47 protein-coding genes and 2 pseudogenes (2 of these 49 cut by a window edge) are annotated in these 57,671 nt (G+C 60.8%); 28 read left to right on the top strand and 21 right to left on the bottom strand.

Going from position 1 to position 57,671, the window contains the following annotated elements:
- On the bottom strand, positions 1-308 hold the start of the coding sequence (locus AB4Z35_RS01020) for an FMN-binding glutamate synthase family protein (RefSeq protein ID WP_442095718.1). Its footprint begins 1,312 nt before the window's first position; only the first 308 of its 1,620 coding nucleotides appear in the window; the start codon lies at positions 306-308; its stop codon lies off the left edge, out of view.
- Between the two features lie 165 nt (positions 309-473).
- A complete protein-coding gene (locus AB4Z35_RS01015; protein ID WP_008000231.1) occupies positions 474-1,274 on the bottom strand; it encodes a helix-turn-helix transcriptional regulator in 801 nt (266 codons plus the stop codon).
- Between the two features lie 124 nt (positions 1,275-1,398).
- On the opposite strand from AB4Z35_RS01015, the gene AB4Z35_RS01010 reads away from it, so the two are divergent.
- The 5 genes from AB4Z35_RS01010 (at position 1,399) to AB4Z35_RS00990 (ending at position 5,589) form a co-directional block, all read left to right on the top strand.
- Entirely contained in the window at positions 1,399-2,220 is an 822-nt protein-coding gene (locus AB4Z35_RS01010; protein WP_442095717.1) for a carbon-nitrogen hydrolase family protein, read from the top strand.
- Between the two features lie 215 nt (positions 2,221-2,435).
- On the top strand, positions 2,436-3,761 hold the full coding sequence (locus tag AB4Z35_RS01005) for an APC family permease (RefSeq protein WP_442095716.1): 1,326 nt from the start codon (positions 2,436-2,438) through the stop codon (positions 3,759-3,761).
- 231 nt (positions 3,762-3,992) lie between these two features.
- Positions 3,993-4,427, top strand: a complete 435-nt coding sequence (locus AB4Z35_RS01000) for an NUDIX hydrolase (RefSeq protein ID WP_442095715.1) — start codon at positions 3,993-3,995, stop codon at positions 4,425-4,427.
- 23 nt (positions 4,428-4,450) lie between these two features.
- Entirely contained in the window at positions 4,451-5,089 is a 639-nt protein-coding gene (locus tag AB4Z35_RS00995; protein ID WP_442095714.1) for a LysE family translocator, read from the top strand.
- A gap of 2 nt (positions 5,090-5,091) precedes the next feature.
- Positions 5,092-5,589 carry a GNAT family N-acetyltransferase gene (locus tag AB4Z35_RS00990; RefSeq protein ID WP_442095713.1) on the top strand — a complete coding sequence of 166 codons (498 nt, stop codon included), beginning with the start codon at positions 5,092-5,094 and terminating at the stop codon, positions 5,587-5,589.
- A 132-nt stretch (positions 5,590-5,721) separates the two neighbouring features.
- Here AB4Z35_RS00990 and metR read toward each other — a convergent pair whose 3' ends face one another.
- Together metR and AB4Z35_RS00980 are read right to left on the bottom strand one after the other, a co-directional pair.
- On the bottom strand, positions 5,722-6,639 hold the full coding sequence (gene metR, locus AB4Z35_RS00985; RefSeq protein ID WP_015093694.1) for a transcriptional regulator MetR: 918 nt from the start codon (positions 6,637-6,639) through the stop codon (positions 5,722-5,724).
- 117 nt (positions 6,640-6,756) lie between these two features.
- Positions 6,757-11,991 carry a dermonecrotic toxin domain-containing protein gene (locus tag AB4Z35_RS00980; protein WP_442095712.1) on the bottom strand — a complete coding sequence of 1,745 codons (5,235 nt, stop codon included), beginning with the start codon at positions 11,989-11,991 and terminating at the stop codon, positions 6,757-6,759.
- Positions 11,992-12,208: 217 nt separating this feature from the next.
- Here AB4Z35_RS00980 and AB4Z35_RS00975 point away from each other — a divergent pair, with 217 nt between their 5' ends.
- The gene (locus AB4Z35_RS00975; RefSeq protein WP_442095711.1) at positions 12,209-13,243 is read left to right on the top strand and encodes an alpha/beta fold hydrolase; all 1,035 of its coding nucleotides are present in this window, start codon (positions 12,209-12,211) and stop codon (positions 13,241-13,243) included.
- A gap of 194 nt (positions 13,244-13,437) precedes the next feature.
- On the opposite strand, the gene AB4Z35_RS00970 is transcribed toward AB4Z35_RS00975, so the two are convergent.
- The 7 genes and pseudogenes from AB4Z35_RS00970 to AB4Z35_RS00940 form a co-directional block, all read right to left on the bottom strand.
- The gene (locus tag AB4Z35_RS00970) at positions 13,438-14,766 is read right to left on the bottom strand and encodes a sigma-54-dependent transcriptional regulator (RefSeq protein WP_442095710.1); all 1,329 of its coding nucleotides are present in this window, start codon (positions 14,764-14,766) and stop codon (positions 13,438-13,440) included.
- Positions 14,763-16,553: pseudogene (locus AB4Z35_RS00965) on the bottom strand (sensor histidine kinase); the annotation flags it as partial. The gene AB4Z35_RS00970 and the pseudogene AB4Z35_RS00965, both read right to left, overlap by 4 nt.
- Before the next feature lie 105 nt (positions 16,554-16,658).
- Positions 16,659-17,393: an amino acid ABC transporter ATP-binding protein gene (locus AB4Z35_RS00960; RefSeq protein ID WP_442095709.1), complete on the bottom strand. Its 735-nt coding sequence runs from the start codon at positions 17,391-17,393 to the stop codon at positions 16,659-16,661.
- Positions 17,390-18,061 carry an amino acid ABC transporter permease gene (locus tag AB4Z35_RS00955; RefSeq protein ID WP_442095708.1) on the bottom strand — a complete coding sequence of 224 codons (672 nt, stop codon included), beginning with the start codon at positions 18,059-18,061 and terminating at the stop codon, positions 17,390-17,392. The genes AB4Z35_RS00960 and AB4Z35_RS00955 overlap by 4 nt, the downstream gene beginning before the upstream one ends.
- Entirely contained in the window at positions 18,061-18,807 is a 747-nt protein-coding gene (locus AB4Z35_RS00950) for an amino acid ABC transporter permease (protein ID WP_007985720.1), read from the bottom strand. The genes AB4Z35_RS00955 and AB4Z35_RS00950 overlap by 1 nt, the downstream gene beginning before the upstream one ends.
- Positions 18,808-19,001: 194 nt before the next feature.
- Entirely contained in the window at positions 19,002-19,916 is a 915-nt protein-coding gene (locus AB4Z35_RS00945) for a glutamate/aspartate ABC transporter substrate-binding protein (RefSeq protein ID WP_442095707.1), read from the bottom strand.
- A gap of 277 nt (positions 19,917-20,193) precedes the next feature.
- Positions 20,194-21,822, bottom strand: a complete 1,629-nt coding sequence (locus AB4Z35_RS00940; protein ID WP_442095706.1) for a glucan biosynthesis protein D — start codon at positions 21,820-21,822, stop codon at positions 20,194-20,196.
- Positions 21,823-22,241: 419 nt separating this feature from the next.
- Here AB4Z35_RS00940 and AB4Z35_RS00935 point away from each other — a divergent pair, with 419 nt between their 5' ends.
- Positions 22,242-22,427: a hypothetical protein gene (locus tag AB4Z35_RS00935; protein WP_442095705.1), complete on the top strand. Its 186-nt coding sequence runs from the start codon at positions 22,242-22,244 to the stop codon at positions 22,425-22,427.
- A gap of 64 nt (positions 22,428-22,491) precedes the next feature.
- On the opposite strand, the gene AB4Z35_RS00930 is transcribed toward AB4Z35_RS00935, so the two are convergent.
- From AB4Z35_RS00930 to AB4Z35_RS00890, 9 genes are all read right to left on the bottom strand, one after another.
- The gene (locus AB4Z35_RS00930) at positions 22,492-22,998 is read right to left on the bottom strand and encodes a BRO-N domain-containing protein (protein WP_442095704.1); all 507 of its coding nucleotides are present in this window, start codon (positions 22,996-22,998) and stop codon (positions 22,492-22,494) included.
- Positions 22,999-23,650: 652 nt separating this feature from the next.
- Complete coding sequence (locus AB4Z35_RS00925) at positions 23,651-25,135, bottom strand: APC family permease (protein WP_442095703.1); 1,485 nt, start codon at positions 25,133-25,135, stop codon at positions 23,651-23,653.
- Positions 25,136-25,377: 242 nt separating this feature from the next.
- Positions 25,378-26,802, bottom strand: coding sequence for a gamma-aminobutyraldehyde dehydrogenase (locus AB4Z35_RS00920; protein ID WP_007996981.1), 1,425 nt, complete (start codon positions 26,800-26,802; stop codon positions 25,378-25,380).
- Between the two features lie 167 nt (positions 26,803-26,969).
- A complete protein-coding gene (locus AB4Z35_RS00915; RefSeq protein WP_442095702.1) occupies positions 26,970-27,794 on the bottom strand; it encodes an ABC transporter permease in 825 nt (274 codons plus the stop codon).
- Positions 27,784-28,731, bottom strand: coding sequence for an ABC transporter permease (locus tag AB4Z35_RS00910; protein ID WP_007996978.1), 948 nt, complete (start codon positions 28,729-28,731; stop codon positions 27,784-27,786). Before AB4Z35_RS00910 ends, AB4Z35_RS00915 begins: the two co-directional genes overlap by 11 nt.
- A gap of 1 nt (position 28,732) precedes the next feature.
- On the bottom strand, positions 28,733-29,770 hold the full coding sequence (locus tag AB4Z35_RS00905; protein WP_442095701.1) for an ABC transporter ATP-binding protein: 1,038 nt from the start codon (positions 29,768-29,770) through the stop codon (positions 28,733-28,735).
- 191 nt (positions 29,771-29,961) lie between these two features.
- Positions 29,962-31,113, bottom strand: a complete 1,152-nt coding sequence (ydcS, locus tag AB4Z35_RS00900) for a putative ABC transporter substrate-binding protein YdcS (protein WP_442095700.1) — start codon at positions 31,111-31,113, stop codon at positions 29,962-29,964.
- Positions 31,114-31,196: 83 nt separating this feature from the next.
- Positions 31,197-32,654, bottom strand: coding sequence for a gamma-aminobutyraldehyde dehydrogenase (locus tag AB4Z35_RS00895; RefSeq protein ID WP_442095904.1), 1,458 nt, complete (start codon positions 32,652-32,654; stop codon positions 31,197-31,199).
- A 147-nt stretch (positions 32,655-32,801) separates the two neighbouring features.
- A complete protein-coding gene (locus AB4Z35_RS00890) occupies positions 32,802-33,716 on the bottom strand; it encodes a LysR family transcriptional regulator (protein ID WP_007975056.1) in 915 nt (304 codons plus the stop codon).
- 320 nt (positions 33,717-34,036) lie between these two features.
- Between AB4Z35_RS00890 and AB4Z35_RS00885 the strand changes: the two genes are divergently transcribed.
- From AB4Z35_RS00885 to AB4Z35_RS00815, 15 genes and pseudogenes are all read left to right on the top strand, one after another.
- Positions 34,037-35,113, top strand: coding sequence for an acyltransferase family protein (locus AB4Z35_RS00885; protein WP_442095699.1), 1,077 nt, complete (start codon positions 34,037-34,039; stop codon positions 35,111-35,113).
- Between the two features lie 120 nt (positions 35,114-35,233).
- On the top strand, positions 35,234-36,856 hold the full coding sequence (locus AB4Z35_RS00880) for a methyl-accepting chemotaxis protein (RefSeq protein WP_442095698.1): 1,623 nt from the start codon (positions 35,234-35,236) through the stop codon (positions 36,854-36,856).
- On the top strand, positions 36,856-37,392 hold the full coding sequence (locus AB4Z35_RS00875) for a chemotaxis protein CheW (RefSeq protein ID WP_007996967.1): 537 nt from the start codon (positions 36,856-36,858) through the stop codon (positions 37,390-37,392). The genes AB4Z35_RS00880 and AB4Z35_RS00875 overlap by 1 nt, the downstream gene beginning before the upstream one ends.
- Positions 37,389-38,660 (top strand): CheR family methyltransferase, encoded by a 1,272-nt coding sequence (locus AB4Z35_RS00870; protein ID WP_442095697.1) that lies wholly within the window; start codon positions 37,389-37,391, stop codon positions 38,658-38,660. Before AB4Z35_RS00875 ends, AB4Z35_RS00870 begins: the two co-directional genes overlap by 4 nt.
- On the top strand, positions 38,657-39,337 hold the full coding sequence (locus tag AB4Z35_RS00865) for a chemotaxis protein CheW (RefSeq protein ID WP_442095696.1): 681 nt from the start codon (positions 38,657-38,659) through the stop codon (positions 39,335-39,337). The genes AB4Z35_RS00870 and AB4Z35_RS00865 overlap by 4 nt, the downstream gene beginning before the upstream one ends.
- Positions 39,334-41,619 carry a hybrid sensor histidine kinase/response regulator gene (locus AB4Z35_RS00860; protein ID WP_442095695.1) on the top strand — a complete coding sequence of 762 codons (2,286 nt, stop codon included), beginning with the start codon at positions 39,334-39,336 and terminating at the stop codon, positions 41,617-41,619. Before AB4Z35_RS00865 ends, AB4Z35_RS00860 begins: the two co-directional genes overlap by 4 nt.
- Positions 41,616-42,626: a chemotaxis response regulator protein-glutamate methylesterase gene (locus tag AB4Z35_RS00855; RefSeq protein ID WP_442095694.1), complete on the top strand. Its 1,011-nt coding sequence runs from the start codon at positions 41,616-41,618 to the stop codon at positions 42,624-42,626. Before AB4Z35_RS00860 ends, AB4Z35_RS00855 begins: the two co-directional genes overlap by 4 nt.
- A 48-nt stretch (positions 42,627-42,674) precedes the next feature.
- Entirely contained in the window at positions 42,675-43,676 is a 1,002-nt protein-coding gene (locus AB4Z35_RS00850; RefSeq protein ID WP_442095693.1) for a diguanylate cyclase domain-containing protein, read from the top strand.
- 274 nt (positions 43,677-43,950) lie between these two features.
- A protein-coding gene (gene prfB, locus AB4Z35_RS00845) for a peptide chain release factor 2 (protein ID WP_104450710.1) occupies positions 43,951-45,046 on the top strand; the annotation gives its coding sequence in 2 pieces (ribosomal slippage) (positions 43,951-44,022 and positions 44,024-45,046; 1,095 coding nt in all).
- Positions 45,047-45,161: 115 nt separating this feature from the next.
- Complete coding sequence (lysS, locus tag AB4Z35_RS00840; protein ID WP_008019605.1) at positions 45,162-46,664, top strand: lysine--tRNA ligase; 1,503 nt, start codon at positions 45,162-45,164, stop codon at positions 46,662-46,664.
- Positions 46,665-46,775: 111 nt separating this feature from the next.
- Positions 46,776-47,480 (top strand): TetR/AcrR family transcriptional regulator, encoded by a 705-nt coding sequence (locus AB4Z35_RS00835; RefSeq protein ID WP_442095903.1) that lies wholly within the window; start codon positions 46,776-46,778, stop codon positions 47,478-47,480.
- A gap of 187 nt (positions 47,481-47,667) precedes the next feature.
- Positions 47,668-48,222, top strand: a complete 555-nt coding sequence (locus AB4Z35_RS00830; protein ID WP_442095692.1) for a hypothetical protein — start codon at positions 47,668-47,670, stop codon at positions 48,220-48,222.
- A gap of 32 nt (positions 48,223-48,254) precedes the next feature.
- On the top strand, positions 48,255-49,532 hold the full coding sequence (locus AB4Z35_RS00825; protein WP_116265086.1) for a flavohemoglobin expression-modulating QEGLA motif protein: 1,278 nt from the start codon (positions 48,255-48,257) through the stop codon (positions 49,530-49,532).
- 147 nt (positions 49,533-49,679) lie between these two features.
- Complete coding sequence (locus AB4Z35_RS00820) at positions 49,680-50,594, top strand: alpha/beta hydrolase (RefSeq protein WP_442095691.1); 915 nt, start codon at positions 49,680-49,682, stop codon at positions 50,592-50,594.
- Positions 50,591-50,794, top strand: a pseudogene (locus tag AB4Z35_RS00815) (hypothetical protein); the annotation flags it as partial. The gene AB4Z35_RS00820 and the pseudogene AB4Z35_RS00815, both read left to right, overlap by 4 nt.
- A gap of 89 nt (positions 50,795-50,883) precedes the next feature.
- Here AB4Z35_RS00815 and AB4Z35_RS00810 read toward each other — a convergent pair.
- Positions 50,884-51,228 carry a hypothetical protein gene (locus tag AB4Z35_RS00810; protein ID WP_007990789.1) on the bottom strand — a complete coding sequence of 115 codons (345 nt, stop codon included), beginning with the start codon at positions 51,226-51,228 and terminating at the stop codon, positions 50,884-50,886.
- A 201-nt stretch (positions 51,229-51,429) separates the two neighbouring features.
- Between AB4Z35_RS00810 and ppc the strand changes: the two genes are divergently transcribed.
- From ppc to AB4Z35_RS00780, 6 genes are all read left to right on the top strand, one after another.
- Positions 51,430-54,060, top strand: a complete 2,631-nt coding sequence (ppc, locus tag AB4Z35_RS00805) for a phosphoenolpyruvate carboxylase (RefSeq protein ID WP_442095690.1) — start codon at positions 51,430-51,432, stop codon at positions 54,058-54,060.
- Between the two features lie 288 nt (positions 54,061-54,348).
- Positions 54,349-54,996 (top strand): adenylate kinase, encoded by a 648-nt coding sequence (adk, locus tag AB4Z35_RS00800; RefSeq protein WP_007995783.1) that lies wholly within the window; start codon positions 54,349-54,351, stop codon positions 54,994-54,996.
- Between the two features lie 93 nt (positions 54,997-55,089).
- Positions 55,090-55,764, top strand: a complete 675-nt coding sequence (gene tsaB, locus AB4Z35_RS00795; protein ID WP_442095689.1) for a tRNA (adenosine(37)-N6)-threonylcarbamoyltransferase complex dimerization subunit type 1 TsaB — start codon at positions 55,090-55,092, stop codon at positions 55,762-55,764.
- A 233-nt stretch (positions 55,765-55,997) separates the two neighbouring features.
- On the top strand, positions 55,998-56,303 hold the full coding sequence (locus AB4Z35_RS00790; protein WP_007990798.1) for a hypothetical protein: 306 nt from the start codon (positions 55,998-56,000) through the stop codon (positions 56,301-56,303).
- Positions 56,303-57,163, top strand: a complete 861-nt coding sequence (locus AB4Z35_RS00785; RefSeq protein WP_442095688.1) for a DUF72 domain-containing protein — start codon at positions 56,303-56,305, stop codon at positions 57,161-57,163. Before AB4Z35_RS00790 ends, AB4Z35_RS00785 begins: the two co-directional genes overlap by 1 nt.
- Positions 57,164-57,194: 31 nt before the next feature.
- On the top strand, positions 57,195-57,671 hold the 5' portion of the coding sequence (locus AB4Z35_RS00780; protein WP_442095687.1) for an isocitrate lyase/PEP mutase family protein. The gene runs 345 nt beyond the window's last position; 477 of the gene's 822 nt are visible here — the first part of the coding sequence; it begins with the start codon at positions 57,195-57,197; the stop codon falls past the right edge of the window.

Here is a 57,671-nt window from a genome sequence, read left to right as displayed (position 1 = left end):
GCCCGGGAATAGACCAGCGAACGCTGGGCCCGGGAGAAGGGCAGGGCGTCGCTGTCGGACTCGAGCAGGTACTGGCGGATTTCCGGGCGGATGCCTTCGACCAGATAGCGGATATTGCCGAGGATCGGGTAATTACGGCGCACCGCGTGGGGAACTTGCAGCAGATCAAACAGGCCGACCAGACTGAGGACACCGGTAACGGCGGTGATCGGCCAGAGCCAGTCATAGTCAAGAAATGGCAGGCTGGCGAGGGTGAAAATCACGCAGACGGCAAAGAAGGCGTAGCGGCTCAGGAGTGACAGGCTCATACGGTTTCCTTGGGTTCGGACTCAATAAATTTGGCTAAACACAAAACACTGTGGGAGCGGGCTTGCTCGCGAAGACGGTTTCACATTCAGCATTTATGTTGACTGACACACCGCTATCGCGAGCAAGCTCGCTCCCACATAAGAGCAAAGCGCTCCACAGGACGTTCAGGCATTTTGTGCCTGCAAAAAAATCGAAAACAGCTCGGACTGGGACTTGATCCCCAGCTTGCTGTACATGTGTTTCTTATGGACTTTCACGGTTTCGACCGAGATTTCCAGCTTACGGGCGATTTCTTTACTGGAGCAACCGCTGAGCATCAAACGCCCGACATCCAGTTCCCGTGCGGTCAATTGCGCGCCCTTGAGCTGCTGCACCGAAGCTTCCAGCTGTACCCGCCAATCGGCCTGCGGTGGTGCGGGGGCCAGGGCCACGACTTCGTTGATCTCATAGGGTAGACGCTGGCGCAACAAACCGAGCACCCACGGCTGGATCAACGACAACAAGGCGATCTGCTGGCTGCTGAAGCGCTGCGTGCTGCCCAGTGACAGGCACAGCGTGCGGTCACCTTCGAGCTGACAATTGAACTGGATTTCGTCGGCCACCACATTCAGACGAAAGTAGCGCTGGTAATACTCGGTCAGTTCGAAGTGTTCCGGGGCGACTTCCGACAGGCGATACAGTCCGGTGCGCGACTGCTCGCGGCAGGCGATGTAGAACGGGTCGAGCAGGTACAGGCCGCGCAGGTAATCCTGGAACAACTGGTCGGGGCTGCCGTCCTCGCCGGGGCATTCGGCGAACACCTGCGGGCGCTGGTCGGCGCTGAAAAGCAGGGCCACCCAGCTGTCGAAGGACACGTACTGATCCAGCAAACGCACCAGCTGGGTCCAGAAATTGGGCTTGTCCAGGGCGTCGATCAGTTGCCCCACCGAGCGGTGCCAGGCGATGTCGTCCAACGAGAGTGTCATGCATCTACCCCTATCGTGTTACCCCAGCGGCGTGATTCCCCGCCCGGTTGCTTGCTGCGCATACTGGCGCACAGACACCGACCGGGCAATCTTTCTGCCGCCCGGTCCATAACAAGGAATACCCATGAAGGTCGAACTCGCCCAATTGCCAGGTCGTGACAATGACACGGCTTACAACCTCGAACGCACCCTGGCGGCCATTGCCGGGTGCGCAGCCGACACGCAGCTGATCATGTTCCCTGAAGGCCATTTGATGGGTTTCCCTTCGGCTGAGTCCGTAGCCGAGGTGGCCGAGGCGCTGGACGGACCGTCCGTCAGTGCGGTGCTCGCCGCTGCCCGCCAGCACAATATCGCCGTGGCCATTGGCATGGCCGAGAACGACAACGGCCGTTTCTACAACACCACGCTGCTGATCACCCCCGAAGGCATCGCACTGAAATACCGCAAGACTCACTTGTGGGCCTCGGATCGCGGTGTCTACGAGGCGGGCGATCGCTACGCCACCTGTCTGTGGAACGGCGTGCGCGTGGGGCTGCTGATTTGCTACGACATCGAATTCCCTGAAAGCGCCCGCGCCCTGGCGCAACTGGGTGCCGAGCTATTGATCGTCACCAACGGCAACATGGACCCGTATGGCCCGACCCACCGCACCGCGATCATGGCCCGCGCCCAGGAAAACCAGGCGTTTGCGCTGATGGTCAACCGGGTGGAAGCGGGTGACGGTGGTTTGCTGTTTGCCGGCGGCAGCGCATTGGTCGATCCGTTGGGCACCTTGTTGTTCGAAGCCGGACGCGAGGAAGGGCAGTTTGCGGTCGAGCTGGACCTGAACCAACTGACGGCAGCGCGCCAGGATTATCGCTATCTGGATGATCAGCGGCTGAAGTTGCCGGGAGAGGTGGTTGAGCGGGCCTGCGGGTTGCGCGAGCTGCTGATTCCTGCGCGCTGATTCCCGTTCTGTGCTGGCTGGACTGACGCCATCGCGAGCAAGCTCGCTCCCACATTGGCCTTGTGAACGCCGGAGATCCCTGTGGGAGCGAGCTTGCTCGCGATGAGGCCCTCCCGGACGACACACCTGTCTGACCGAATAACAACAACGCAACACCCGTAATTTGCGCCGAACTCGGCTCTGCCATAAATCTAATAATTCCGGAGTAGTCGCTCATGGCTCGTTTGCAACGCACCCTGTCACTGGGGTCGGTGGTGCTGTTTGGCATTGCCTACATGACGCCGATCATTGTGCTCGGCACCTTTGGCATCCTCGCCCAATCCACCGCCGGCATGGTGCCGGCCGCGTACCTCGCGGCGCTGGTGGCGATGTTCTTCACCGCCATGAGCTACGGGCGCATGGCCTCGGCGTTCCCGGTGGCCGGCTCGGCCTACAGCTATGTGCGCAAGGCCATCAGCCCGAAACTCGGATTCATCGCCGGTTGGGCGGTGCTGCTCGATTACCTGTTCCTGCCGATGGCGATCTGGCTGATCGGCGCGGCCTACCTCAACTCCGCATTCCCTGCGGTACCGCAGTGGATCTGGGTGCTGGCGTTTATCGGCATCACCAGCGCGATCAATATCGTCGGCCTGAAACTGGCCAACGGCATCAACGCCTTGCTGATGCTGGTGCAGTTCCTGGTGTTGATCGCCTTCGTCGCGTTGTGCGTGCATTACGTCGGTGGTGATGCGAGTACGCCGTTGTGGTCGATCAAGCCGTTCTTCAATGGCGACATGCAGATGCCGTTGATCATGAGCGGCGCGGCCATCGCCTGTTACTCGTTCCTGGGCTTCGACGCGGTCAGCACCTTGACCGAAGAAACCCGCGATCCACGCCGCACCATTCCTCGGGCGATCATGCTGATCACCCTGATCGGCGGGCTGATTTTTGTCGGCGTATCGTACTTCGTGCAGATCGCCCATCCGTCGTTCCAGTTCGATAGTGTCGACTCGGCGGCCTATGAAATTGCCCGCAACATCGGTGGTGACCTGTTCGTCTCGATCTTCCTGATCGGCCTGATCGTCGGCCAGTTCGCTTCGGGCCTGTCGGCCCAGGCCAGCGGTTCGCGGCTGCTGTATGCCATGGGCCGTGACGGCGTGCTGCCGAAAGCGTTTTTCGGCACCTTGCACGAACGCTTTGGCACGCCGATCAACAGCATCCTGCTGTGCGCGGTGGTGGCGTTGCTGGCACTGAAACTGGACGTCACCACCTCGACCTCGTTCATCAACTTCGGCGCGTTCCTGGCGTTCAGCCTGGTCAACCTGTCGGTGATCTTCCATTACTGGATCGGTGGCGAGAAGAAAGGCCTGCGTGAACTGGTGCTGTTCCTGATCTTCCCGTTCATCGGCCTGGCAGCGGATTTGTGGCTGATGGTCAGCCTCGATCATCTGGCGGTTTATCTGGGATTGAGCTGGCTGGCGATTGGCGTGGTGTACCTGGCGGTGTTGACCGGCGGTTTCCGTCGGCAGCCGCCGGAGATGGATTTCCAGGAAGCTGCATAAGCGAGCTACAGGCTGCGATCTACTTGTGGGAGCGAGCCTGCTCGCGAAAAACGTCTGGACAACGCCATCATTCAGATAGGGCGCGTTATCGTTGGCGTCCATCGCGAACAGGCTCGCTCCTACAGGGGATCAGCGGCATCTGCAAAAATCGGTTCGGCTGTTTGCTTTGGTTTTTGATCGAGAGCGGCGGACATGTGATCCTTGCTGCTTTTGAGTCAAAGGCCTTTGATCATGACGACGTTTCCCGCCCAGTCCACCGGACTTATCCACATCGCCGCCGCTTTGTTGATCGGCCCCGACGGCCGTACGTTGCTGGTGCGCAAGCGCGGTACCACGGCGTTCATGCAACCGGGTGGCAAGATCGAGCCCCATGAATTGCCGATTCACGCCTTGGCCCGTGAACTGGAAGAAGAGTTGGGTATGGACATCGACCCGGCGCAGGCCGTTTACCTCGGTCACTTCTCGGCACCGGCCGCCAATGAGCCGGGCTTTGTCGTGCACGCCGAGCTGTTTCAGCTGAATATTGATTCAGACGTCACCCCGGCGGCGGAGATCGAAGAGGTGATCTGGATTGATCCACACACCGACGGTGGTGTCTGTCTGGCGCCATTGACACGGGACCTGATCCTGCCGTTCTATCGAGCATCGCTGACCGCGATCGCCTGATCATTACGCAAAGGACTTCGCCCATGATCCCGCTTCAAGACTTGCTGATTTTTGCCGCTGCCGCGTTGCTGATGGTGCTGACGCCGGGGCCGAACATGATCTACCTGATCTCCCGTTCGATCTGCCAGGGCCGCAAGGCCGGGGTGATCTCGTTGCTTGGGGTGGTCGCCGGATTCTTCGTGCACCTGTTTGCCGCCGCCGCCGGTTTGACCGCGGTGTTCCTGGCGGTGCCGATGGCCTATGAGGTGTTGAAGTGGGCCGGTGCGTTGTACTTGTTGTGGCTGGCCTGGCAGGCGGTCAAGCCCGGTGCGCGCTCGCCGTTCGAGGCGCAGCAATTGCCCCCGGACTCGTCGCGCAAACTGATCACCATGGGCTTTCTGACCAGCGCCCTGAACCCGAAAATCGCGGTGTTCTATCTGTCGGTGTTTCCGCAATTCATCACGCCGGAGCATGGCTCGGTGTTCAATCAAAGCATCATTCTCGGCCTGACCCAGATCAGCGTCAGTTTCTGCGTCAATCTGCTGATCGCCATGTTTGCTGCGGGTATCGCCTCGTGGTTCGTCAACAACCCGACCTGGCTGGCGATGCAGCGCTATTTCATGGGCTTCATATTGTCGGGGCTGGCACTGCGGCTGATGCTTGAGCAAAAACGGATGGCTTGAGCATGTGGATCGAGCGACTGGATGCCAGCCATGCCCTGGACTATCGGGCGCTGATGCTCGAAGCCTACGACCTGCATCCGCAGGCCTTTACCTCGAGTGTGCGTGAGCGGGCGGCGATGCCGCTGAGCTGGTGGGAGTCGCGCCTGGCCAGCAAGCTGGATGTGGTGCTTGGGGCGTTCGAAGAAGGGCGCCTGGCCGGCATCGTCGGCCTCGCGTTCGAGCCTCGGGAAAAGGCCCGGCACAAGGTGACGCTGTTTGGCATGTACGTCTCGCCAACGGTTCGCCAGCGCGGGCTCGGCTATCAACTGGTCCGGGCGGCACTGGCCGAGGCGCAGAACCATGCGGGTTTGCGCCTGATCCAGTTGACCGTCACCGCCGGCAACGATGCTGCGTTCAACCTCTACCAGCGCTGCGGTTTCGTCCAGTTCGGCCTGGAACCGATGGCGGTGCGGGTGGGGGAGGATTACTTCGACAAGATCCACATGTGGCGCGAGCTCTGAAGCCACCACAGATCCCCTGTGGGAGCGAGCCTGCTCGCGATGGCGATTGGTCAGTCACACTTTCATCAGCAGACAGACCGCTATCGCGAGCAGGCTCGCTCCCACATTTGTTTGGTGTTGATCAAACAACCGCTATCGAACCGCACTAACCCCATCCAATGTCGAAAACGACGTGTCCTTGGCCGTCAGCAAGAAGTCGCGCATGTACGGCGCGTCGAGCATGTCGGCCCGGATCGCGGCGTACAGCGTGGCGAACAAACCTTTCTCACCCAGCCGCTTGGCTTTCACATAACCCCGCGAGCTGTATTCATGCAGCGCCCAATGGGGCATGCCGCACACGCCGCGACCGCTGGCCACCAGTTGCATCATCATCACCGTCAGTTCCGAGGTGCGGACCTGGGCCGGTTCGATGTCGGCGGGTTCGAGGAAGCGGGTGAAGATGTCCAGCCGGTCCCGTTCCACCGGGTAGGTGATCAGGGTTTCCGGGAGCAAGTCTTCCGGGACGATATAGGCCTTGCCGGCCAGTCGGTGCTGGTTGGCCACCGCCAGCATCGCTTCATAGGTAAACAGCGGGACATAGGTGATCCCGGCCAGATCCAGCGGGTCGGAGGTTACTACCAGGTCCAGGTCGCCACGGGCCAGGGCCGGCAGTGGGGCGAAGGAAAAACCCGAAGCCAGGTCCAGTTCGACTTCCGGCCAGGCGTCGCGGAACTGGTCGATGGTCGGCATCAGCCATTGGAAGCAACTGTGGCATTCGATGGCCATGTGCAGGCGCCCGGCGGTGCCACCGGCCAGGCGACTGATGTCACGCTCGGCAGCGCGCAGCAGCGGCAAGGTGGCGTCGGCCAATTGCAGCAGGCGCAAACCGGCGCTGGTGAAACGTACCGGTTTGGTCTTGCGCACGAACAACGGCATGCCCATTCGCTCTTCCAGCTCCTTGAACTGGTGAGACAGGGCCGACTGGGTCAGGTGCAGGCGATCGGCCGCATCCACCAGGCTGTCGGCTTCGCGCAAGGCGTGCAGGGTCTTGAGGTGACGGATTTCAAGCACCGGGGGCTCCATGAGTAAAACTTGTCGATAAATCGAAAAGGTTGAGTTTGTCTCATGTTGATGCCGCTGTCGACCCTAAGCACGGCGGAGCACATTGCGTGCTCCGCCGTTGTTACTTCACAGTGCGGAAAAGTGTTTGTTGCCCAGCGGTTTGCCGATGTCGCCGCGCCAGATCGCCTCGACCGTACCTCCACTGGTGGCCACGTCCTTCTGCCATTGCAGGCCCAGGTTGCGTTGTTCCGGCCGTTTCAGGTGGCCTTTGACGAAGTCGCTGAACTGAGGCTTGGCCGAGGTGTAGTGGAAGTGTGCGTACCACAGGGTTTGCGGCGGTTCGCTGCGCAGGTCGCGCACTTCGTATTCCTGCAGGAAATCCCGTCGTCCGTCGGCGCGTTTGCCCAGATCGCGCAGGCCGCCTTCCTTGCGAATGTCCACCACTTGCTGTTCAAGCAGATAGTCCAGATAACCTTCGGTCGGGGTTTTGCTGCTCATGGTTTGATTGATGCGCAAGGTACGCCCCGTGCGCAACATCTCATCGGCCCGATTGCGCAATTGCAGCGCGACGGCCTCGGCGGGGGACAATCGTTCAATGGCCCGGGCGCGCGTGGTCAACTCCGTGGCCTCGCTGCTCATCATGTGCTCAAGGTCGACCGGCAACATGTCTTGCCGTGCGTAGCCTTCGACTTTGCGGCTGTAGGCGCTTGCCGCCTCCAGCCTGTTCCTGGCTTCTGCCAGCAACGGGCCGACATCGGTCGGCAGTTCCGGCTGCACGGAGCCCGCTGGCTCGCTGAGGTGATATTTGCCACTGGAGCGCGGTAGCCAGGTTTCCGTGCGGCCATCGACGCCTTCGATGGTGAAGCGCTTTTGCCGGGTGACGGCATCGGTGCTGGCGATACCGATCAGCAACTGGTTGTCTTCGGTCTCGAACAACTGCTGCCCGGGCCGTCCTTCTTTAGGCACCACAGAAGGGCGCGTCTTGATGGCATGGCGGGCGAAATCCTCAACCTTGTCGAGGTTGTCCAGAAACGCGGTGACTTGCTCCAGGTCTTGGTGTTGCGGATAGCCGAGTGTCCAGGCGCCCAACCGACGGCGGAACCCGGTATAGGTGGCCAGGCAGTCTTCGAGGACTTTGTTGCGCTGGCTGACGCTGGCGCTCACCTGGGGCAGGTGATGTTGCGTCAGTAACGCGCGGCCGACCTTGTTGCGAGCTGCTTTCAACTGCACGTGGAAGTACATCCAGGACAGATCGGTCACCGCGTCATAGCGGGCGATGATTTCCAGGGTGTGCGCCGTTTTCAGATAGAAGTGATTGGCGTCGCTGAATTTTTCATTCACGGTCGCCATGTCCTGCGCCATCTTCGATTTTTGCATCCGGTTGGTGATTCGACGGTTCCATCGATTGGCTTCCTCGACTGTCGTATGGAGCTGATCGAAGTCTTTGAGAAAGTCTTTGCGGACCTGTTTGCGCTGCGCCATGAGCTGCAAGTGCGCGGTGGTATCGGTGAGCGGTGTGGTGTCTGAGCGGGCGATCAACTGGTCGATACGGTCGAGGTGCGCCACCAGCCGTTCCTTGATCAGGCCGATCCGCCGCACCGAACGGTCGACGATGATCCAGGCGCAACGGCTTTGAATGTCTTCGATCTGCGTGCGTTTGCGGCCATGGCTGTACAGCATCAGCTCATCGAGATTCAGGTATTGGGCCTGGGCGATGTCGATATCGTTCGCGCAAGCGGCATCGGCACGGACCCGAAAGGCCGGGCGCTGAAGGGGTTCGAGGGCGAAGTAGTGCTCCAGTGTTTCGTTGCTGCTGCGGGTCTGAACATCGAGACGCCGGGTGTAGGCATCGGCGGTATTGGTCAGGGTCAATTGCCGGCGCAAGGCGCGGTCCGTCCACCAGCGCGGCAGCCGGTTGCGAATGGCGGCAGGCCAGATCGGGTCGAGCCCGTCGGCCATGTGTCCGAGCACGGCACCGCCGCCCACGCCACCCCCTTCGATCACTGTGCCGTACACCGCGTAGTGGGTGTTCCAATGGCCTGCCCCATCCAGGGCGATTGGCTGTTTGTAGGTCCGGCTGCTGGTGCCGCTCAAGCGCCAGCGGGGTGGATTGCCTTCCAGTTCGATGCGATAGATTCGCCCCTGTCTGAGCATGAAGTCGCCGTCGGCGTGTCGATACACGTTGCGGTAAATGCCTTCGGTGCCCGGGTGCAGACCCGCAAGGGAAATCGGCTTTTCATATTCATACCCCTTGAAACGTTCGAGCGAACGCCGTGCCTGGTGTTGCGTCGATACCTGCAAGGCGCGCGGACTTTTGCCCAGCGCCCGCCACTGACGACTGCGCGTGGCAACGCGGGCTGCAGCAGGGGTGGCAATGGTGCCGGGGAGAATGTCCATGGCCGCGTCGATCAGCGACAACAGCACCGCCTCCACCTCGGCCAGACCATGGCCGACATCACCGCGCAGGAAGGCCGCCACCGCCAGGTTGGCGCTGTTCCAGGCGTCGTACAGGGCGATGGTCGCACCGACGAAGGGCAGCATGCCCACGGCCATTTTCAAGTAATTGAACATTGCGCCGGACTTCAAGGCGACCTGCTCCAGGTACAAAGCGTCATTGGAGCGCGATGTCGCCCGATGGGCTTCCAGCAAACGGCCCATATGCACATTCAGCAGATGCGCTGCCAGGGAGGTGCTGGCTGGCCAGGGCGTACCGACGCCGATCAGCCCGTCGAAGTTTTTCAATCGGGCCTGGTTGATCCGACTGACGTGGTGGGCGACATCGCCCTTCAAGGCCCGGCCGGCCAGGTAGTTCACCATCGAGCTGCGCAGGCAATCGTTGAACAGGCGCATCCGCGCCTGTTCAAGGCTGTCGAACTGGCGCAGATAAACGCCGTCGGGGCTGTCGGGCAGATACAGCAGGGTCAGGCCGCTGACGTGCTCCACGATAAAGGTGACGCCGGACAACGTGCTCGGTCCCTGGGCGTGGGTATCCTTGCCGCCCACGGTCAGGTGCGCGGGTAGCAACTCGATGCGCTTGCCGTCGCTGGCAAAGGCTTCACGGCTGCTGGCGTCGATGGCGATTTCCAGTACTTGCCGGCCGTTGGCATCGATGTCCTTTGCCAACTCGGCGAATTCGCCTTGCAGGCGAAGCATCAGGCGCCACGGCTCAGTCAGACATTCGCGCCGATATTCATTACTGAACGTCGATGCCGTCGAGGGGCCGAGAATGGTCTCGCGGATAAGCGTTTCATATTGCCCGGCCAGATCCAGTTCGGTGACCAGCTTGCGCAGCCAGGACGTAGTGATGGCGCTTTTCAGTTTCTGTTGTTGCGCGGTGTCGACCCCGCTGACCTCGACCCGCATGAACGACAGTCGCCACCACATTTGCTGATCGATATTGCTCAGCGCCAGCTCACCCAGGGGCAGCTTGCTGCGCTGCTCGCTGGCGACCAGCACATTTTGCTGAGGGGTGCCTGGTGCGGCGCCTTCAATGAGTACTTTGCGCCAGCTGGTTGAATCCGGAACGTCGAGCAGCACCTGCGCGGTTTGAGTGAGGTCGAAGTCCTGGCGCAGCCGGGCGTCGACAGCCTTGATGGCGAAGGCTTCCCGTGGCGGCAGTTCGCGCTCAAACCATGCGTGGGAGCGCTGCATCGCGGCGATCCAGGATTTGAACAGCGTCTTGAGCCGGTCACGCTGCACGGTGGGCAGTTCGCGATGCCACGACGGCAATTGAGCGGCCAGCGCACTGCTCTGGTTTTGCTCGACGAAGCGTGCGTACACCCAGTCCCGGGCGGCGGATTGGGGGACGGTCAGGCAGGCGAGGGTCTGTTCGCGCAGTTTTTCCAGTTCGGCCATACGCTGGCTGGTACGAGGCGGAACAGGATTGGCGGCGATGATCCGGGCCGCTTGTTTTTCACAGCTGTGGAGCTGGGTTTGCAGGGCGTATTCAAACGGCGGACCGCTCAGCGGGAAAACGTGCAGTGCCAGGGCAGGGTCGTTGACCGGGCGTTTGAACAGCGACTGTTCCAGCAGCTGACGAGAGGCAAACCGTTGCAGTCCACCGAAGCGTCCGGGCCAGTAGAGCAACAGGCTGTCGGTCGAATGCGCCAGCAACGCCGAGGATTTGGCAAACAGCAGAACGCCATCCAGTTCCTCGGTTTGCGTGCGGCGGGTGTCACCTTCGGTGTCGGTTGCCGACAGTTCCAGCCGCGCGACCACCAGGTCAGCCGCTCGGGGCTGAGCGGGGGCGTCCAGCACACTGATGAGCCATTGATGCTCTTCACTGTTGATCTGATTCAGGCTCAATTGCAGTTCGGCTTCGGCGCGCAAGCCGTCCTGGCGTGCCTGGTGCAGGGCGGCGTAATGCGGGCTAGTCTGGTGGCGCAACTCCAGCCATTTGAGGGCATCGGCTGTGTCCAGTAGCGCCGTCGCGGCGGCGATGCTGGCCTGCTCGGCAGCGCTGAGGGCCTCGAGTTGCTGTTGCAGGCGTTGCAGACGCGGATCCTTGGCATCCCCCGCAAAGTCATCGCCGAGCAGACTCTCCAGGGCCGTCCGTTGTTGTGCCAGCGCGCGGTGACGCATGCCCAAGGGAATATCGGGACTGAGCTGGCCGAAGAGGGCAGCGTTGTCGCCTGTCTCCACAGGTGGCAGGTCAGGGGGCGCTGCCAGTACGGCAGCATTGCCGGGCCGGTCCGCGGGGGCGACGGACAAACGGGACAACAGGGCTTCGGCGCTGGTGTGCAGCACAGCCTTGTCGAGGACGGTGTAACCGACACTGACCTTGTCCATCGACAGTCGGGGCTGGTCGAACCGCTGTGGTTGATGCTCGGTCAACCAGCGCTCCAGTTCAATTCGGTTTTGAAATGTCATCCAGGCGGATGAGTGCGAAGGCAGATACAACAGCTGAGCGACCGGTTGATCGGTATCCCGGGTGATGACCAGCGCGCCCGACAGTTGGGCAGACAGACCGTTGTCATCGCTGAGCGTCAGCTGTTCGACGTACACGAGGTGCGGGTCAGGCGTTGTTGTTTGCGCTGACGGGTCGATAAGCGCCAGTAACATTTTGATCTGCCCGGCATCGAGGATGCCTTGGGCAAACGCCCATTGGCTCGACACCTCGAAATGCTGGCGATACAAGCGGATGGCTTGTTCCCGACGCGAGCGATCGGTGCCGAGCGCACGTGCGCTCCACCAGGCGGTGTCGAGTTGGGCTCGCGAGCTTTGCGCCATGAGGGTGCGCCACTGGTCGCAGCATTCGTCCCAGCGCGCCGAGGCGCTCAGGCTCAGGCCTTGATCCGGGTTTGCGGGCAATGGGAGGGTAAGGCCGAAATCGGCCGTAAGGGGGGTGGTTTCGTCAACCATGACGATGAGTCTCCAGAAGGCCGGGCGGTGCCGGCGTTACGGGCATTAGAGGTCCATCGTCAGGGGGGCAGGTGGTACATAGTTATCGCGGGGTGATTTCGACGCCGGATGACCGCCCGGCACTCTTCATCAAACTGTCATGGAACTGTGGCAGCGCGCTTGAACAAACTTCATCAGACTCGCGCTCTACTGGGGTTCTGCGTTTTGGTGTTTTTTCATGGGTGCTGCATTCTTTTCACGAATCATATTTCTGGCCGCGCTGTTGTTCGGCCTGCCGTCCCTGGCGGCTTCGCGTTGTGACGTCAATGTTCCGACCGAACGGGTGGATCTGGCCCAGGTGAGCCTGGCGTACCAGAGCATCGGCCGTGCGTCGGACCCGGCCTTGCTGCTGGTGATGGGCCTGGGCGGGCAGTTGATTCACTGGCCGGACGAGGTGGTGGTCGCCCTGTGCCAGCAGGGCTTTCGGGTGATCCGCTATGACAATCGCGATGTCGGCCTGTCGACCTGGCGGCAAGCACCGGCCGAAGCCAACCTGACCTTCGAAGTGTTGCGCTACAAACTCGGATTGCCGGTATCGTCGCCGTATTCGCTGACCGACATGGCCGACGATGGCCTGGGCTTGATGGACGCCTTGCACATCGATCGATTCCACGTATTGGGCGCCAGCATGGGCGGGATGATCGCCCAGCACATGGCGGCCATGGCACCGCAACGGGTCGAGAGTCTGACCCTGATCATGACCACTTCCGGAGCCGAAGGCTTGCCGGCGCCGAGTGCGGCGCTGGTGCAATTATTGTCCCGGCGCGGCGCACCGAACCGCGAAGTGGCCCTGGAGCAGCAGGCCGACCTGCTGGCGGCACTGGGCAGCCCGATGGTCACCGATGATCGCCAGGCGCTGCTGCATCAGGCGGCACTGTCCTATGACCGGGCGTTCAATCCCGAGGGCGTGAAACGCCAGATCATGGCCATTCTCGCCGAGCCGAGCCGGGTGGCGCTGCTCAACCAGTTGCGGGTGCCGGCGCTGGTGGTGCATGGCACGGCCGACCCGCTGTTGCCGGTGATGCACGGGGTGCATCTGGCGGCGCATCTGCGTGGCAGTCAGTTGATCCTGATTCCGGGCCTGGCCCATCGCTTCCAGGAGGCGTTCAAGGCGCCGTTGCTGGCGGCGGTGTTGCCGTACTTGCGCGAGCACCGTGAAGACACTTCGCACTGGGCGCAGATCGAGCCTGTGGCCGATCACAATCTCCTGTAACCCCCAATCCAATGTGGGAGCGGGCTTGCTCGCGAAGAGGGAGTATCAGTTGGCATTTGAGTTGACTGACACACCGCTTTCGCGAGCAAGCCCGCTCCCACAGGAGAATGTATTTCTCTGTGAAAGCGTAGTCAGGCCAGCGAGGCTCACCACCAACGTCGCGCCCAGGGTTGCTTTGAGAATCAGGTCCACACTTAATGGCTCAGCCCGTACTTTTTCACTTTGTCGAACAGCGTGGTCTTGGCCATGCCCAGTTCCTGGCTGGCCTGGGTCAGGTTGCCGCCGCTGCGTTGCAAGGCATCGCTGAGCAGGTTGCGCTCGAAGGCTTCCACCGCTTCGGCAAAGGCCAGGCCCTGATTGCCGCCGCCGGCACCGGGTTTCTTGAACGCCGGCAGGCCCAGGGCAAAGCGCTCGGCAACGTTGCGCAGTTCACGCACGTTGCCCGGCCAGTCGTGGCTCATCAGGTTCGAAACGGTCTGGTTGTCCAGCTCCGGCACCGCGCGGTCGAAGCGCAGGGACGACTGCTGCAAAAAGTGTTCGAACAGTTGCAGGATGTCTTCGCGGCGCTCGCGCAGCGGCGGCAGTTCCAGGGTCACCACGTTGAGGCGGTAATACAGGTCGCTGCGGAATTCGCCGGCCTTGCTCGACTCGTCGAGGTCGGACTTGGTCGCCGCGATGACGCGGCAATCCACCGCTACGCTCTGGTTCGAACCGAGGCGTTCGAGGGTGCGTTCCTGCAACACCCGCAGCAGTTTGATCTGCAAGGGCAGGGGCATGCTTTCCACTTCGTCGAGGAACAGCGTGCCGCCGTCGGCATGTTCGATCTTGCCGATCCGTCGTTTGCCCGCGCCGGTAAAGGCGTTGGCTTCGTGGCCGAAAATTTCGCTTTCGAAGAGGTTTTCCGGCAGGCCACCGCAGTTCAGGGCGACGAACTGCTTGGTGTGCCGCCGACTGAAATCATGCAGGCAACGCGCGACCAATTCCTTGCCGGTGCCGGTCTCGCCTTCGATCAGCACGTTGGCCGAGGTATCGGCGACGTTGGCGATCAGTTCCCGCAGGTTCTGCATGGCCGGCGAGCGCCCGATGATCCGCCCTTCGAGGGAGTCGCGTTCGGCCAGCTGCCGACGCAACGACGAGACTTCCCGCGCCAGGCTGCGTTGCTCCAGGGCGCGGCGGGCGACATCCACCAGGCGCTCCGGGGAGAAGGGTTTCTCCATGAAGTCGTAGGCGCCTTTTTGCATGGCGCCGACGGCCATGGAGATGTCGCCGTGGCCGGTGATCAGTACCACCGGCAGGCTGTGGTCGCGGGCCTTGAGCCGGGTGAGTAATTCCAGGCCATCGATGCCCGGCAGGCGGATGTCGCTGACGACGATGCCGGCGAAGTTGTCGCCGACCCGCTCCAGGGCTTCTTCGGCGCTGCCCACGCCGATGCAGGGAATGTCTTCCAGGGTCAGCGCCTGTTGGCAGCCGAGCAGCACATGGGGGTCGTCTTCGACGATCAATACACTAAGGTCGTTGTTCATATTGGCTCGGCGGGAGTGGGGCTTACCAACGGTAAACTGAGGACGAATGCGGTACCACCGCTGGCCGGGTGCTCGACACCCAGGTGACCGCCGGTGGCGGCGGCGAGGCTGGCGGAAAGGGTCAGGCCAAGGCCCAGGCCCTGTTCGCCGGGTTTGGTGGTGAAGAACGGTTCGAACAGGTGCTTGCGCGCTTCGGCGTCGATCCCGTGGCCGTTGTCTCGCACGCGCAGTCGATACTTGCCATCGAATGCTTCGCCTTCGAGCCACAACTGCGGCAGCGGTTGCGCTTGCATGGCGTCGAGGGCGTTGCCGATCAGGTTGACCAGAATCTGCTCGAGGCGGGTCTGGTCGATTTGCACCTGCACATCGGTGAAGTCGCGGTGCAGTTGCAGCTGTATGTGTTCCACCCGGCCGCCGTGCAATTGCAAGGCCGCGTCTACCGCTTTGCCGAGGCAGGCCTGGCCCTTGTCGTCCCCGCGCCGCGCGAACGAGCGCAGGCTGGCGGTGATCCGGCCCATGCGGTCGATCAGTTCGTTGATGGTCTTGAGGTTGGTGCTGGCCACGTCGAGCTGGCCGCGTTCGAGGAAGCGCACGGTATTGCCGGACAAGGTGCGCAGCGCCGCCAGCGGCTGGTTCAGTTCGTGGGCGATGCTGGTGGACATCTGGCCGATGGCCGCGAGTTTTCCGGCCTGTACCAGTTCATCCTGGGCGCGGCGCAAGGTCTCTTCGGCAAGGCGGCGTTCACGGATCTGGCCCTTGAGCCGTTCGTTGCTGGCGCGCAGGTCGGTGGTGCGTTCGGTAATCCGACGCTCCAGCTGGTTGTTGGCTTCCTGCAAGGCTTCCCGGGCGGCGAGACGGGTGGCGATCACCTTGCGCCGCTCGTTCCAGGCGATCAACAGAAAGGCGCAGAGGGCAAACGCCACGGCCACCAGAATCCCCTGGTTGATCGCTTCGCGACGCAAATCCTGTAGCGGTGTGAGCAGGGTGAAATTCCATGGCGTATCGCTCAAAGGCCGGGTTTGCGCCAGGTAGCTGATGTTTTCATCGTCGGACACCAGTTCGCTGTTGGCCGGGAACGTGAGCTTTTCTACGCCTTCGGACAGGGTTTCCCGGGCCAGCGGCTGCAGTTCGTTGAGGGGGAACCAGTAGTACTGCAGGCTGCGGGCAAGTTTTTCCTTGGTTTCTTCGCTCAGCGGTACCACCGATTTCAAGCGTCGAGCCGGATCGCTGGAGAGAATGATGATGCCGTTCTCGTCGCTGACGAAGGCTTCCAGGCGCGCCCGCTGCCAGCGCTCTTCCATGGCTTCGAGACGCACCTTGACCACCGCGACGCCGATGATCTTGCCGTGTTCCTCCAGGCCATGGGCCAGGTAGTAACCGGGTTCGCCGTTGGTGCTGCCGATGCCGTAGAAACGCCCGGGCTGGCCGCGCACGGCGTTCTGGAAATAGGCGCGAAAGGACAGGTCTTCACCCAGGTAACTGTCGACATCGCGCCAGTTGCTGGTGGCCATCACGCGGCCAGTGGTGTCCATCACGTAGATGGCCCGACTGCGACTGCGCCGGTTCAGGCCTTCAAGGTAATCATTGACCGATTGCCGGTGTTCCGGGGTCGGGTCGGCCAGCAACTGCGAAACGCTGGTTTCGAGCTCCAGCAGGCTGGGCAGGTAGGTGTACTTGCTGATTTCGCTTTCGACAGCACGGGCGTGCAGTTCCAGCTGACGCTGGCCGTTCTCGCCAAGGCTGCGAATGCCATAGTGTTCACTGCTCCAGAAGCCGATATAGCCCAGAGCGGGCTTGCTCGCGAAAGCGGTGTGTCAGTCACATCTATGTTGGATGTGTCGCCGTCTTCGCGAGCAAGCCCGCTCCCACATTTGGGGGGAGCGGTGTTTTTCTTAGTGCTGCAGAATCTTGTTGAGGAAGTGCTGCGTACGATCGGCGCGGGCGTTGATGTCGCCGAAGAACTCCTCTTTCTTGCAGTCTTCGATGATCTTGCCGGCATCCATGAAGATCACCCGGTCGGCCACTTTACGGGCGAAGCCCATTTCGTGGGTCACGCACATCATGGTCATGCCTTCGTGGGCCAGTTGCACCATCACGTCGAGCACTTCGTTGACCATTTCCGGGTCCAGCGCCGAGGTCGGTTCGTCGAACAGCATGACGATCGGGTCCATCGCCAGCGCACGGGCAATCGCCACACGCTGCTGCTGACCGCCGGAGAGTTGGCCGGGGTGCTTGTGGGCGTGGGCGGAGAGGCCGACGCGTTCGAGCAGTTGCAGGCCTTTCCTGGTGGCTTCTTCCTTGCTGCGGCCCAGCACCTTGATCTGCGCGATGGTCAGGTTTTCGGTGATGGTCAGGTGCGGGAACAGCTCGAAGTGCTGGAACACCATGCCCACGCGCGAACGCAGTTTCGGCAGGTTGGTCTTCGGGTCGGCGATGGAGGTGCCGTCGACCACGATATCGCCTTTCTGGAACGGTTCCAGGGCGTTGACGCACTTGATCAGGGTCGATTTGCCGGAACCGGATGGCCCGCACACCACGATCACTTCGCCTTTCTTGACCTCGGTGCTGCAATCAGTCAGTACCTGGAAGTCCCCATACCACTTGTTGATGCTTTTGATAGAGATCATACGGCGAACCTTTTTTGCAGACGCTTGACCAGCTGCGAGGCGGCAAAGCTGATGATGAAGTACACGAGACCCGCGAATACCAGGAACTCATTGGAGCGGCCAATGATGTCGCCACTGGCGCGCGAAGCATTGAGGAAGTCCACCAGGCCGACCGCGTAAACCAGCGAGGTGTCCTGAAACAGGATGATGCTCTGTTGCAGCAACAACGGCGTCATCTTGCGGAACGCTTGCGGCAGGATGATCAGGCGCATCATCTGGCCGTAAGTCATGCCCAGTGCCTGGGCAGCGCCCATCTGGCCCTTGGGAATCGACTGTACGCCGGCGCGGACGATTTCGCAGAAGTACGCCGCTTCGAACATCATGAACGCCACGATGCACGAGGCGAATGCGCCGATCGGGGTGTCTTCGCCGGTGATCCAGCGCAACACGAACGGCACCGCCAGGTAGAACCAGGTGATCACCAGCAGCAACGGAATCGAACGGAAATAGTTAACGTAGGCGCCGGCCAGGTTCGACAGCAGTTTGCTGTGGGACAAGCGACACAACGCCAAAATGGTGCCGAGAATGATCCCGCCGACGACGCCCATGATCATCAGCTTGAGGGTCATGACCATGCCGTTCCACAGGCCCGGCAGGGACGGGATGATGCCCGAGAAATCGAATTCCATCATTTACCCCCTACGGAGATCAGGCCCGGTACGGCGACTTTCTTCTCGACCAGGCGCATCAGCAACATCAGGCTCATGTTCAGGGTGAAGTAGATCAGCGTTGCCAGGGTAAAGGCTTCGAACAGGTTGGCGGAGAACTCGGCGGTCTGTTTGGTCTGCGCGAGCAGTTCCATCAAACCGATCAGCGAGGCCACGGAGGTGTTCTTGAAGACGTTCAAAAATTCCGAGGTAAGCGGCGGAATGATGATCCGGTAGGCCTGGGGCAGCAGTACGTTCCAGTAGATCTGCGGCAGCTTGAAACCCATGGCGCGAGCCGCGGATTCCTGGCCTTTTGGCAGGGCCTGGATACCGGTGCGCACCTGTTCGCAAACCCGGGCGGTGGTGAACAGGCCCAGGCACACGACGACGCTGAGGAAGGCCGAGGTGGTCGGGTTCAGATCCTGCTTGTACCACTCTTGCAGGTCCGCCGGCAGCAGGTCGGGTACCAGGAAGTACCAGATGAACAGCTGAACCAGCAGCGGCACGTTACGGAAGAGTTCGACGTAGCAGGTGGCGATGCCCGATACGATGCGATTCGGCACGGTACGCATGACGCCCAGGATCGAGCCCAGTGTCAGGGCGATGATCCAGGCCGCGATGGCGATGCCGATGGTCCAGCCCAAACCGGTCACGTACCAGTCGAAATAGGTCTCGCTGCCCACGCCGGTGGACTTGAAGAACACGCCCCAGTCCCAGTTGTAATTCATTAGGGTCTCCCCTCAGTTCAATCGATGTACAAGTGCCCGCTTGGGGGAAGCTCCGTTCCCGCCTGTCCTTGAGGGACAGGCACACGCGCTCGGCTCGACAGCCACCGGTTCGAGTGTTTCCAAAAAATGCCAGCAGGAAGTGACCACCTCCTGAAAGGGCGAGGGCCCTCTCAGGAGATAAGGTTAGTCAGAAATCAGGACTTCTTGTCGTCAGCCGCTTTATCGGTCGGTTTGGCGATCAGGGCCTTGAGCTCGTCGCTCATCGGGAAGTTCAGGTTCAGGCCTTTTGGCGGGATTGGCTGCATGAACCACTTGTCGTAGATCTTGTTGATCTCGCCCGATGCGTAGGTGGCCTTGATGGCGTCATCCACAGCCTTTTTGAACGGCTCGTCGCCTTTGCGCACCATGCAACCGTAGATTTCGTAGGACTGCGGAGTACCGGTCACTGCCCAGTCTTTCGCATTCTTGGCCTTGGCTGCTTCACCTGCCAGCAGGGCGTCGTCCATCATGAAAGCCACGGCACGGCCGGTTTCCAGCATCTGGAAGGATTCGCCGTGGTCTTTGGCCGAGATGACGTTCATGCCCATCTGCTTGTCGGCGTTCATCGCCTTGAGGATGCGCTCGGACGTGGTGCCGGCGGTGGTCACGACGTTCTTGCCGGCCAGGTCAGGGAAATCCTTGTACTTGGAGTCTGCCTTGGACAGCAGGCGAGTACCGATTTCGAAGATGCCAACGGAGAAGTCAACTTGCTGCTGACGCTCGACGTTGTTGGTGGTGGAACCGCACTCGAGGTCCACGGTGCCGTTCTGCACCAGCGGGATGCGGGTTTGCGAAGTCACCAGGTTGTATTTGACCTGGAGATTCGGCATGTCGAGGTCTTTTTTCAGTGCTTCGACGACTTTCAACTGGATGTCGTGGGAGTAGCCGACCGGTTTGCCGGAAGCATCCGCGATGTAGGAGAACGGAATGGAAGCGTCGCGATGCCCGAGGGTGATGACGCCGGACTCTTTGATCTTCTTCAGGGTGCCGGTCAGTTCGGCGGCGAAAACTGGCGTGCTGATCAGAGCGGCAGCAATGGCTGCGCCCAGGATATGGGGAACGATGCGCATCAAATTTTCCTCGACATTGTTTTTTTTATGGAGCCAGTTGATCGGCCCTTTTTGTGCTGCAAATGCCAGAGCGCTACTGAAAGTGCGCGCCAGGGACATTCGTCGAAGAAGTGTAGAGCATGACTCGTGCCAGACCAGTGCTAATTGGTTAAATTGTTGATTTATAAGGAAATTAAATATTTATGGCGCTCATATTGTGATCGAGGGATCCGGTTAACCGAACCGACCCGCAGGTCGCGTTCGGAAAACCGAATGGTGGCTGGGTGCTACCTGGGTGTCAGGTGTATTTGCGTTTGTCGGGCGCAGGCGGAAAGTACTGGTACAACCAGGTTTCACTCAGCGTGCGGTCGTTGGTGCGGATGAACAGGCGCAGCTCGACAGGCTCCACGCTGTCATTGGTCGGGTACCAGTCAAACAGGATGCGGTAGCCCTTGATGTCATCCAGCTTGAGCACGCTGAAATCCTTGACCTCGCCGTTCGAGCAAGTGACCACCGGCTCGATGCCCGCGCCTTCAGGCAAACGGTCCAGGCCGCCGCCGGTGAAGTCCACGGCAAAACGACGGGCCCAGACTGGCGGGTAATGCTCGCCTGGCGCCCAGCCTTCGGTGAAGCCGCCCATGCCCGAACGGGTTGCATTGACCCGCGCCAGTGGTGTGCCGACCGGTGGCAGTGCGCTCCAGTAGAGCTTGTAGCCGTAGTTCAGCGAATCGCCGGCAGCCACTGGTTTCTTCGGGGTCCAGAAGGCGACGATGTTGTCCATGGTCTCGCCGGTGGTCGGGATCTCCAGCAGATCGACCGAGCCTTCGCCCCATGCAGTGGTTGGTTCGACCCACAGGCTCGGGCGGCGGCTGTACCAGTCGACGGTGTCCTGATAGCTGGCGAATTCGTGGTCGGTCTGCACCAGGCCGAAACCTTTCGGGTCCTTGTCGGCGAAGGCATTGAATTGCAGGGTCGCCGGATTGTTCAGCGGACGGCAGATCCATTCGCCGTTGCCGCGCCACATGGCCAGGCGATCGGAGTCGTGGATTTGCGGGTGAATGGTGTCGCACATCCGGCGTTCGTGGGTGCCGCAGCTGAACATGCTGGTCATCGGCGCGATGCCCAGTTGGTCGATGGCGGTGCGTGCATTGACGTGGGCATCGATCTCCATCACCACGCGCTCGGCCTGGCAGTCGATATCGAAGCGGTAGGCACCGGTGGCGCTCGGCGAGTCGAGCAAGGCGTAGACCACGAAGCGGGTGCTGTCCTTGTCCGGCGTCTCGAACCAGAACTTGGTGAAGTCCGGGAATTCCTCACGTTTTTTGGCGTAGGTATCGATGGCCAGCCCGCGGGCCGACAAGCCGTACTGGCCGGTGGCGTCCACCGCTCGGAAGTAACTGGCGCCGAGGAAGGACACGACGTCGTGTTTGTCCAGTTCCGGGGCCTTGAACAGCTTGAAGCCGGAGAAACCCAGGTCGCCCTTGAGCTGCGCTGTGTCGACCGTGGTGTTTTCATAGTTGAACAGCGACGGGCGGAAATGCACCTCACGCGCCTGGCGGGTCTTGGGGTCGACGCTGTACATGCGTACCGGCTGCCTGAACCCCATGCCGACGTGGAAAAACTGCACATCCAGCTGACCGTTCAGGTCATTCCACAAGGAGTGGTTGGCGTCGTAGCGGATCGCGTTGAAGTTCTGCGGCGTCATGGTCGCCAGGGTCGGCGGCAACTGTTGCTTGGTGTCCTGGTAGCGATTGCTGGCGAGCTGTTTGGCCTGGAGTTTCAGCGCCTCGAAATCGAACGCGGTGGCCTCGCCATCAGCGGTGCCGCTGTTGACGGCCCAGGCTTGGGCCGCCAGCAGCCCCGTGGCGGACAAGCCGGTGTAGGCCGCAATGGCCATGGAGGCTTTGAGCAAATTCCTGCGGTGCATAAATACAACCTGTCGTGAGCAATCCCGCGCCGTTCCTGGCACGTGCTGGATCAGAAATATCGGTTCGGACATGCCTTCGGCCAAACGCAACGGACTGTAAAACAGATGCCGAGTAGCTTAAACCGTTCGATTGCAGAGCAAAATTGATTGATGGCACAGCGCTGGCTCGGCAATGAAACAAGACATGTCGGGAAACAATTCCGACAGGGGTTTCTGATTTACAGGGCATTTCTGCTTTTTTCGATTAATTACTCTAAAAAACGCTTTTCAGCGCCCGGAATATTTCTATTCTGTGCTCATGACCGGTTTATGCCCTTCGGACCGGTGCGGTTCAGTGGGCACCCAGCGGCTGCTGAAAAAGGGATAGGGCGATGCGGTTTTTTTGCAGTTTCTTTGACGTCTAGAGAAGGACATCGTCCATGTCGAAAGTACAGAACATCACTGAATTGTTGGGAATCTTTCCGTGTCTGTCCAGCGGACGGCAAAGACGCCGGCTGAACTCCGAGGAGATGAAACTGGTGGAGCGCTATCGGGAACTGTCGGAGAACGACCGGATTGCGATGCGGTATCTGGTGGATGCGATGAGGAGTGTTTCGCGGTTTTGAGCAGGCAAACCCAAAGGGACGGACTGTGAAGTCTGTCCCTGTTTGATCAGCTTGATTTATCCCTTCAACGGCAAGTGCCAGCGATTGGGAAGGGTCGCTGCACCTGCATCAACTCAGGCATGTCTCGCCACTTGATCCAGGCGTGATGTTGGTAATGCAGCAAGGGCACCGAAACTCCCGCCCAATTCAAGGAACTCAGGCTTGGCAGGTTATCCACAGGCGCTGATTTCGCCTCACGCAGCGAGGGTATGACTTCGTTGCTCAACCACTGGCGCAGGTTGCGGTTTTCCGGGACGAAGTGGTGAACCAGCAAGGCGTACATGCCAGATTCGCTAACCATTAATGTTTCGACCGTTTTGCCGTCCTTGAGCAGACAGACGGTGCGACGTTGGTCGGGATCGAGTTTCAGGGTCAGGCGTTCATTGAGTGGCTTGCCCATCAAGCGACCTAGATCCTGGGCACAGAACCAGGCTTGGTTGTCTTGCATGAAGGTATGGAGGAAACGGTTGTGGCGGGTGAAGACGGTGGGATCGAAATAGGGAAGAGGCGAGCTTTGAGGATGCATTGGCATGGCGTGATTTCCGTTTTGGCTTGGAAAGTCGCCACCAACCCTTCGACAGGTTGGGTGGCGGACCGAGTGACGTTCGAAGCCGGGACACTTCCAATCAAAACGGAAGCCGGAAGGCCCGCGCCACACGGCCCGCCATAATGCAGAACTGAAGGCATAAAACAGCCACAGTTCTATGGGGGCACACGAGCACCGTTTTGACTTGTTCCGGCTTCGACTCCGGGTCGCTGATTTGGCAGCGACGGGATGAAGCCTATCGGTCAGGCGCTCGCGGCGCCAAGTCTACTCTGGCGACGCGTGTTGTAGGAATCGAGGGTTTTTCAGGAAGGGCGGATCTGTAGGATCTTGCTGGTTTTGTATAAAGCTGAGTGGTGCTGATCAGTTAAGCCAAAATACGATCTGTAGCAGCTGGCGAAGCCTGCGTTCGGCTGCGTAGCAGTCGTGAAATCAGACCACGCGGTGTTTCAGGAAGATCTCGCACGCAGGCTTTACGACTGCTACGCCCGAGCGCGGACCGAGCCGGACGCAGGCTACGCCAGCTGCTACTCCGCATTTCGCTTTCTGAGGGTGGTGTTTCATGTCCCCTCAGCCCCTTATTGACTTGAAGTCCTGCCCGTATCGTTACGGGCAGGGTCTCCAGGCGAGGGCGAATACCTTACCGACTAACCTTCCACGCATCCCCCGCAGGCGCCTTTCCGTGGTCATACGGCTTGGCGATCCACATGTAGAGCAGGCCCAGGCCAATGACGATGGCAGTACTCAGGACCATGGCGTAGTTGATGTACCACGCGGCATCCGGCGTACGTGGCCAGGCCATGTTGATAATGGCCCCGACACCATAGACCAGTGCGCCGATGTTCACCGCCCAGCCCCAGGCACCAAGGGTGAATTTGCCGCTCGGTTTCCAGCCTTTCATGCGGGCGTACAGAGCCCCGAGCACAATCATCTGGAACGCCAGGTAGATGCCGATGGCGGCGAAGCTGACGATGGTGGCTACTGCATCTTGCAGAAAGAAGCCGAGGATGATGATCAGTGCCGGCAGGACGCCGGAGACGAACAGCGCGGCAACTGGAACCTGAGTCGTAGGGGAAATCTTCTTCAGCAGTCGGCTGCCAATAACCATTTCGTCGCGGGCGTAGGAATACAGCAAACGACTGGCCGCCGCTTGCAGGCTGATGACGCAGGAGATGAAGGAAATCATCACCACGCCCATCACCACTTTCGAACCCACCGGGCCAAATGCGTTGTTGAGGATGGTGGTGACCGGGTCCTTGTCGGTGCCATTGATCACGGCTTGCATGTCCGGCACGGCCAGGATCAGCGCCAGGCAGGCGAACATTGCCGCGATGCCGCCGATGTAGATGGTCATGCGCATGGCCACCGGGATCTTCTTGCTCGGGTTCGGGGTTTCTTCAGCCACGTCGCCGCAGGCCTCGAAGCCGTAGTACAGGAACATCCCCGCCAGCGACGCGGTGAGGAACGCCGGCAGGTACGAGCCGTCGACGCTGATATCGAAGGTGTTGAACAACACGCTGATGGGTTGATGACGCTCGAAAATCAGCAGGTAGACGCCGACGATCACCGCGCCCACCAGCTCGCAGAGGAAGCCGAACATGGCGATCCGCGCCAGCACTTTGGTGCCGCTGAGATTGACCAGGGTGGCGAACAGCGTCAGGAACAGGGCGATGATGATGTTGGTGTTGTTGCTCGGTTCAAAGCCCATCATGGCGGCGAGGTACGGACCGGCACCCACGGCAACCGCCGCGATGGTCACGCACAGGGCGATGGAGTAGATCCAGCCCACCATCCACGCCCAGCGCTTGCCCACCAGACGGCGGGCCCATGGGTACACGCCGCCGGAAATCGGGAACTGCGAAACCACTTCGCCGAAGATCAGGCACACCAGCAACTGGCCGCAACCGACCAGCAAGTAAGCCCAGAACATGGGTGGCCCGCCAGCGGCGAGGCACAAGCCGAACAGGGTATAAACCCCGACGACCGGGGAAAGGTAAGTGAAGCCCAGGGCGAAGTTTTCCCACAGGCTCATGCTGCGATTGAAGTTGGAGCTGTAACCCAGCTTGCGTAGTTGCTCGGCATCGCTGTCGGCAAGGGCTACAGAGAGATCGGGTGATGCACTCATGTGTTTTTTCTCCGGAAAATCGGCAGATTTCGGATGTCCGAAACCGTGGCGGGGCCTTGAGGGCACCGCCCGGATCGGTGGTTATTGTTTTGTTTTTTTGCTGTGGAGCCTGGTGGTACTGGGTGCCGGTTTCTTCCTTGAGTGTTGCGGTGACGCCATCGCGAGCAGGCTCGCTCCCACATGGACTGCGCAGTACCTGTGGGAGCGAGCTTGCTCCGGGCGGCGTTCCGACGATGCTTTTTCTAGTGTTTGAACATCACATGCCGCACAACGGTGTAGTCCTCCAGCCCGTACATGGACATGTCCTTGCCATAGCCGGACAGTTTCTGACCGCCATGAGGCATTTCGCTGACCAGCATGAAGTGGGTATTCACCCAGGTGCAGCCGTAGTGCAAGCGGGCCGACAGGCGATGGGCGCGACCGACGTCGGCGGTCCACACCGACGACGCCAGGCCGTATTCCGAATCGTTGGCCCAGCCGAGTACCTGCGCTTCATCGCTGAATCTGGTCACCGACACCACTGGCCCGAACACTTCGCGACGGACGATTTCGTCATCCTGCTGCGCGTCGGCCAGTACGGTCGGCTCGAAGAAGTAACCGTTGCCGTCGACTGCTTTACCGCCAGTGATCAGGCGGATGTGCGGTTGAGCAATGGCGCGTTCGACGAAACCGGCAACGCGGTCACGGTGTTGTGCGGTGATCAGCGGGCCGAGTTCGGTAGACGGATCGTCCTGCAGGCCGTACTTGATGCTGCTGACCGCAGCCCCGAGTTTCTCGACGAACTTCTCGTAGATGCCTGCCTGGGCATAGATGCGGCAGGCGGCGGTGCAGTCTTGCCCGGCGTTGTAGAAACCGAAGGTGCGGATGCCTTCGACGGCGGCGTCGATGTCGGCGTCATCGAAGATGATCACCGGGGCCTTGCCGCCCAGTTCCATGTGCATGCGTTTGACGCTGTCGGCGGTGCTGGAAATGATGTTCGACCCGGTGGCGATCGAACCGGTCAGCGACACCATGCGCACTTTCGGGTGGGTGACCAGCGGGCTACCGACGGTAGGACCACGGCCAAATACCAGATTGAGCACGCCGGCCGGGAAGATGTCCGACGCCAGTTCGGCCAGGCGCAGGGCGGTCAGCGGGGTTTGTTCCGACGGTTTGAGCACCACGGTATTACCGGCAGCCAGGGCCGGGGCGATTTTCCAGGCCACCATCATCAGCGGGTAGTTCCACGGCGCGATGGAGGCGATCACGCCCACCGGGTCGCGGCGGATCATCGAGGTGTGGCCCGGCAGGTATTCGCCACCGGCCGAACCGCTCATGCAACGGCTGGCGCCGGCGAAGAAGCGGAACACGTCGGCAATCGCCGGAATCTCGTCGTTCAGCGCGGCGCTGTAAGGCTTGCCGCAGTTGTCCGATTCCAGTTTGGCCAGCTCTTCGCCGTGGGCCTCAATGGCATCGGCGAGTTTGAGCAGCAGCAGCGAACGCGCTTTCGGCGGGGTTTGCGACCAGCTCTCGAAAGCGGCGTCGGCGGCGCGCACGGCGGCATCGACCTGGGCTTCGCTGGCTTCGTTGATCTCCACCAGTACATGACCCAGCGCCGGGTTGAACACTGGTTGGGCGGGGCCTTCGCCGTCTTGCAGTTGGCCGTTGATCAAGAGTTTGGTTTGCATGGCATTTGTCCTCTTCGGAACTGTTGTTTTTTCTCTGTGGAAACCGGCCCCTGTGGGAGCGGGCTTGCTCGCGAAAGCGGTGTATCAGTCACCATCACTGTTGACTGTGATGGCCTCTTCGCGAGCAAGCCCGCTCCCACAGGAACTCTGTTCCTTCAGTTATTCGGTTACTTGCCGCCACTGCCCGCCACGCTTTCGCCGCCGCGGGTCAGGTAATAGGCACCGAGGATCGGGAGCATGGTCACCAGCATCACCAGCATCGCCACGACGTTGGTCACCGGCACGTCCCGTGGGCGGCTGAGCTGGTTGAGCAGCCACAGCGGCAGGGTCCGTTCATGGCCGGCGGTGAAGGTGGTGACGATGATTTCGTCGAACGACAGGGCAAACGCCAGCATGCCGCCGGCCAGCAACGCCGAGCCGAGGTTCGGCAGGATGATGTAGCGGAAGGTCTGCCAGCCATCGGCGCCGAGGTCCATCGAGGCTTCGATCAAGCTGTGGGAGGTACGGCGCAAACGGGCGATGACGTTGTTGTAGACGATCACCACGCAGAAGGTCGCGTGGCCGACGATGATGGTGAACATCCCCGGTTCGATGCCCAGTGTCTTGAATGTCGCCAGCAACGCGATCCCGGTAATGATCCCCGGCAAGGCAATCGGCAGGATCAGCATCAGCGAGATGCCTTGCTTGCCGAAGAAGTCCCGGCGGTACAACGCCGCCGACGCCAGCGTGCCGAGGACCATGGCGATCAGGGTGGCAATCGAGGCGATCTGCAACGACAGCTTGATCGCTTCCAGCACGTCCGGCCGCGAGAACGCCACGCTGAACCAATTCAGGGTGATGCCCTTGGGCGGGAAGCTGAACGCCGCATCTTCGGTGTTGAAGGCGTACAGGAAGATGATCAGGATCGGGAAGTGCAGGAACACCAACCCGCCCCAGGCGGCGATTTTCAAGCCTAAAGAAGCCTGCCCTTGAGATGAAGAGTCAGAGTGCATCGAAGGCCCCCAGGCGTTTGACGATGGACAGGTAAATGGCGATCAGCACGATCGGCACCAGGGTGAAGGCGGCGGCCATGGGCATGTTGCCGATGGCGCCTTGCTGGGCATACACCATGCTGCCGACGAAGTAGCCCGGCGGGCCCACCAGTTGCGGCACGATGAAGTCGCCCAGGGTCAGCGAGAAGGTGAAGATCGAACCGGCGGCAATGCCCGGGATCGACAGCGGCAGGATCACTTGCGTGAAGGTCTGGCGCGGCTTGGCACCGAGGTCGGCGGAGGCTTGCAGCAGCGATGGCGGCAGGCGTTCCAGCGAGGCCTGGATCGGCAGGATCATGAACGGCAACCAGATGTACACGAACACCATGAAGCGCCCCAGGTGCGAGGTCGACAAGGTGCTGCCGCCAACGCCCGGAATGCCCAGCACGAATTGCAGAACCGGTTCCAGCCCCAGGTGCTGCACGAACCACTGCGCCACGCCGCCCTTGGCCAGCAGCAGCGTCCAGGCGTAAGCCTTGACGATGTAACTGGCCCACATCGGCATCATCACCGCGATGTAGAAAAACGCCTTGGTCTTGCCGGTGGTGTAGCGCGCCATGTAGTAGGCAATCGGAAACGCAACGAAGGCGCTGGCAATCGACACGACAATCGCCATGCCCAGGGTGCGCAGGATGATGTCGAAGTTCGACGGCTGGAACAGCGCGGTGAGGTTCGCCAGGGTCAGGTCAGGGGTGACCGCCATGGTGAAGTCATCGAAGGTGTAGAGACCTTGCCACAGCAGCACCAGCAACGAGCCCAGGTAGATCGCACCGAACCACAGCAGCGGTGGCACCAGCAGCATCGACAGATAGAGGTTGGGCCGGCGATACAGCAGGTTGGAGAACCGGCGCAACGGCGAGCCGCCCGACCGGGTTTGAGAGATAGCCAGGGTGTTCATGTCACACCCCGCCCGCAACGGTGTCTTGCAACGCAATCATGGCTTCACGCGCCCAACGTGCACTGATGCGCTGGCCGGTCTGGTGTTGTGCACTGGTGTCCAGCCATTGGTTGTTGGCCTTGCTGATGTTCAGGGTCTGGCCATTTTCCAGTTTCAGCTCATAGCGAGTCGCACTGCCCTGGTACTGGATGTCATGCAGCAAACCGCTGACTTCAATTTCGTGGCTGGCTAGCGGACCGTCGGCGAAACGCACGTGTTCCGGGCGAATCGAGAATGGCTGAGGATTGCCACTCAACTGCTTGGCCAGTTCGCCGCGAATCACGTTGGAGGTGCCAACGAATTCCGCCACGAACGTGGTGGCCGGTTTCATGTACAGGTTGCGCGGGCTGTCGACCTGTTCGATGCGGCCCTTGTTGAACACCGCTACGCGGTCGGACATCGACAGCGCCTCGGTCTGGTCGTGGGTGACGAAAATGAAGGTGATGCCGAGCTGGCGTTGCAGCTTCTTCAATTCGCCTTGCATTTGTTCACGCAGCTTCAGGTCGAGCGCGCCGAGGGGTTCGTCGAGCAACAGCACCCGTGGACGGTTGACCAAAGCGCGGGCCAGGGCCACACGCTGGCGCTGACCGCCGGAGAGCTGCACCGGCTTGCGGTCGCCGTAGCCGCCGAGGGCGACCATTTCCAGGGATTCTTCGGCACGCTTGAGGCGCTCGGTCTTGCCGATGCCTTTCACCTTCAAGCCGTAGGCGACGTTGTCGCGAACGTTCATGTGCGGGAACAGCGCGTAATCCTGGAATACGGTGTTCACATCACGCTGGTACGGCGGCAGGTGGGCAGCCTCTTCGCCATGAATACGGATGGAACCTGCACTCGGTTGTTCAAAACCGGCGATCAGGCGCAGACAAGTGGTTTTGCCCGAGCCGGAAGGCCCCAGCATGGAGAAGAACTCGCCGTCCTGGATGTCGATGGAAACCCGGTCTACGGCTTTTACTTCGCCGAATTGCCGGGAAACGTTGGTGAACTGGACTGCAAGCGTCATGGTGCGGTGCTCCAAAAAGGCGAAGGCCGTCGCAGCGGCCCTGCCTGGACTTCTGAAAAATCTGAATCAAAGTGAACGGTGTCGTAGCAGCTGCCGAGGTACGAGGCTGCGTTGCGTGTCCGCAGGACCGCCCTGGGGGGGCTGCTGCGCAGCCCGACGCAGCCTCGTGCCTCGGCAGCTGCTACAGAGGGTTAGCGGCCGCCCATGATCGCGATGTAATCCTGGGTCCAGCGGCTGTACGGCACGAACTTGCCGCCTTCAGCCTGCGGGGTTTTCCAGAAGGCGATCTTGTCGAACTGGTCGAAACCGTTGGTCTTGCAGCCTTCGGCGCCGAGCAATTCGCTCTCCTTGCACGCCGCCGGAACCGCTGGCAACGAGCCGAACCACGCCGCGACGTCACCCTGGACTTTCGGTTGCAGCGACCAGTTCATCCACTTGTAGGCGCAGTTCGGGTGCTTGGCCTCGGTATGCATCATGGTGGTGTCGGCCCAGCCGGTGGCGCCTTCTTTCGGAATGGTCGAGGCGATCGGCTGTTTCTCGTTCATCAGGCCGTTGACCTGATACGGCCACGCACTGGAGGCGACTACGCCTTCGTTCTTGAAGTCGCTCATTTGTACGGTGGTGTCGTGCCAGTAGCGGTGGATCAACGGCTGCTGGGCGCGCAACAGGTCGAGCACGGCCTTGTACTGGGTTTCGGTCAGTTCATACGGGTTCTGGATGCCCAGTTCCGGCTTGGCGCTCTTCAGGTACAGCGCCGCGTCGGCGATGTAGATCGGGCCGTCATAGGCCTGCACGCGGCCCTTGTTCGGCTTGCCGTCCGGCAGGTTTTCCGGATTGAACAGCACGCCCCAGCTGGTGGGCGCGGTCTTGAACACGTTGGTGTTGTACATCAACACGTTCGGGCCCCACTGATACGGGGTGCCGTAGGTCTGCTTGTTGACCACGTACCACGGTCCATCCTTGAGGCGCGGGTCGAGGTTTTTCCAGTTCGGGATCAATGCCGTGTTGATCGGCTGCACACGCTTGCCGACGATCAGGCGAAGGGAGGCATCGCCCGACGCTGTCACCAGGTCGTAACCACCCTTGGCCATCAGGCTGACCATTTCGTCGGAGGTGCCCGCCGTCTTGACGTTGACCTTGCAGCCGGTTTCCTTCTCGAAATCGGTCACCCAGTCGTAGGCCTTGTCGCTCTCGCCACGTTCGATGTAGCCAGGCCAGGCCACAATATCCAGTTGGCCCTCGCCGGCCCCGACAGCTTTGAGCGGCTCGGCGGCCTGGAGACTGGCGCTGGCCAGCAGCGCGGTGGTGATTGCACTGAGCAGTGCGGTCTTGTGCACGAACATGGAATTTCCCTCTTCTTCAAATTATGGTCGGGGCAGTTGTGAACGTGGTGAAGCATGCCGTTGGTGGCTTCTTATAAGCGTAGTCAGAGATGCTCGCCATGGCGGGCCATGATGTGTCGCACCACGCTGTAGTCCTGAAGCGAATCGCTGGACAGGTCTTTGCCGTAGCCCGAACGTTTCAGGCCGCCATGGGGCATTTCGCTGACCAGCATGAAATGGCTGTTGATCCAGGTGCAGCCGTACTGCAGGCGCGCCGCGACCTGCATGGCCTTGTCGAGGTTCTGGGTCCAGACCGACGAAGCCAGGCCGTATTCCGAATCGTTGGCCCAGTCCACCGCCTGTTCAAGTTCATCGAAGCGGGTCACGGTGACCACCGGCCCGAACACTTCGCGCTGGACGATCTCGTCACTTTGCTTGCAGCCGGCGAGCAGGGTCGGCTGATAATAGAAGCCGGCACCGGAATGCACCGCCGCGCCAGTCACCCGTTCGATGTGCGGCTGGCCGAGGGCGCGTTCGACAAAACTGGCCACGCGGTCGCGCTGGCGGGTGCTGATCAATGGGCCGATTTCATTGTCGGCGTCGCGTTTGCCGGCGAAGCGCAGGCTGCTGACCGCCGCGCCGAGTTCGGCCACCAAACGGTCATGAATCCCGGCCTGGGCATAAATTCGGCAAGCTGCGGTGCAATCCTGGCCGGCGTTGTAATAGCCGTAGGTGCGCACACCTTCGACCACGGCCTGGATGTCGGCATCGTTGCAGACGATCACCGGGGCCTTGCCACCGAGTTCAAGATGTGTGCGCTTGAGGGTTTTGGCGGCGGCTTGAAGGATTTTCTGCCCGGTGACGATATCGCCGGTCAGCGACACCATACGCACTTTAGGGTGGTTCACCAGGTGGCTGCCGACGCCTTCACCGCCACCGCAAATGATGTTGATCACACCCCGTGGCAGGATCTCGGCCAGTGCCGGAGCCAGGGCCAGGATCGACAGGGGGGTGTGTTCCGACGGCTTGAACACCAGGGTGTTGCCGGCGGCGAGGGCCGGGGCGATTTTCCACGCGGCCATCATGATCGGGTAGTTCCACGGCGCAATCGACGCCACCACCCCGATAGGATCGCGACGGACCATGCTGGTGTAGCCCGGCAGGTATTCGCCGCTGAGCTGGCCGGTCTGGCAGCGCACGGCACCGGCGAAGAAGCGGAACACGTCGACCGTGGCATTCAGGTCATCCTGACGGGCCAGGTGCAACGGCTTGCCGCAGTTCAACGATTCGAGGCGGGCCAGCAGGTCGGCGTTTTTTTCGATGACATTGGCGATTTCCAGCAGCAGGTTCGAACGCTGCTGTGGCGTGGTCCGTGACCAACCGGCAAAGGCTCGATTCGCCGCGAGGATCGCTGCTTCGACTTGCTCGGTGCTGGCTTCGGCAATTTGCGTCAGCACTTCCCCGGTGGCCGGGTTGAGAATCGGCTCGACGCAGCCTTGGCCGGCAACTAATTCACCATCGATCAACAATGCGGTGAACAACGGGGTCTGCGCGCCAGCCATTTTTCGGGTTCTCGTTTTTTGTGTGGCTTCTTGTGTAGACATGGCAGCGCTCCCTGTGACTGGGGCCTGGCCGTCTTTATTAGATGCAACAAGACTAGTGCGCGGACCCGAGGACAACAAATACTAAATACTGAAGGTGGCGTTCGATTAAATAGATGGCTTGCGCCCGCCGTGAGGTTGTTCGCGGGCGACCGTGAGAAATGGGTCCACCAGCGCCGGCCGCGCGGTGCCGCGACGCCAGGCCAGGCCGACATCCAGGGTCTGGCTGAGGTCGGCAATCGGCCGCGCTTCGATGATGTCGCCTTCCAAAGACCACGGGCGATAGGTCATGTCGGGCTGGATCGACACGCCCAGGCCGGCAGCCACCAGGCTTCGCACCGCTTCGGTCGAGGCCGTGCGCAGGGTAATGCGCGGTTGCAGGGAGGCCGCCGACCACATGCGCTGGGCATTGCGGTCCATTTCATCGACGTTCAGTTGAATCAATGGCTCGCGGGCCACGTCGGCGAGGTTGATGCTGTCGTGTTCCAGCAGCGGGTGCTGGGCCGGCAGCCATAGCCGGTGCGGCGAGTGGGTCAGCACTTCAGTCTGCAAGGCGTGGCGGTCTTCGAGGTTGGACAGGATCAGCACGCCGACATCGATCTCGCCGCTGACCAGCAAATGCTCGATGTAGGGGCGCTCGTCTTCCATCACGCGGATTTCCACGTTGGGGTAGGCGCGCTGGAAGCGGGTGAGCAAATCCGCCAGGTAGTAACCGGCCACCAGGCTGGTCACGCCGACGATCAACTGCCCGGCGACCTGGTCGGTGCTCTGTTGCAGGCTGCGCTTGGCGTTATCCACCGTAGCCAGGATCAAGTGCGCCTGGCGCAGGAATTGATGCCCCTGGTGGGTCAGGGTCATGCCCTTGGCGTGGCGACTGAACAGGCTGACGCCAATTTCCTCCTCCAGTTGCTGGATCGCCAGGGTCAGGGTCGACTGGGAAATGAACGCGGTTTGCGCGGCGGCTGAGATAGAGCCGGTCTCGGCCACGGCGATGAAGTGACGGATCTGACGCAAGGTCATCATGGGAAAGCACCCGGTGGGCTGTTTTTATCGATTGGCGGGAGTGTATATCGTTTTTTCTGATGGGTAGGGGCGCTGCCCACTATTGAGCAACATCCACGAGCGTCAATTGATCGAAGGCGGATGCATCAAACTCGACAACGATCAGGGACTACAGCACGGAAAGTCTGACCCTGAAGATCCGGCTAGACAACTCGGGCTGGAATCGGGATTGAAGCTGGAGTGGAGAAACAGGTGTATCAGGCGTGACATAAACCTTGTGGGTTTTCGGGGGCATCGGTAGTTTGTACCGCCCCCAGCCCTCACAGGAAGAGAACGAACACATGACCTCGCAGAATCGTCTGACGCATCTGGATGCCCTGAGAGGGATTGCAGCGATGATGGTGGTGATCGCTCACTTCATAGAAAGAACACCGCTCAAGGACACTCTCTTTTTTACCTACGTGAATCTTGGGCAAGTGGGCGTTGTGATCTTCTTTCTTCTCAGTGGGATGGTCATTCCCTACAGTTTGAAAGAAGGTAAACATGCGATCGCCTCCTTCGCCATTTCCAGATTTTTCAGGCTGTACCCAGCGTATTGGTTTTCCATCGTGTTGGCTGTCGTAAGTTCGTACTGGTTCTTGTCGACTAATGTTCCGGTGAGTACGCTGCTGATCAATATGACGATGTTTCAGGCGATCTTGAAAACACCGGATTTATTTGGCGTCTATTGGACGCTTATCATCGAAATGTTTTTTTATATTTCATGTGCAGCGCTGTTTAGCGTGGGCTTGCTGGGGCGAGTTTCCGTACGATTCGGCTCGGCAGTCGGGCTGCTGGTGTTGGCTTTGGTCTTTTCGATCGTTCGATTTTATTTGGCCAAAAAAATCCCCGTGGCGTTGCCTTTAAGCCTGTCGATCATGTTTTTTGGCAGCTTTTGGCGAGACGCTAGTATGGGAGTAGTTGAGGGGAAAGTACGTCGTTATATTTTTGTGTGGATGGCATTGTTCCTTATTCTTCTGCCCGTTATTTGCCTGCTCGCATACAACGCCGACTATGGACATAACGAAAACCCCTATGCGTACGTGATCAGTTATATTGCAGGAATGGTGATTGGCCTCAGCATGACTCTGTTCTTTCGCAGGACAGTAAAAAGCCTGACCTATCTGGGAGCCATCAGCTATTCGACGTACCTGGTGCACCCCTTCTTTCTGGAGTGGACGTCGTACGCAACAGACCTGCAGGCAGCATTCAATGTAGGTGTCTTTTTGATCTACATCCTGGCGACGCTCACCCTGGCAAGTATCAGTTACACCCTGTTGGAGAAGCCCTGTTTAAGCCTTGGAAGGAAGCTCAATATCAGGCTGCAAGCCGGACTCGCTCACAGGGTTGATCAGCAGTTGCCTCCTTCAACACCGTAATCGCATCCCACGAGGGCATCGCTCAATTTCGTGAGGGGCGGTGCCGAGCAACCGTCTTATAAATGAAACACCGCCCTCAGCTATACTCCCCGCATTTCGAATCAGGCCCGAGGATTGACTGTGAAGAACTGGACGTTGCGCCAACGCATTTTGGCGAGCTTTGCGGTAATTATCGCCATCATGTTGCTGATGGTGGTCGTCTCGTATTCGCGACTGTTGACGATCGCAAACAGCGAGGCCAGCGTGCGTGATGACGCTCTGCCAGGGTTGTATTACAGTTCGATGATTCGTGGCGCGTGGTCCGACAGTTATGTACGCATTCAGGCCATGCTCGGCCTGGAGGAAGGGCAGGGCTTCACTGCCGAGGATGCCGCGAACTTCAAGGGCTTCGCTGATCGGTTGAAAGAGCAGATGGACCTCTACCGTACAACGATTACCGACGAAGAAGACAGGGTCGATTACGCAGCCTTCGAAAAACTTCATGAGGACTACCACCGGATTCTGGCCGATGTGATCGAGTTGTATAAACGCAACCAGAACGCCGAGGCCGTCAACATGTTCAAAGGTGAACTGACCCCGACCTGGATAGCGGGTCGAATGAAGGTCAATGACATCCTGCGTCATAACAAGACTGTGGCGGACACAGAAATAGCGGCCATTGATGATGCGGTGATCACCGCCAAAGTCATCATGGGCATTTCCCTGGCGATCGCGGTGCTGGCCGCCGCCCTCTGTGGCCTGTTGTTGATGCGCGCCATCATGGCGCCGATGAACCGCATCGTGAAAATCCTCGAAATCATGCGCACGGGTGACCTCAGCAGCCGCCTGAACCTGGAGCGCAAGGACGAATTCGGCGCAGTAGAGACCGGCTTCAACGACATGATGAGCGAGCTCACTTCTCTGGTGTCCCAGGCCCAGCGCTCGTCAGTGCAGGTGACCACGTCGGTGACCGAAATCGCCGCGACGTCCAAGCAGCAACAAGCCACCGCCACCGAAACCGCCGCCACTACCACGGAAATCGGCGCGACCTCCCGTGAAATCGCCGCCACTTCCCGGGATCTGGTGCGCACCATGACTGAGGTCTCCACCGCTGCCGATCAGGCTTCCGTGGCCGCCGGCTCCGGACAGCAGGGCCTGGCGCGCATGGAGGAAACCATGCACTCGGTGATGGGCGCGGCCGATCTGGTCAACGCCAAACTGGCGATCCTCAACGAGAAGGCCGGCAACATCAATCAGGTGGTGGTGACCATCGTCAAGGTCGCCGACCAGACCAACCTGTTGTCGCTCAACGCCGCCATCGAGGCCGAGAAGGCCGGGGAGTACGGGCGCGGTTTTGCCGTGGTCGCCACCGAAGTGCGGCGTCTGGCGGACCAGACGGCCGTGGCCACCTACGACATCGAGCAAATGGTGCGCGAGATCCAGTCGGCGGTATCGGCCGGGGTCATGGGCATGGACAAGTTCTCCGAAGAAGTGCGTCGCGGCATGTCCGAGGTGCAGCAGGTCGGCGAGCAGTTGTCGCAGATCATCCATCAGGTTCAGGCGCTGGCGCCGCGGGTACTGATGGTCAACGAAGGCATGCAGGCCCAGGCCACCGGCGCCGAGCAGATCAACCACGCGCTGGTGCAGTTGGGGGATGCCAGCAGCCAGACCGTCGAGTCCTTGCGCCAGGCCAGTTTCGCCATCGATGAGCTGAGCCAGGTGGCCGTCGGGCTGCGCAGCGGCGTTTCGCGATTCAAAGTCTGATGAGTGAAATCACGGCCAAACGCTCTGCCGTGAAGCAGGCGCTGCATGCATTGTTCCTGGTGTTCCGCATCGGCAGCGAGCGCTATGCCTTGCAAGCCATCGAGGTGGCGGAAGTGCTGCCGCGCCTGCCGTTGAAGCCAATTCCCCATGCACCCGCCTGGGTCGCCGGGGTGTTCGCCTATCGGGGCGCGGTGGTGCCAGTGATCGACTTGAGCGCACTGACCTTTGGTACACCTGCACAGGCGCGTACCAGTACGCGGCTGGTGCTGGTCAACTACCGGCCGGATGCAACCACCGAGGCGCACCTGCTCGGGTTGATTCTGGAACAGGCGACCGACACCTTGCGTTGCGATCCGGCGGATTTTCAGCCCTACGGCCTGGACAATCGGCAGACGCCTTACCTGGGGCCGGTGCGCAAGGATGAGCAGGGCTTGCTGCAATGGGTGCGGGTCAGCGATCTGCTGGACGAGCAGGTTCGCGCATTGTTGTTCCCCTCGCCGCCACTGGATCCGGCGCTGCTTGAGGAGCGGTCATGAGTAGCGATCAGCGTTTTTTCGACTTCCTCAAGGAACGTATCGGTCTGGACGTGACCTCCGTGGGGCCTGCGATCATCGAGCGAGCGGTGCGCCAGCGCAGCATCGCTGCGCAAGCACCCTCGGCCGATGAATATTGGCGCACCTTGCAGGGCTCGCGGGAGGAGCAGCAGGCGTTGATCGAAGCGGTGATCGTTCCGGAAACCTGGTTCTTCCGCTATCCGGAATCCTTCGCCACCCTGGCGAAACTGGCGAGCAAGCGTCTGGCCGAGATCAATAATCTGCGCGCACTGCGGATTCTCAGCCTGCCGTGCTCCACCGGCGAAGAACCGTACTCGATCACCATGGCGTTGCTCGATGCCGGGCTCCAACCGCACCAGTTCAAGGTCGACGGCATGGACGTCAGCCCGTTGTCGGTGGAAAAAGCCAAACGTGCGGTGTACGGCAAGAATTCTTTTCGGGGTGACGATATTGTGTACCGCGACCGTCATTTCATTGCCGAAGGCGAGAGCTATCGCCTCAATCCACGCGTACTTGAGCAGGTGCGCTTGCAGGTTGGCAATCTGCTGGATCCGGACTTGCTTGCCGGCGAACCACCGTTTGATTTCGTGTTTTGCCGCAACCTGCTGATCTATTTCGACCAGCCGACCCAGAAACAAGTTTTCGATGTGCTCAAGTGTCTGACCCACGTTGACGGCGTGCTGTTTATCGGTCCGGCCGAAGGCAGTCTGCTGGGGCGTTTGGGGATGCGCTCGATCGGTATTGCGCAGTCCTTCGCGTTCAGTCGGCAAGGGACGCCCGACCCTGAGCCTTTGCCGGCATTCGTTCCAGCGCCATTGCCAGTGCCGCAGCCGTTGCGCAACCCACCGCCTGCGCCAGCGCGCAGTCGTCCATTTGCCCGGGTTGCGCCGCTGCAGCCTGCGCCTGCGATCTCAGGTGCCGACACTGCCGTGCTGCTGGCCAATATCGCCGCGCTGGCCGATGAAGGCAAAAGCGCCGAGGCACGAGCGGCGTGTGAAAGCTACTTGCGCAGCCATGAGCCGGTGGCTCAAGTCTTTTACTGGCTGGGACTGCTCAGCGATGTGGCCGGCAATACCCTTGAAGCCCAGGGTTTTTACCGCAAGGCGTTGTACCTCGAACCGCAACATCCTGAAGCGTTGATGCACCTGGCCGCATTGCTGCAGGCCCAGGGCGACGCGCCGGGAGCCAGACGATTGCAGGAGCGTGCCGCCCGCAGCGGGCGCGCCGCCGACAGTGAGCGCAAACGATGATCGCCTCCGACACCATTAGCGTCACCCGGGATGCCCAGGCCATCGACGACTGCTGGAACCACATCGGTATCCACGGCGATAAGTCCTGTCCGCTGCTTGGCGAGCATATTCATTGCCGCAATTGCGCGGTGTATTCGGCGGCCGCGACGCGTTTGCTCGATCGCTATGCGTTGCAGCAGGAAGATCGCGGGCCAGTGTCCGTCACGGTTGAGAGCGAGGTAAAAACCCGCTCGTTATTGATGTTCCGTCTGGGTGAAGAATGGCTGGGCCTGGCCACGCGCAGCCTGGTGGAAGTGTCGCCGTTACAGGCGATTCACTCATTGCCGCACCAGCGTTCCCGGGCCTTGCTCGGCGTGGCGAATGTGCGCGGCGCGTTGGTCGCCTGCCTGTCGCTGGTGGAGCTGCTCGGGCTCGACGGCACCAGTAACGTGGCTCCCGGCGCGCGGGTCATGCCACGCATGCTGATCATCGCGGCCGATGGCGGGCCGGTGGTGGTGCCGGTGGATGAGGTCGACGGGATTCATGCCATCGATGAGCACGTCCTCGATGCCGCGTCGCGCTCGGGTGCTCAGGCCAGCGCCAAATACACCCGTGGCGTGTTGCAATTCAAAGGTCGCAGCCTGCGTTGGCTGGATGAAGAGCAGTTGCTGTCCGCCGTGACCCGGAGCCTCACATGACCCCCGAGCAAATGCGCGACGCCTCTTTGCTGGAGCTGTTCAGCCTGGAAGCCGAAGCCCAGACCCTGGTCTTGAGCGCCGGCCTGCTGGCGCTTGAGCGCAACCCGACCCAGGCCGATCAACTTGAATCGTGCATGCGTGCGGCGCACTCGCTCAAAGGCGCGGCGCGGATCGTCGGCGTCGATGCCGGAGTCAGCGTCGCCCACGTGATGGAGGACTGCCTGGTCAGTGCCCAGGAAGGCCGCCTGTTGCTGCGCCCCGAGCACATCGATGCACTGCTGCAAGGTACTGACTTGCTGATGCGCATCGCCACACCGAACAGCACGCCGGGGACCGCGGACATTGACGCCTATGTGGCATTGATGGCGCGGTTACTGGACCCGGCGGCCGCTGTGGTTGCGCCTGCTGCACCAGTAATGGCCGAGCTGCAACTCGAAGCCCCCGCGCCCAGGGTCGAGTTGCCGGTGCCTGCCGTCGAACCGCCAGCGGCGTCAGATCCGGCCCCGCGCAAGACCAAACGCACCACCGAAAACGGCGAACGTGTGCTGCGTGTCACCGCCGAGCGCCTGAACAGCCTGCTCGATCTGTCGAGCAAATCCCTGGTGGAAACCCTGCGGCTCAAGCCGCACCTTGCGACCATGCAGCGACTCAAGCGCATGCAGAGCAACAGCCTGCGCGCACTGGAAAGTCTCAACGTTCATCTCAAGGACCAGGCCCTGAGCCTGGAGGCCCGGGAAGCCCTTGAGGATGCGCGGCGCTTGCTGGCGCAATCCCAGCAATTGCTCATGGAAAAGAACGCCGAACTCGATGAGTTCGCCTGGCATGCCGGCCAGCGCGCACAGGTGTTGTACGACACCGCGCTGGCCTGTCGCATGCGGCCGTTTGCCGATGTGCTGACCGGGCAGGTGCGGATGGTCCGGGATCTGGGGCGCGACTTGGGCAAACAGGTGCGGCTGGAAATTGAAGGCGAGAAGACTCAGGTCGATCGCGATGTACTGGAAAAACTTGAAGCACCGCTGACTCACCTGTTGCGCAACGCAGTCGACCACGGCATCGAAACGCCGGAACAACGTCTGCTGGCGGGCAAGCCGGCTGAGGGTTTGATTCGCCTGCGAGCTTCTCATCAGGCCGGTTTGCTGGTGCTTGAATTGAGCGATGACGGCAATGGTGTGGACCTGGAGAAGGTCCGCCGCAGCATCGTCGAGCGAAATTTGTCGCCCGCGCAAACCGCCGCGCAGTTGAGTGAAGAGGAACTGCTGACGTTCCTGTTCCTGCCCGGTTTCAGTCTGCGCGACACGGTCACCGAGGTGTCCGGTCGCGGCGTCGGACTGGATGCGGTGCAGCACATGGTCCGGCAGTTGCGCGGCGCGGTGGTATTGGAGCAGACGGCGGGCGAGGGCAGTCGTTTCCACCTTGAGGTGCCGCTGACCCTGTCGGTGGTTCGCAGTCTCGTGGTGGATGTCGGCGACGAAGCCTATGCCTTCCCGCTGGCTCATATCGAGCGCATGTGCGACCTGGAACCGGCAGATATCGTGCAGGTCGAAGGCCGCCAGCATTTCTGGCACGAAGGCCGGCATGTCGGGTTGGTGGCGGCCAGCCAATTGCTGCAACGTCCGGCCAGTCAGAACAGCGGGCAAACCCTGAAAGTCGTGGTGATTCGCGAGCGCGATGCCATCTACGGCGTGGCGGTCGAGCGCTTTATCGGCGAGCGCACGCTGGTCGTGTTGCCGCTGGATGAGCGTCTGGGCAAGGTGCAGGACATTTCCGCCGGGGCCTTGCTCGATGACGGTTCGGTGGTGCTGATCGTCGATGTCGAAGACATGCTGCGTTCGGTGGACAAGTTGCTCAATACGGGGCGTCTGGAGCGCATTGCCCGTCACAGCAATCAGGTGGTCGAGGCGGCCCGCAAACGAATTCTGGTGGTGGATGATTCCCTGACCGTGCGAGAGTTGCAGCGCAAGCTGTTGCTCAATCGCGGATACGACGTGGCGGTTGCGGTGGACGGCATGGACGGCTGGAACGCGCTGCGCTCGGAGGATTTCGATCTGCTGATCACCGACATTGACATGCCGCGCATGGACGGCATCGAACTGGTCACGCTGCTGCGTCGGGACAATCGCCTGCAATCGCTGCCGGTGATGGTGGTGTCCTACAAGGATCGTGAAGAGGACCGGCGCCGTGGACTGGATGCCGGGGCCGACTATTATCTAGCGAAGGCCAGTTTTCATGATGACGCCTTGCTCGATGCGGTGGTCGAGCTCATTGGAGGAGCGCGGGCATGAGGATCGCAATCGTCAACGACATGCCCATGGCGGTGGAGGCCCTGCGCCGCGCCCTGGCATTCGAGCCGGCACACAAGGTGGTCTGGGTCGCCGGCAATGGCGCCGAAGCGGTGCGCCAGTGCGCGCAGGACACGCCGGACCTGATTCTGATGGACCTGATCATGCCGGTGATGGATGGTGTCGAGGCCACGCGGCGGATCATGGCCGAGACCCCGTGTGCCATCGTCATCGTCACCGTGGATCGCCAGCAGAACGTGCACCGGGTGTTCGAGGCCATGGGCCACGGTGCGCTGGACGTGGTCGACACCCCGGCCGTCGGCACCGGCAATGCCCAGGAAGCGGCCGCGCCGTTGTTGCGCAAGATCCTGAACATCAGCTGGCTGATCGGCGACAAGGGCAACCACCCGCGCCCGACGCCGGCGCCAATGCGCAGCTCGGGCTCACGCCAGAGCCTGATCGCCATCGGTTCATCCGCCGGTGGGCCGGCAGCGCTGGAAGTCTTGCTCAAGGGACTGCCGCACAATTTCTCACCGGCCATCGTGCTGGTACAGCACGTTGACCAGGTGTTTGCCGCCGGCATGGCCGAATGGCTCGGCAGCGCCAGTGGCCTCAACGTGCGGTTGGCCGAGGAAGGCGAGCCACCGCAAAGCGGCACGGTGTTGCTGGCCGGCACCAATCACCATATCCGCTTGCTGAAAAACGGCACGCTGGCCTACACCGCCGAACCGGTCAATGAAATCTACCGACCCTCAATCGATGTGTTCTTCGAGAGCGTGGCCAGTTACTGGAACGGTGACGCCATAGGGGTTTTACTCACCGGCATGGGGCGTGATGGCGCCCAAGGGCTTAAACTCATGCGCCAACAGGGCTACCTGACCATCGCACAAGACCAAAGCAGCAGTGCGGTGTACGGCATGCCTAAGGCGGCCGCAGCCATCGACGCTGCCGTGGAGATTCGCCCGCTGGACAAGATAGCGCCACGATTGCTGGAGATTTTCGCCAAATGAGCACCTTTTTCTGCATTCCTGGCCCAGGTAGTACTCAGGTGACCGTACATGAATGAATTACAGCTCGACGACTTCAAGACCGACGAAAACGCCGCCATGGTGTTGCTGGTGGACGATCAGGCAATGATCGGCGAAGCCGTGCGCCGCGGTCTGTCGAACGAAGAGAATATCGACTTCCACTTCTGCGCCGACCCGCACCAGGCCATCGCCCATGCGGTCCGCATCAAGCCGACGGTGATTCTTCAAGACCTGGTGATGCCGGGGCTGGACGGCCTGAGCCTGGTGCGCGAATACCGCAATCACCCGGCGACCAAGGACATTCCGATCATCGTCCTGTCGACCAAGGAAGACCCGCTGATCAAGAGCGCAGCTTTCGCGGCCGGGGCCAACGATTACCTGGTCAAGCTGCCGGATACCATCGAACTGGTCGCGCGCATCCGCTATCACTCGCGCTCCTACATGACCCTGCTGCAACGGGATGCGGCGTACCGCGCGTTGCGGGTCAGCCAGCAGCAACTGCTCGACACCAACCTGGTGCTGCAACGCCTGATGAACTCCGATGGCCTGACCGGGCTGTCGAACCGTCGCCACTTCGATGAATACATGGAACTGGAGTGGCGCCGTTCGCTGCGTGAGCAGAGCCAGTTGTCGTTGCTGATGATCGATGTCGACTACTTCAAGGCCTACAACGACAGCTTCGGCCACCTGGAAGGCGATGAAGCCCTGCGCAAGGTCGCCGCGGCGATTCGTGACGCGAGCGCCCGGCCTTCGGACCTGCCGGCCCGTTACGGCGGCGAAGAGTTCGCCCTGGTACTGCCCAATACCTCCCAGGGCGGGGCGCGGCTGGTTGCCGAGAAGCTGCGCCAGACCGTGGCAGCCTTGAAGATCCCACATAATTCGCCGACCGAAGGTTCGAGCCTGACCATCAGCATCGGCCTGTCGACCATCACCCCGAAAGCGGGTAGCAATTGCCGCGACCTGATACTGGCGGCGGACAAGGGGCTGTATTCGGCGAAGAATAACGGGCGTAATCAGGTGGGGATCGGGTAACGAAAAGCGGTGTTCGTAGCGCTGTAGCAGCTGCCGAGCCCGCGAGGCTGCGTTCGAGGACTGAGTCCTCGCCATCGCCGTTTTCCTGAAAGACCGCATCGTCCGGTTTTACGACGGCTGCGCCGCCGAACGCAGCCTCGCGGGCTCGGCAGCTGCTACGAGTGCCTTGCCGTGGAAACCATTCGCCGGTAAACCCGCCATGCGGGCTGCCGGGGCCGCTTGATTACGGTATACTCGCCGGCTTTCAAAAGTTCGCCAACGAGTGCTGCCCGTCATGGAAATCAACCCGATCCTGAACACCATCAAGGACCTGTCCGAGCGCTCCGAAACTATTCGGGGGTATCTTTGACTACGATCAAAAGCATGAGCGTCTGACCGAAGTCAATCGCGAGCTTGAAGATCCGAGTGTCTGGAACAAACCTGAATACGCCCAGGAATTGGGCCGCGAGCGCGCTGCGCTGGCGCAAATCGTCGATACCCTCGACGGGTTGAACACCGGTCTGGCCGATTGCCGCGACCTGCTGGACATGGCCGTCGAAGAAAACGACGAAGGCGCAGTGGACGATGTCGTCGCCGAGCTGGCCCGACTCGAGGAAAGTCTGGCCAAGCTGGAATTCCGTCGCATGTTCAGCCACGAAATGGACCCGAACAACGCCTATCTGGACATCCAGGCCGGTTCCGGCGGCACCGAAGCCCAGGACTGGGCCAACATTCTGCTGCGCATGTACCTGCGCTGGGCCGACAAACGCGGTTTCGACGCGACCATCATGGAACTGTCCGCCGGTGAAGTCGCCGGGATCAAGGGCGCCACCGTGCACATCAAGGGCGAATACGCGTTTGGCTGGTTGCGGACCGAAATCGGCGTGCACCGTCTGGTGCGCAAGAGCCCGTTCGACTCCGGCAACCGTCGCCACACCTCGTTCTCCGCGGTGTTCGTCTCGCCAGAGATCGATGACAAGGTGGAAATCGAAATCAACCCGGCAGACTTGCGGATCGACACCTATCGTTCCTCGGGTGCCGGTGGTCAGCACGTAAACACCACCGACTCGGCCGTACGTATCACCCACGTACCGACCAATACCGTGGTCAGCTGTCAGAACGAACGTTCCCAGCACGCCAACAAAGACACCGCCATGAAAATGCTGCGGGCCAAGTTGTACGAGCAGGAAATGCAGAAGCGCAACGCGGCGTCCCAGGCGCTGGAAGACACCAAGTCCGATATCGGCTGGGGTCATCAGATCCGTTCGTATGTGCTCGATGCCTCGCGGATCAAGGATCTGCGCACCAACATCGAACGCAGCGACTGTGACAAGGTGCTCGATGGCGACATCGACGAATACCTGGAAGCGAGCCTGAAGTCCGGGCTGTAAGCAATGCAATACCGGATCGGCTGACTCCCCGCGATCCCTTGTAGGAGCCGGCTTGCCGGCGATCCCCAGGCCGCAGGCCTGGGGGCAACGAACCTGTGATGGAATATTTAAAGACATGAGCGACCTAGAACTCGACCCGCAAGCCCTGCAACAGGAAGAAAACTCCCTGATCGCCCTGCGCAAGGAAAAGCTTGCTGCCGAGCGCGCCAAGGGCAATGCCTTCCCCAACGACTTCCGCCGCGAAAACTACTGCGAACAACTGCAGAAACAGTACGCGGACAAGACCAAGGAAGAGCTGGCAGAGGCTGCGATCCCGGTCAAGGTTGCCGGTCGTATCATGCTCAACCGTGGCTCGTTCATGGTGATCCAGGACATGACCGGTCGCATCCAGGTCTACGTCAACCGCAAGACCCTGTCTGAAGAAACCCTGGCCGCGGTGAAAACCTGGGACATGGGCGACATCATTGCCGCCGAAGGCACCCTGGCCCGTTCCGGCAAGGGCGACCTGTACGTTGAAATGACCAGCGTGCGCCTGCTGACCAAATCCCTTCGCCCGCTGCCGGACAAGCACCACGGCCTGACCGACACCGAGCAGCGCTACCGCCAGCGCTACGTTGACCTGATCGTCAACGAAGACGTGCGCCAGACCTTCCGCGTGCGTTCGCAAGTCATTGCTCACATCCGCAGTTTCCTGATGAAGCGTGACTTCCTGGAAGTGGAAACGCCGATGCTGCAAACCATTCCGGGCGGCGCGGCAGCCAAGCCTTTCGAAACCCACCACAATGCGCTGGACATGGGCATGTTCCTGCGTATCGCGCCGGAGTTGTACCTCAAGCGCCTTGTTGTCGGCGGCTTCGAGAAAGTGTTCGAGATCAACCGCAACTTCCGTAACGAAGGTGTATCGACTCGTCACAACCCTGAATTCACCATGTTGGAGTTCTACCAGGCCTACGCCGACTACGAAGACAACATGGACCTGACCGAAGAGCTGTTCCGCGAACTGGCGCAGCTGGTTCTGGGCAGCACCGACGTGCCGTACGGCGACAAGGTGTTCCACTTCGGCGAGCCGTTCGTGCGTCTGTCGGTGTTCGACTCGATCCTCAAGTACAACCCTGAGCTGACCGCTGACGACCTGAACGACATCGACAAGGCCCGCGCCATCGCCAAGAAAGCAGGCGCCAAGGTGTTGGGCTTCGAAGGCCTGGGCAAGCTGCAGGTGATGATTTTCGAAGAGCTGGTCGAGCACAAGCTGGAACAGCCGCACTTCATTACCCAGTACCCGTTCGAAGTGTCGCCGCTGGCCCGTCGTAACGACGAGAACCCGAACGTCACCGACCGTTTCGAATTGTTCATCGGTGGTCGTGAAATCGCCAACGCCTACTCCGAGTTGAACGACGCGGAAGACCAGGCCGAGCGCTTCATGGCTCAGGTGGCCGACAAGGACGCCGGCGACGACGAAGCCATGCACTACGACGCCGACTTCGTTCGTGCGCTGGAGTACGGCATGCCGCCAACGGCGGGTGAAGGTATCGGCATCGACCGCCTGGTGATGCTGCTGACCAACTCCCCGTCGATCCGCGACGTGATCCTGTTCCCGCACATGCGGCCGCAAGCATAAGTGTTTCAATTAAAAAGCCGCCTTTTCAGGCGGTTTTTTATTGCCTGTCTGGTACAAACGTATCAACTTGTTACTTTCATCTGAGAGGAAATACCTGTCGTGATTCGTGCAATGGCTCAAGAAGGTGCAGCGGGTATCGCCACTGCGGTCGCTGAAAGTGTTCAGTACCAGGGCCGCAAGGCCAGCCGACAGGGCAGCGAGCAGCGTCGACAGGACATTCTCGACGCCGCGATGCGCATTGTCGTGCGCGATGGCGTGCGCGCCGTACGGCACCGTGCGGTGGCCGCCGAGGCGCAAGTGCCGTTGTCGGCGACCACTTACTATTTCAAGGATATCGATGACTTGCTCACCGACACCTTTGCCCAATACGTGGAACGCAGTGCGGCGTACATGGGCAAGCTGTGGGTGAACAACGAAGGCTTGTTGCGTGAAATGATCGACAGTGGCGACGGCAGCCCGCAGGCGCGCTCGAAACTGGCGGACGATATTGCGCGGCTGATGACCGATTACGTTCATCGGCAACTGGTCAATCGCCGTGAGCATTTGATGGCCGAGCAGGCGTTCCGCCAGGAGGCATTGCTCAACCCGCGCCTGGCCGAGCTGGTGCGCTCGCATCAGCAAATCCTGTTGCAGGGCTCTTGCCAGCTGTTCCAGGTGTTGGGCTCGCGCGAGCCGCATCAGGATGCCAAAGTGTTGACGGCGATTATCGGCCGGATGGAATATCAGGGGCTGCTCAACGTAGAAGAGCCTGCCGCCGAAGAGGAAATGCTCGGCATCCTGACGCGCTACATGCACCTGGTGCTGGCGTCGGAGTGAGTTGAGCGCCGTCCCCGTAGCAGCTGCCGAAGGCTGCGTTCGGGGACGAAGTCGTCGTAAAACCTACCACCGTGTTCCTTCAGGTTGATTCGGGATTCAGGTTTTGCGACTGCTTCGCAGCCGAACGCAGACTTCGGCAGCTGCTACCGGTCAGCGCGAGGGGCGTATGTTTCATAGGGAGTATTGAATGAAAGCCTGGCGTGTCGTTGTGATCGCCTTGTCGTTCCTGCTGCTCAGTGGCTGTCTGGTGACCTTCAAGGAACCGCTGCCTGCAAGCGAACCCGCGCCCAAAGGATTGCTCGGCAAATGGACCAGCACCAATGCCTGGGGCGAGCCGCTCAACCTCGAACTGACCCGCATCGGCAACAACCGCTATCAGGCCGTCAGCTACTACCGCGCTCGGCCCAGGGAACGTGAAGCCTATCCGTTCACCCTGTCGCGCCATGGCAACCGCTGGTATCTGTCGGCGAAGGTGCCGGCGCAGTTCGGCGGGCATTTCACCATTGGCGGGTTTGAGTTGACCGACAAGCATGAACTGGTGGTCTACAACCTCGACCTCGACCAGATCAACCAGGCCATGAAGCAAAAAGCCCTGAGCGGTGAAAGCTTCCAGACCAACGACGGCGAAGGCGTATTGATCGACAGCAACATGGATCAAGTCGCCGCCTACCTCGACGACCCGGCCAATTCCGATGTGTTCGTCGAGGCTGTGCGCTATCAGCGTCAGGCCAAAGCCAAATAACCGGCACCAACAGGTTTTTACAGGAGTTTCGCGTGGACGATTACCAACAGTCGATACGCATTTTGTCCGATCGCATCGTGCTGGCGCAGACGCCGATCCGCGTTCTCGATGCGGTCAAATGGGACGACAACATTCGCAAGGGCTTCCTCAAGGCCAAGGGCAAGGAAATGCCGGCGGTGGACCGCGACTACTACCTCAACCGGCCGCTGGCGTTCGATTCCAGCAAAGTGAAGCTGGAGTTCCAGAACATCGAGCGCGACATCACCCGCCAGCTCGGCCAGTTCAACCCGGTCGGCCAGATCATGCGCCGCATGTGTAAGGAATACCGCATGGTGGTGCGCATGCTCGAAGCGCGTGGCACCGAGGATTTCGGCCTGATTTCCCAGGAATTGTACGGCGCCGCGTCCGATGCGTTCCATGCCGGCGACCCGACGCTGTCCGACCTGGGCATGATGTTGTCCGAATACCTGAACAACATTGACGGCCGTGGCGACCTCAAGGATGAGCCGAAGACATTGACCGCCAAAGATGCCGTCAACCTGCTGCAACACCGCTTGAACAAGGTGTTCGGCGAGGCCGAGGAAACCATCCGGGTGTTCGAGTCCGACGGGATCGTCGCCGATGCGGCGGCGGGCGCCGACTACATCAAGATCCGCGCCGATGCGATGTTCAACGACCGCGACGTGCGGGCGCTGGAAGTGCATGAAGGACTGGTGCACGTCGGCACCACCCTCAACGGCCTGAACCAGCCGATCTGCACTTTCCTCTCCAAGGGGCCGCCCTCGTCGACGGTGACCCAGGAAGGCCTGGCGATCCTGATGGAAATCATCACCTTCGCCTCGTACCCGAGTCGCCTGCGCAAGCTCACCAACCGCACGCGCGCGATTCACATGGTGGAGGAGGGCGCGGATTTCCTGCAGGTGTTCGAGTTCTTCCGCGAGCAAGGTTTCGAAATGCCCGAGAGCTACAGCAACGCCAGTCGCGTTTTCCGCGGCTCGGTGCCGACAGGTCTGCCATTTACCAAAGACTTGTCCTACCTCAAGGGCTTCATCATGATTTACAACTACATTCAACTGGCCGTGCGTAAAGGCAAGCTGGAGCAGATACCGCTGTTGTTCTGCGGCAAAACCACCCTGGAAGACATGCGTACCTTGCGCCAGTTGGTGGACGAAGGCCTGGTGGTACCGCCCAAGTACCTGCCGGAACAGTTCCGCGACATGAACGCGTTGTCGGCGTGGATGTGCTTCTCCAACTTCCTCAACCACCTGAGCCTGGACCGGATCGAGGCGGATTACTCCAACATCCTCTGAGGTTCACACGGACCCCATGTGGGAGCGAGCTTGCTCGCGATGGCGGCTTAACATTCAACATGGGTGCAAGCTGACAGATCGCTATCGCGAGCAAGCTCGCTCCCACAGGTAATGTGTTCCAACTCAATACTTGCAAGGTTTCAACGGATGAGAATCCTCGGCATCATCTGCCTTCTCCTGACCTTGAGCGGTTGCAGCTCGCTATTGTTCTACCCGGAACCCGGCCAGTTGTTCACCCCGGAAAAGGCCGGCCTCGAATACCGCACCGTCACCCTGAACACCGCCGATGGCCTCAAGCTGAATGCCTGGTGGCTGCCGGCAAAGCCGGGTGTCGAGGTCAAAGGCACGGTGTTGCACCTGCACGGCAACGGCGGAAACCTGCCCATGCACCTCGGCGGGAGCTTCTGGTTGCCGAAAAATGGTTACCAGGTGTTGCTTGTGGACTATCGCGGTTACGGCTTGTCCGAAGGCAAGCCGAGCCTGCCGGCGATCTATCAGGACATCGATGCGGCGTTCGCCTGGCTGGACAAGGCGCCGGAGGTTCAAGGCAAGCCGCTGATCCTGCTCGGCCAGAGTCTCGGTGGTTCGATGGCCGTGCATTATCTGGTCCGGCACGCGGAACGCCAGAAGCAACTCAAGGCCATCGTGCTCGATGGTGCACCCGCCAGTTATCGCAGTGTGGGCCAGTTTGCCCTGAGCAATTCGTGGCTGACCTGGCCGTTCCAGGTGCCGTTGTCGTGGCTGGTACCGGACGGCGACAGCGCGATCAACGCCATGGCACAACTCAAGGATGTGCCGAAACTGCTCTACCACAGCATCGACGATCCGATCGTGCCTCTTTCCAACGGCATCCGACTGTATCAAGCTGCGCCGCCGCCGCGGGTGCTGCAACTGACCCGTGGCGGTCATGTGCAGACGTTCGCCAATCCGGTCTGGCGCAAGGTCATGCTGCGTTATCTTGATGACCCGCAGCATTTCAACGGCCTGCGCCGGTTGGGTGAAATCCCCGACTACCCGGCGCCCCCGAATTCTGAAGATGAACCACCAGAGAGTCCGCAATGAGTGAAGAACGTAACGCCATCCCGCTGATCATCACCGGTATCTGCAGCATCCTCGGCACCGTCGCTGCCCTGTGGTGGTACGGCTACCTGCACTTCGCCAAGCCCGAGGATGCGTTGCTGCTCAGTGACTTCACCATGCTCAAGACGATTCCGGGCGAAGACTACAAAGTCTCCCTGGAGCCGGCGGCGCAAGTGGCGCAGTGATAGCGGTATATCAATCAACATCAATGTTGAATGTTAAATCGCAATCGCGAGCAGGCTCGCTCCCACAAGGTTCACTGCGCTGTCGATCAGTGTTTTTGTTTGTCCTCAGGCATCGACAAATCGTGCAGATGCCGACGGGACAACGCGAGAAAGCGCGGGGTCGGCCCGATGTCTTCGTACAGCGGATCGCCTTCTTCATCGGTGGCGACCACGGTCGATCCTTTGACGTACGGGAAGCTTCTTTCCAGCTCTTCCAGCGCGGCGCCGATCAGGTCGCCGAGCAGTTCTTCGGGATGCCGCTTGGGGTACATCTCGACGAGCGCGGCCAGTCGTGCGGCAGACTCCACGTCCAGATGAATCGAGTACCCGGTGTCGGTCAGGCGCCCCTTGGCGTTTTCTTCCCAGTGGTGGGCAAGCTCGCGGATTTTCATATTGACCTCATTACGCTCCCGCTCGTGGCAGGCTGGGTGAGTGTCCGGCATTGGCCGGTGATAGCCGTTGTAAGGCTTATCTTCAGACTAGCTTCAACAGGCAGGGTTTGAAGTCCCTTCGTCGTCTTGCTTGTAAGAACCTGTCTGGAGCGGCACTCTCTAGGTTCTTAGCCGCCCGGATTTTTTGCTGGAGACCTGCTGATGACCGATATTGATGCACGCTTGCGCGAGGATGTTCACCTGTTGGGTGAGCTGTTGGGCAACACCATTCGTGAACAATATGGCGATGGTTTTCTCGACAAGATCGAGCAGATCCGCAAGGGCGCCAAGGCTGACCGGCGCGGCTCCATGGACGCCGAACTCAGCGCCAGCCTCAACCAATTGACCGAAGACGAACTGTTGCCGGTAGCGCGGGCGTTCAATCAGTTTCTCAACCTGGCCAATATCGCCGAGCAATACCAGTTGATTCACCGTCGGGAGGAGTCTCAACAGGCGCCGTTCGAAGCCCGGGTGTTGCCCGAATTGCTCGCGCGCCTGCGCGCCGAGGGTCATGGTGCCGAAGCACTGGCCCGGCAATTGGGGCGACTGGAGATTGAACTGGTGCTGACGGCGCACCCGACCGAAGTCGCGCGCCGTACGCTGATCCAGAAGTACGACGCCATCGCCGCGCAACTGGCGGCGCAGGATCACCGCGACCTGACCAGTGCCGAGCGCGAGCAGATCAAAACCACCTTGCAGCGTCTGATCGCCGAAGCCTGGCATACCGAAGAAATCCGCCGCACGCGTCCGACGCCGGTGGACGAAGCCAAGTGGGGTTTCGCGGTGATCGAGCATTCGCTGTGGCAGGCCATTCCAAATTATCTGCGCAAGGCCGATCAGGCCCTGCACGCCGCCACCGGCCTGCGCTTGCCACTGGAGGCCGCACCGATTCGCTTTGCCTCGTGGATGGGCGGCGACCGCGACGGCAACCCGAACGTGACGGCGGCGGTTACCCGAGAGGTTTTACTGTTGGCGCGCTGGATGGCGGCTGATTTGTACCTGCGGGATGTCGATCACCTTGCCGCTGAACTGTCGATGCAGCAGGCCAGCGATGAATTGAAGGCCAAGGCGGGTGACAGCGCCGAACCTTACCGGGCAGTGCTCAAACAGCTGCGCGAACGCCTGCGGGCGACGCGCAACTGGGCGCACACCTCGTTGTCGACGCCCACACCGGCACCGACCGATGTGCTGCAAAACAACCGCGAACTGCTCGACCCGCTGGAGCTGTGCTACCACTCGCTGCATGAATGCGGCATGGGCGTGATCGCCGACGGGCCGTTGCTCGATTGCCTGCGTCGGGCAGTGACGTTCGGTCTGTTCCTTGTTCGTCTGGATGTGCGCCAGGACTCGTCGCGGCACACCGCCGCCATGACCGAAATCACCGATTACCTGGGCCTGGGTCGCTACGAGGACTGGAGCGAGGAGGAGCGCATCGCCTTCCTGATGCGCGAACTGAACAACCGTCGGCCATTGCTGCCGACGTATTTCAAACCGTCCGCCGACACCGCCGAAGTGCTGGCGACCTGCCGGGAAATCGCCGCTGCGCCGCAGGCGTCTCTTGGTTCCTATGTGATTTCCATGGCCGGTGCCGCCTCCGATGTGCTGGCCGTGCAATTGCTGCTCAAGGAATCCGGTGTGCTGCGGCCGATGCGCGTGGTGCCGCTGTTCGAAACCCTGGCCGACCTCGACAACGCCGGCCCGGTGATCGAGAAACTGCTGCTGTTGCCGGGCTATCGCTCGCGCCTGCAAGGCCCGCAGGAAGTGATGATCGGTTACTCCGATTCAGCCAAGGATGCCGGCACCACCGCGGCGGCCTGGGCGCAGTACCGGGCGCAGGAGCGGCTGGTGGATATCTGCCGTGCGCAGCAAGTGGAGCTGCTGTTGTTCCACGGACGCGGCGGCACTGTGGGGCGTGGCGGCGGTCCGGCCCACGCGGCGATCCTGTCGCAGCCACCGGGTTCGGTGGCGGGGCGGTTCCGCACCACTGAACAGGGCGAAATGATCCGATTCAAATTCGGCCTGCCGGACATCGCCGAGCAAAACCTCAATCTGTATCTGGCCGCTGTGCTTGAAGCGACGTTGCTGCCTCCGCCGCCACCTACGCCTGAATGGCGACACTTGATGGATGAACTGGCGGCAGACGGTGTCAGCGCTTACCGCGCGGTGGTGCGGGAAAATCCGCAGTTCGTGGAGTATTTCCGCCAGTCCACGCCGGAACAGGAACTCGGTCGTTTGCCGCTGGGCAGCCGTCCGGCCAAGCGCCGGGCCGGGGGGATCGAAAGCCTGCGGGCGATTCCGTGGATCTTCGGCTGGACCCAGACACGCCTGATGCTCCCAGCCTGGCTGGGTTGGGAATCTGCCCTGAGCAAGGCTCTGGAGCGTGGCGAAGGCGAACTGCTGGGGCAGATGCGTGAGCAATGGCCGTTCTTCCGCACTCGCATCGATATGCTGGAAATGGTCCTGGCCAAGGCCGATGCCGACATTGCACAGTCCTACGACGAGCGTCTGGTGGAGCCGAATCTGTTGCCATTGGGCGCGCACTTACGCGACCTATTGTCGCAGGCGTGCACCATCGTTCTCGGCCTGACCGGGCAATCGCAGCTGCTGGCACATAGCCCGGCGACCCTCGAGTTCATCCGCTTGCGCAACACCTACCTCGACCCGCTTCATCTATTGCAGGCCGAGTTGCTGGCCCGTTCGCGAGTGCAGGACGTGGCGCAGGACAGCCCGGTAGAACAGGCCCTGCTGGTGTCTGTCGCGGGGATTGCCGCCGGATTGCGTAACACCGGCTAAGGTTTTTGCCGTGGGGTCAGGCATCCGGCAGGTGAGGCGGATGCCTCCGCAGCAGGGGTTGAAAAGTGCTGTCAGGCGACAGTTAATGATGGGGTTGCGACTTGGGGAACTGCGCGCAATGGTCGCAAGAGGCAGCGGTTTCTCCGACTTTTGGCGTCTTGTGTGGGCGCAGCCTGCTGTGTATCTTGATCAGCCTTTGACCGTTTGGGCGGTCACGACCCTATTTTTGAGATTGGCCCCACGAGGCGAATCTGACGTTATCCATATAAAAAATTGAGGAGCACATCGATGCGCGTCATTCTGCTGGGAGCTCCCGGGGCCGGTAAAGGTACTCAGGCTAAGTTCATCACCGAAAAATTCGGCATTCCGCAAATCTCCACCGGTGACATGCTGCGTGCAGCGGTCAAGGCCGGCACCGAACTGGGCATCAAGGCCAAGAGCATCATGGATGCCGGTGGCCTGGTGTCCGATGACCTGATCATCGCACTGGTCAAGGACCGCATTGCCCAGTCCGATTGCGCCAACGGTTTCCTGTTCGACGGCTTCCCGCGCACCATTCCCCAGGCTGAAGCCCTGGTGACTGCCGGCGTCGAGCTGGATGCAGTGGTTGAAATCGCCGTCGAAGACGAAGAAATCGTCCAGCGTATCGCTGGTCGCCGTGTTCACGAGGCCAGCGGCCGCGTGTACCACATCGTCTACAACCCGCCGAAAATCGCTGGCAAAGACGACATCACCGGTGAAGAGCTGGTACAGCGCAAGGACGACACTGAAGAAACCGTACGTCATCGCCTGTCGGTCTACCATTCGCAGACCAAGCCGCTGGTGGATTTCTACCAAAAGCTGTCGGCTGCCAATGGCAAGCCGCAATACAGCCATATCGAAGGCGTCGGATCGGTTGAAGCGATCACCTCCAAGGTGCTTGCAGCCTTGAGCTGAAAAACCTGATCCGCTGCATCATCCACGGCCCGCTTGCGGGCCGTAGTTGTTTATACTGACGCACTTTTTCTGACCTCTTTTACGGAAACATCAATGAGCACCTTGCTGGCCCTGGACACCGCGACTGAAGCTTGCTCCGTTGCCTTGCTGCATGACGGCAAGGTCACGAGCCATTACGAGGTGATCCCGCGCCTGCACGCGCAGAAGCTGTTGCCGATGATCCAGCAGTTACTGGCCGATGCCGGGACCACCCTGCAAGCGGTCGATGCCATCGCGTTCGGCCGTGGCCCGGGTGCCTTCACGGGTGTGCGTATCGCCATCGGCGTGGTGCAAGGCCTGGCGTTTGCCCTGGATCGCCCGGTGCTGCCGGTGTCGAACCTGGCCGTGCTGGCGCAACGTGCGCTCCGCGAACACGGTGCCAGTCAGGTCGCTGCTGCCATTGATGCGCGCATGGATGAAGTGTATTGGGGGTGCTACCGCGAAACAGCGGGGGAAATGCGCCTGGTGGGTACGGAAGCGGTCCTGCCGCCGGAGTCCGCTGCATTGCCGGCCGATGCCAGCGGCGAATGGTTCGGCGCAGGCACCGGTTGGGGTTATGGCGAGCGTATCGCCGTCAGCCTGAGCGGGCAGGACGCGGGCATGTTGCCCCATGCCGAAGACCTGCTGACCCTGGCGCGATTTGCCTGGGCGCGCGGCGAGGCGATCGTGGCCGACGAGGCACAGCCGGTGTATTTGCGCGATAAAGTGGCGACGCCCAAAGCACGGTAGATTTTCAGGATTGAGTTGGTTCAATCGCGGGCAAGCCCGCTCCCACAGGATCACCTCTAACCCTGTGGGAGCGGGCTTGCCCGCGATGGCGATCTATCGGACGCAGTCAATCGTCATTTTCTAACCCCGGCTTTTAAACCTTTTGCCTTTTATGTGTTCTAGTTATCACTCGGCGGTTTGCGAAGTGGGAAATGCGCCACTAAACTGCCATTACTGATTCCGAGCATGCAGCTATGCGTATAGACGGCGTTTCCTCTCAGTCCTACCCCATCAAGCGCAAACCTCGCACAGGCCGCGTGGTGGAAGACGACGCCATTGATATCGAAGGCGAGCTGGAATTCCCGACTGAAGAGCAACTGGCTGCACGCGCCGCCAAGGCCTCTGCGCAAAAACTGAGCAATCTCCCCGCCCGACAACAAGACATGCTTTACCACCGTGCCATGAGCAAAAGCGTGGCGATGGCCCTGGCCAGCTACCTGAGCACCGCCGGTTTCGTCGATTGGGAAGCGGATGTGCTGGGTCTCGACCTGTACATCTGATGTTGCTGCCGTACTACCTCGGTTGTCCCTCGTGGAGTGAAAACGCCTGGCGCGACTACCTGTACCCGCTGGACGCCAGGCCAGCTGAGTTTCTCCATCTCTATTCCCGAGTATTCAATGCCGTAGAAGGCAACACGACCTTCTACGCGAGCCCGGCTGCGAGTACCGTGCAGCGTTGGGCCGACACCATGCCCGATCACTTTCGTTTCACCGCCAAGTTTCCCGGCGAGATCAGCCACGGCGGTGACTTGCGCGAGCAACTGACCGCCGCCGAGACCTTCCTGCAATTACTCGGCCCGCTTGGCGAGCGGGTGTCGCCACTGTGGTTGCAGCTGTCGAAAAGCTTCACGCCCCAACGTTTGCCCGAACTGGCCGGATTTATCGATGCCCTGCAGCGGCCGCTGGCCGTGGAAGTGCGGCATGACGACTTTTTCGCCAAGGGTGACAGCGAGCGAATGCTCAATCGTCTGTTGCTGGATCGCGGAGTCGAACGCATCTGCCTCGATCCACGTGCGCTGTTCAGTTGCACGTCGACCGAGCCATCGGTGCTCCATGCGCAATCGAAGAAACCTCGCGTGCCACCGCGTCCGGCGGCATTCACGGCATTCCCGCAGGTACGTTTTATCGGCCATCCGACGCTTGAGGCCAACGATACGTTTCTGGAGCCTTGGGTCGGGAAAATCGCGCTCTGGATCGAAGAAGGCCGCACGCCGTATATCTTCCTGCACACGGCCGACAACATACTGGCGGCGAAACTGGCGCAGCGCTTTCACGCCAGGCTGATGCTGCGTTTGCCTGGCTTGCCGGCGTTGCCTGAGCTATACAGAGAACCCGCCATCGAGCAACTTGGCCTGCTCTGAGGCGGATTTCCCCCTCTTCAGGAGCCTGCCAATGGATGCGCAAACCCTTCGAGCCCAGGCGTTCAAAGCCCTTCACGAACGCCACGGGGCTTTTGTGATTCCCAATCCGTGGGACGCCGGTTCGGCGAAAATGCTCGCCAGCCTCGGCTTCGAGGCGCTGGCGACTACCAGTGCCGGTTATGCCTTTTCCCAGGGGCGTGCCGATGGCGGATTGACCCTGGACGATACCCTGCTGAACGTTCAGGCGATTGTTGCCGCCACCGACCTGCCGGTTGCCGTGGACCTGGAAAACGGTTTTGCCGACAACCCGGCCGATTGCGCCAAAAGCCTTTTGCGCGCGGCTGAGGCCGGTGCTGTCGGTGGTTCGATTGAAGATGCCACCGGCCGCGAAGAAGGCCCGATCTACTGTTTCGATCACGCTGTGGCGCGTATCGAAGCTTCTGTCGCGGCCGCCCGCAGTCTGCCGTTCCCCTTCACATTGACTGCCCGGGCCGAAAACTTCCTGCAT

The organism is Pseudomonas sp. KB_15 (assembly GCF_052114525.1).
Classification (GTDB): domain Bacteria; phylum Pseudomonadota; class Gammaproteobacteria; order Pseudomonadales; family Pseudomonadaceae; genus Aquipseudomonas.
The sequence above is the reverse complement of the archived record's forward strand: the minus strand, read 5'-3'. Positions and strand labels throughout refer to the sequence as shown.

Bases quoted from the DNA above. Each gene is read 5' to 3' on its own strand.
- AB4Z35_RS01015 (WP_008000231.1), bottom strand. From the start codon at position 1,274: ATGACACTCTCGTTGGACGACATCGCCTGGCACCGCTCGGTGGGGCAA.
- AB4Z35_RS01010 (WP_442095717.1), top strand. From the start codon at position 1,399: ATGAAGGTCGAACTCGCCCAATTGCCAGGTCGTGACAATGACACGGCT.
- AB4Z35_RS01005 (WP_442095716.1), top strand. From the start codon at position 2,436: ATGGCTCGTTTGCAACGCACCCTGTCACTGGGGTCGGTGGTGCTGTTT.
- AB4Z35_RS01000 (WP_442095715.1), top strand. From the start codon at position 3,993: ATGACGACGTTTCCCGCCCAGTCCACCGGACTTATCCACATCGCCGCC.
- AB4Z35_RS00995 (WP_442095714.1), top strand. From the start codon at position 4,451: ATGATCCCGCTTCAAGACTTGCTGATTTTTGCCGCTGCCGCGTTGCTG.
- AB4Z35_RS00990 (WP_442095713.1), top strand. From the start codon at position 5,092: ATGTGGATCGAGCGACTGGATGCCAGCCATGCCCTGGACTATCGGGCG.
- AB4Z35_RS00980 (WP_442095712.1), bottom strand. From the start codon at position 11,991: ATGGTTGACGAAACCACCCCCCTTACGGCCGATTTCGGCCTTACCCTC.
- AB4Z35_RS00975 (WP_442095711.1), top strand. From the start codon at position 12,209: ATGGGTGCTGCATTCTTTTCACGAATCATATTTCTGGCCGCGCTGTTG.
- AB4Z35_RS00970 (WP_442095710.1), bottom strand. From the start codon at position 14,766: ATGAACAACGACCTTAGTGTATTGATCGTCGAAGACGACCCCCATGTG.
- AB4Z35_RS00960 (WP_442095709.1), bottom strand. From the start codon at position 17,393: ATGATCTCTATCAAAAGCATCAACAAGTGGTATGGGGACTTCCAGGTA.
- AB4Z35_RS00955 (WP_442095708.1), bottom strand. From the start codon at position 18,061: ATGGAATTCGATTTCTCGGGCATCATCCCGTCCCTGCCGGGCCTGTGG.
- AB4Z35_RS00950 (WP_007985720.1), bottom strand. From the start codon at position 18,807: ATGAATTACAACTGGGACTGGGGCGTGTTCTTCAAGTCCACCGGCGTG.
- AB4Z35_RS00945 (WP_442095707.1), bottom strand. From the start codon at position 19,916: ATGCGCATCGTTCCCCATATCCTGGGCGCAGCCATTGCTGCCGCTCTG.
- AB4Z35_RS00940 (WP_442095706.1), bottom strand. From the start codon at position 21,822: ATGCACCGCAGGAATTTGCTCAAAGCCTCCATGGCCATTGCGGCCTAC.
- AB4Z35_RS00935 (WP_442095705.1), top strand. From the start codon at position 22,242: ATGTCGAAAGTACAGAACATCACTGAATTGTTGGGAATCTTTCCGTGT.
- AB4Z35_RS00930 (WP_442095704.1), bottom strand. From the start codon at position 22,998: ATGCCAATGCATCCTCAAAGCTCGCCTCTTCCCTATTTCGATCCCACC.
- AB4Z35_RS00925 (WP_442095703.1), bottom strand. From the start codon at position 25,135: ATGAGTGCATCACCCGATCTCTCTGTAGCCCTTGCCGACAGCGATGCC.
- AB4Z35_RS00920 (WP_007996981.1), bottom strand. From the start codon at position 26,802: ATGCAAACCAAACTCTTGATCAACGGCCAACTGCAAGACGGCGAAGGC.
- AB4Z35_RS00915 (WP_442095702.1), bottom strand. From the start codon at position 27,794: ATGCACTCTGACTCTTCATCTCAAGGGCAGGCTTCTTTAGGCTTGAAA.
- AB4Z35_RS00910 (WP_007996978.1), bottom strand. From the start codon at position 28,731: ATGAACACCCTGGCTATCTCTCAAACCCGGTCGGGCGGCTCGCCGTTG.
- AB4Z35_RS00905 (WP_442095701.1), bottom strand. From the start codon at position 29,770: ATGACGCTTGCAGTCCAGTTCACCAACGTTTCCCGGCAATTCGGCGAA.
- ydcS (WP_442095700.1), bottom strand. From the start codon at position 31,113: ATGTTCGTGCACAAGACCGCACTGCTCAGTGCAATCACCACCGCGCTG.
- AB4Z35_RS00895 (WP_442095904.1), bottom strand. From the start codon at position 32,654: ATGGCTGGCGCGCAGACCCCGTTGTTCACCGCATTGTTGATCGATGGT.
- AB4Z35_RS00890 (WP_007975056.1), bottom strand. From the start codon at position 33,716: ATGATGACCTTGCGTCAGATCCGTCACTTCATCGCCGTGGCCGAGACC.
- AB4Z35_RS00885 (WP_442095699.1), top strand. From the start codon at position 34,037: ATGACCTCGCAGAATCGTCTGACGCATCTGGATGCCCTGAGAGGGATT.
- AB4Z35_RS00875 (WP_007996967.1), top strand. From the start codon at position 36,856: ATGAGTGAAATCACGGCCAAACGCTCTGCCGTGAAGCAGGCGCTGCAT.
- AB4Z35_RS00870 (WP_442095697.1), top strand. From the start codon at position 37,389: ATGAGTAGCGATCAGCGTTTTTTCGACTTCCTCAAGGAACGTATCGGT.
- AB4Z35_RS00865 (WP_442095696.1), top strand. From the start codon at position 38,657: ATGATCGCCTCCGACACCATTAGCGTCACCCGGGATGCCCAGGCCATC.
- AB4Z35_RS00860 (WP_442095695.1), top strand. From the start codon at position 39,334: ATGACCCCCGAGCAAATGCGCGACGCCTCTTTGCTGGAGCTGTTCAGC.
- AB4Z35_RS00855 (WP_442095694.1), top strand. From the start codon at position 41,616: ATGAGGATCGCAATCGTCAACGACATGCCCATGGCGGTGGAGGCCCTG.
- AB4Z35_RS00850 (WP_442095693.1), top strand. From the start codon at position 42,675: ATGAATGAATTACAGCTCGACGACTTCAAGACCGACGAAAACGCCGCC.
- lysS (WP_008019605.1), top strand. From the start codon at position 45,162: ATGAGCGACCTAGAACTCGACCCGCAAGCCCTGCAACAGGAAGAAAAC.
- AB4Z35_RS00835 (WP_442095903.1), top strand. From the start codon at position 46,776: ATGGCTCAAGAAGGTGCAGCGGGTATCGCCACTGCGGTCGCTGAAAGT.
- AB4Z35_RS00830 (WP_442095692.1), top strand. From the start codon at position 47,668: ATGAAAGCCTGGCGTGTCGTTGTGATCGCCTTGTCGTTCCTGCTGCTC.
- AB4Z35_RS00820 (WP_442095691.1), top strand. From the start codon at position 49,680: ATGAGAATCCTCGGCATCATCTGCCTTCTCCTGACCTTGAGCGGTTGC.
- AB4Z35_RS00810 (WP_007990789.1), bottom strand. From the start codon at position 51,228: ATGAAAATCCGCGAGCTTGCCCACCACTGGGAAGAAAACGCCAAGGGG.
- ppc (WP_442095690.1), top strand. From the start codon at position 51,430: ATGACCGATATTGATGCACGCTTGCGCGAGGATGTTCACCTGTTGGGT.
- adk (WP_007995783.1), top strand. From the start codon at position 54,349: ATGCGCGTCATTCTGCTGGGAGCTCCCGGGGCCGGTAAAGGTACTCAG.
- tsaB (WP_442095689.1), top strand. From the start codon at position 55,090: ATGAGCACCTTGCTGGCCCTGGACACCGCGACTGAAGCTTGCTCCGTT.
- AB4Z35_RS00790 (WP_007990798.1), top strand. From the start codon at position 55,998: ATGCGTATAGACGGCGTTTCCTCTCAGTCCTACCCCATCAAGCGCAAA.
- AB4Z35_RS00785 (WP_442095688.1), top strand. From the start codon at position 56,303: ATGTTGCTGCCGTACTACCTCGGTTGTCCCTCGTGGAGTGAAAACGCC.